We start from the raw sequence: 56,402 nt of genomic DNA on the forward strand, positions 1-56,402 counted from the left end.
CGATGGCGGACGTGGAGGACGCTCCGCGGAAGTCGCCGTAAGGGCGGGGGCCGCGTCGACACGCGGGCCGGTGGGGGTTGCTCGCGCCGTTCCCCGCGCCCCTTGGGGAGGGGCTGCGCCCCGTCCCCCTCAGGGGCGCGGGGAACGGCGCAGTCTTTTGGCTTTTCAGGGGCGCGGGAAACTGCGCGAACGGCCCCCACCGGGCCCGCAGACGACCTACTCCGTCAAAGAACTAGGCTGCCGCCATGAGCGATCAGCCGCCGGTACTGCACGTGACGGGCCGCGTACTCGTCGCCCCCGACGACGCCCGGGACGAACTCTGGGTCGTCGACGGCAAGGTCACCTACGACCGCCCCCGCGGCGAGGCGGCGAAAGACGTCCGCACGATCGACGGCTGGACCCTCCCGGGCCTGGTCGACGCCCACTGCCACGTAGGCCTCGGCCCCCACGGCGCCGTCCCCGACGACGAGTCGGAGAAGCAGGCCCTGGCCGACCGGGAGGCCGGCACCCTCCTCATCCGCGACGCCGGCTCACCCGCCGACACCCGCTGGGTCGACGACCGCGACGACCTCCCGAAGATCATCAGAGCGGGCCGCCACATCGCCCGTACCCGCCGCTACATCCGCGGCTTCGCGCACGAGATCGAGCCCGCGGACCTCGTCGCGTACGTGGCCCGGGAGGCCCGGCGAGGCGACGGCTGGGTGAAACTGGTGGGCGACTGGATCGACCGCGGCACCGGCGACCTCGGCGCCTGCTGGCCGCGCGACGCCGTGGAGGCGGCGATCGCCGAGGCCCACCGCCTCGGCGCCCGCGTCACCGCGCACTGCTTCGCGGAGGACTCCCTGCGGGACCTCGTCGAAGCGGGCATCGACTGCGTCGAACACGCCACAGGACTGACCGAGGACACGATCCCGCTCTTCGCCGAACGCGGCGTCGCGATCGTCCCCACCCTCGTGAACATCGCCACGTTCCCGCACCTCGCGGACGGGGGCGAGACCAAGTTCCCCCGGTGGTCCGCGCACATGCGGCGACTGCACGAGCGCCGTTACGACACCGTGCGCGCCGCCTACGACGCCGGCATCCCGGTGTTCGTCGGCACCGACGCGGGCGGCACGCTGCCGCACGGACTGGTGGCAGGGGAGGTCGCCGAACTGGTGACGGCCGGCATCCCGCCCCTCCAAGCGCTTTCGGCCACCACGTGGGGCGCCCGCGCGTGGCTGGGCCGGCCCGGCCTGGAGGAGGGGGCTCCGGCCGACCTCGTCGTGTACGAGCAGGATCCGCGGGAGGACGTACGGGTCCTGGCGGCGCCGCGGCGGGTGGTCCTCGACGGCAGGGTCGTCAGCTGACGGAGAGTTACGGCTGAGCCCTGCCGGAACGGCGCGCACTCCCTCCTGTGCTCCGGCGCTTTCCAGCCAGTTCCGTGCGGTTCAGTGATCTGGGTGGCCTTGAGGAACGTACGTGCAGGATGAATCGAAGAGGTGCGCGGAAAGTCCACGTATGGGTGAACTCCCCTCAGCTTGCTGACTGTTCACTCTCCGTGCGTAAGGATTCCCGTCATCGACGCCGCCGGACGCTCCCCGCATGTCCCTGCGAGCGGAACGTCCTGCGGCGTCGCGTCTCCGGTTCTGTCTCCTGTGGGGGTCCCACCACCATGAACAGCAGCACTTTCCGTATGCCCGCACGCAGGCTGGCCGCCACCGCGGCCGCCGTCTCCCTGGCCGCCGGTCCCACGGTCCTGGCCGGCGCGGGTCCGGCCCACGCGACCGACGGCCACGGCCGGGCCGGGGCCGTCGTGCTCCGCACCGGGCTCGACGTGTCCCTGCTCAACAAGACCGTGAACGTCCCGCTCGCGGTCTCGCTCAACGAAGTACAGGCGCCGCGGAGCGCCGAGAAGACCACGCTCACGGCGAAGCTGGACGGGGTCGACGGCGGTCAGCCGTTCACCGTGCTCGGTGCGGAGGTCGCGAGAGCGCGTGCGACCGTCTCGGCGGAGAAGGCCGAGGGGTCGGTGCGCCTCGCCCACGCCAAGGTGCACATTCCCGGGCTGCCGCTGCTGTCCCTCATCGAGGTCGAGCAGGTCACCGCGAAGGCGGTGTGCGCGGCGGGCGAGAAGCCGGTCGCCACGGCGAATCCGCTGGGTGCGGTGACGGTGCTCGGCAAGCGGACCACGGTGACCGCCGGCGGGGTGACCGAGGTGAAGGTGCCGGGGGTCGGTGAGGTCCGCCTGGACCTGTCGTCGACCCGGACCACGTCCCGTACGGCGGCGGCGACCGCGCTGCGGCTCAAGGTGTCCGTGAACCCGCTGAAGCTGAACGTCGCGGAGGTTGAAGGAACGGTCACTCTGGCGGAGGCGACCTGCGAGACCCCGGCCGTGCCCGTGCCCGGGGTGACGCCGCAGGGGGGTGCCGCGGAGGCGCCCGGGCTCGCGGAGACCGGTGGCGGTTCGGCGACGCCGTACGTGGCGGCGGGGGCGTTCGCGCTGCTGGCGGCAGGCGCCACAGCGGTGACGGTGACCCGCCGCCGCCGGGGCTGACGCCTGCGGGCCCGGTGGGGGCTGGCCGCGCCCCCTGCGGGGGCCTGTGCCGGTGGAAATGGTGCGGCCCGGTGGGGGTTGCCCGCGCAGTTCCCCGCGCCCCTCAAAAGCGGGGCTACGCCCCAGCTTTTGCCCCCAGGGCGGAGGCCAACCCCCACCGCCCCTCCAGGGGCGCGGGGAACGGCGCGAGCAACCCCCACCGGGCCGCACTTTCCCACGGGCGGCCACCCCCATCCCCTAAGGGGCGCGGGGAACGGCGCGACAAGCCCCTACCTGCCCGACCCCCCGGTCAAGCTGACCGCCTGGTCAAGTGCCTGCAAGAACCGGTTGACCGTCGGACGGTCGCGTACCGCCAGCCGCAGCCACGTCCCGTCAAGGCCGGGAAACGTGTCCCCCCGCCGCACAGCGAACCCCAGCCGCCGCAACCGCTCCCGCACAGCCCCCGCCCCCGGCAGCGACACCAGGACGAACGGCCCCTCCGCCGGCTCCGCCACCCACGCCCCGTCGGACGCGAACTCCCGCAGCCCGGCGACCAGATGCGCCCGGTCCGTGGCCACCCGCAGGGCCGCCCGCGCCTGCTCGGCAAGCGCCTCCGGCGTCATACAGGCCTCGGCCGCGGCCAACGCGGGCGTGGACACCGGCCACAACGGCTGCGCCCGTTCGAGTTCGCGGACCGTTTCGGGCGCCGCGAGCACGTATCCGATTCGCAGCCCCGCCAGTCCCCACGTCTTCGTGAGGCTGCGCAGCACCACGAGCCCCGGCACGTCCGTCCGTTCCGCGAGTGCCTCCCGTTCGTCCGGCACCGCGTCCATGAACGCTTCGTCGACCACCAACGTCCGCCCGGGACGGGCGAGTTCCGCGATCAGCCCGGCCGGATGGAGCACGGACGTGGGATTGGTCGGGTTGCCGATCACGACCAGGTCCGCGTCCTCGGGAACGACCGCCGGGTCGAGCCGGAACCCTTCCTCGGGACGGAGCAGTACCCGGTCCACGGTGTGCCCCGCGTCCCGCAGCGCGGCCTCCGGTTCCGTGAACTGCGGGTGCACGACGACAGGGTGACGGACTTTCAGTGAACGCGCGAGCAGCACGAAGGCCTCGGCGGCCCCGGAGGTGAGCAGCACCCGTTCGACGGGCAGCCCGTGCCGTGCCGCCACCGCGGCGCGCGCGGCCCGTCCGTCCGGATAGGCGGCCAGCCCGCCCAGCGACTCGGCGATACGGCCGCGCAGCCAGTCCGGGGGAGTGCCGGCACGGACGTTCACGGCGAGGTCGACGAGCGCCGAGCCGTCGTCCCGCACCTCGGCGTCACCGTGATGCCGCAGATCATGCCCCTGGCCCTGATCCGGACCCTGCCCCTGGCCGCCGACGCCCCAGGACGCGGAACCACCTCGCCCGTCCCGCCCGTCTCTCCCGTCGCTGTCAGTACGCATGAGAGGAAGCGTGGTCGCGGTAGAGGCCGCCGTCCTGGTGTCCGTGACCGTCGACGCCTTCGACACTTTCGACGGCCTCGTCGCGCTCGACGCCCGGCCGCGTCTCCCGGTAGCGCTCCATCACCAGGTCGAGCAGTTCCGGCTCCGGCCCGATGACGTCGGCAAGGAGCACGTCGATCTCCGGACGAGCCGCCGCCCACCCCTCGCTCTGCTGCCGGATCCGCTCCGGAAGCGTGCCGGTGAACAGGAAGTAGGGCAGCACGACGATCCGCCGCGCGCCGAGCCGCACACAGCGGTCCAGGCCCGACGGCACGTCCGGCGCGGCCAGCGACACGAACGCCGTCTCCACTCCCGCGTAACCGCTGCCTTCCCAGAGCAGCCGCGCCGCCTTGTGCACCTCCGCGTTGGCCTCCGGGTCGGTCGAGCCGCGGCCGACGAGCAGCACGGTCACCCCGGCCCGGTCCTGGGGTGCGCGCACGGACCCGCCCAGCGCCTCGTCGAGCCGCCGCCCCAGTACGGCGAGCAGCGCGGGGTGCGGGCCCAGCGGACGCCCGTACGCGTACGAGGTCCCCGGATACCGTGCCTGCTCCCGGGCGAGCGCGGCCGGGAGGTCGCCCTCCGCGGGCCCGCCGGACACCAGCGTCAGCGGGACCACGGCGAACCGGCGCACCCCCTGGGCGGCCAGTTCGGCCACCGCGTCGCCGAGCGGCGGCGGGGAGAGCCCGATGAAACCGCCCGCCACGGGCAGGCCGGGGTGGCGCCGGCCCAGCTCCCGTACGAAGTCGCGGAACGCCTCGGCTCCGGCGTCGTCCCGGGTGCCATGGCCGGCGAGGAGCAGGGCTGGAGCGGGAGAGGGGGTGGTCACGAGGTCTCCTGGGGATACGGAACGGTGTGGGGGGACAAGGAGGAGGGCCGACAGGGCGTGCGCCGACCGAGGGCAGGGCAGGGCACGGCGGGTGTCTGACGTCCCCTGGGCCGCCGACGGGCCTGACTGGTCCGGTGGCTCACTCGGGCTCCTCCTGCCGACGGTGGCCGCGCTGCGCCACCCTACGACCGCAGGCCCCACAGGTCGCCGTCCCGCCCCCACTCATCTCAGGCACCCGGCCCGCCCCCGGTCCTGCGTACGACCGCGCAGGTCGCTCTCGCCGGGTGCGCGGACGACGTGCGCTTGGGGACGAGAAGCTCACCGCCGCGGGCGAGGGCCGCGGCCTCGGCGACCGAGGGCGTACCGACGGCGGCGAGCGGCGCGGCCGAGGGGTTCGGCACGTCGACCCGTGCCAGTTCCCCGGCGCTGTACGTCACCACGGGCACCCCGAGCCGCTCGGCCGCACCGAGGATCCCGGGCTCAGCGGCCTTCGTGTCGACGGTGGCGAGCTCGACGACGGACCGCGCGGACAGCCCGGCGTCCCGCAGGGCGGCCTCGACGAGCCCGAGCACTTCGTCGACGGGTACGCCCCTGGAGGCACCCACGCCGACGACGAGGGGCCGGGGTTCTTCCGGAAGCCGTGCAAGCCGGTCGGCATCCGGAGTGCGGCGAACGTGCGTGAAGGCGGGTTGATCGGATAGCAAGGGCGTATGGCGGTGTTCGTCGCGCTCGGCGCGTTCCTCATGACGCTGGCCGGCGGCTGGACGGCGCAACGCGTCACCGACCGCCGCCACCTCGTACTCGGCCTGGCCGGTGGCCTGATGCTGGGCGTGGTCGGCCTCGATCTGCTGCCGGAGGCGCTCGACGCGGCCGGCGGGGAGATCTTCGGCGTGCCGGCCGCGCTGCTGCTGTTCGTGGCCGGCTTCCTCGCGGCCCACATGGTGGAACGGCTGCTCGCCGTGCGCCAGGCCTCGCACGGGGGTGGGGAACACGACGGGCGGACGCCCCAGGTGGGCCTGACCGCCGCCGCCGCGATGGTCGGCCACAGCGCCATGGACGGCGTGGCGATCGGCGCGGCCTTCCAGGTGGGCGGCGGCATGGGGGCGGCCGTGGCGGTCGCGGTGATCGCCCATGACTTCGCGGACGGCTTCAACACGTACACGATCACGACCCTGTACGGGAACGCACGCCGCAAGGCGGTCGCGATGCTCGTCGCGGACGCGGCGGCCCCGGTGCTCGGTGCCGCCTCGACGATGCTGTTCACCATCCCGGAGCATCTGCTCGGCGGGTACCTCGGCTTCTTCGGCGGCGCGCTCCTCTACCTCGCCGCCGCCGAGATCCTTCCCGAGGCCCACCACGAACACCCGGCCCGCTCCACCCTGCTGTGCACGCTCGCCGGAGTGGCCTTCATCTGGCTGGTCGTCGGCATCGCGGAGTGAGCCACGCCGGACCACCCCCCAGGCACCGGGAGCCGACCTCATGCCCCGGCACTCCTGGCGCTCCCGGTACTCCCGGTACTCCCGGCACTCTCGTGGTCCCCCGCGCACCTCTCCACGAACCTCCGGGCGACCCCGGGCGAGCCCGCCCAGTGCGTGTGCAGATAACTCGCGTGCACACCCTGCTGCACGAAGCCCTCCAACCGCCGCACCGGAGTACGCATCCCCCAGGCCGCGGCGGCCCCCGCCCCCGGCTCGACGACGGTCCGGTGGAACTCGTGCCCCCGCATCCGGGTGCCCGCCTCGGCCAGCGAACTGTCGGACACCGCGACGGCATCGCGGTACCCGAGCGTCAGCCGCGCGTCCATCCGGGCCTCCGCGTCGATGACCCCGCACATCGGCAGCCCGTCGAGCTCACGGGAGAGATAGAGCAGCCCCGCGCACTCGGCCGCGATCGGCGCCCCGCTCTCGGCGAGCGCGGCGACGGCCTTGCGCAGCGGTTCGTTGGCGGACAGCTCCGGCCCGAACACCTCGGGAAACCCGCCCCCGAGGACCAGCCCACGGGTCCCGTCCGGCAACTGCTCGTCCCGCAACGGATCGAACGTGACGACCTCGGCCCCGGCGGCAGCCAGCAACTCGGCCTGCTCGGCATAGGAAAAGGTGAAGGCGGCCCCGCCGGCAAGAGCGACAACGGGAGCGCTTCTCCCACTCAGCCCGTCCGGCGTTCGAGGACGAGGCCGTTCAGGCCGATCAGGGGGTTCGGGGGCGGAGCCCCCGAGGGTCGGGACGGGAAGGGGCGGCGGGGGCGAGAAACTCAGCACCTCACCCGCGTCCCAAGCCCCACCCCCCAACTCCCCGGCACTGCGCGCCAGCGCGAACAACCCCTCCAGGTCACACCCGTCCCGCACCCGCGCCCCCATCGCCGCGACAGCGGCAACGGCCTCGGCCCGCCGCTCGGCGACAGGCACCAGCCCCAGATGCCGGGACGGCGTCCCCACCTCCTCGGCCCGCCGCAGAGCACCCAGCACGGGCACCCCGGACTGATCCATCGCCTCCCGCAGCAACGCCTCGTGCCGATCGGAGGCGACCTTGTTGAGGATCACTCCGCCGATCCGCACCCCGGCGTCCCAGGAGGCGAACCCGTGCACGAGCGCGGCCACCGACCGGGACTGCGAGGACGCGTCCACGACCAGCACCACGGGCGCCCGCAGCAGCTTCGCCACATGGGCGGTGGAGGCCAGTTCCCCTTCCCCGGAGGCCCCGTCGAACAGCCCCATCACGCCCTCGACCACGGCGAGGTCGCAGCCGCGCGCACCGTGGGCGAACAGCGGCGCGATCAGCTCCGGCCCGCACATGTAGGAGTCGAGGTTGCGCCCCACCCGCCCGCTGGCGAGCGAGTGGTACCCGGGATCGATGTAGTCCGGGCCCACCTTGTGCGGGGACACGGCGAGCCCCCGCGAGGCGAACGCGGCCATCAGCCCCGTCGCGACGGTGGTCTTGCCGCTCCCGGAGGCGGGCGCGGCGATGACCAGCCGAGGAACGGACCCGGACCCGGACCCGGACCCAGCCCCGGACCCGGGCCCAAGGGCGGAGGACATCACCACTCGATGCCCCTCTGCCCCTTCTGACCGGCGTCCATCGGATGCTTCACCTTGGACATGTCGGTCACCAGATCGGCGAACTCGACCAGCTTCTCAGGGGCGTTGCGCCCGGTGATGATCACGTGCTGGGTCCCGGTCCGGCCGCGCAGCACCTCCACGACCTCGTCGACGTCGACCCAGCCCCAGTGCATCGGATAGGCGAACTCGTCGAGCACGTACAGCTTGTACGTCTCGGCGGCGAGGTCGCGCTTGACCTGTTCCCAGCCCTCGCGGGCCTTCTCCTCGTTGTCCTGCTGGGAGTCGCGCTGCACCCACGACCAGCCCTCGCCCATCTTGTGCCAGTCGACGGACCCGCCCTCACCGCTGGCGCCCAGGACGCGCAGCGCGTTCTCCTCGCCGACCTTCCACTTCGCGGACTTGACGAACTGGAACACCCCGATCGGCCACCCCTGGTTCCAGGCGCGCAGCGCGAGCCCGAAGGCGGCGGTGGACTTTCCCTTGCCCATCCCGGTGTGCACCATGACGAGCGCCCGGTTGCGTCGCTGGCGGGTCGTCAGTCCGTCGTCCGGTACGACACTCGGCTGTCCCTGAGGCATTACGCGGCCCTCCTGCTGTTGCCCTGGCTCCTGCCCCGACTGCCGTCTTGGCCCTTGCCCTGTACGTCCCTGACCAGCCCGGCGATGGAGTCGGCCCGCAGCTCGTCGAGTGTCACGGCCGTCCCGCCGAGGTCGCCCGCAAGCTGCCCCGCGAGTCCGAGCCGTACGAGGCCGGACTCGCAGTCGACGACGACGGACGCGACCTTGTCGGCGGCGAACAGCCGGGCGGCCCGCCCCGCGAGCGCCACCGGTTCGGGTCCGCCGGTCGCCCGTCCGTCGGTCACCAGGACGACCAGCGCGCGCCGGGCCGGATCACGCAGCCGCTCCACCCTCAGCACGTCGTGCGCCCGCAGCAGCCCGGCCGCGAGCGGCGTACGCCCGCCGGTGGGCAGCGACTCCAGCCGCGCCGCGGCCGCGTCGACCGACGACGTGGGCGGCAGCGCCACCTCGGCCGCGGAGCCGCGGAAGGTCACGAGCCCCACCTTGTCCCGCCGCTGGTAGGCGTCGAGGAGCAGGGACAGCACCGCTCCCTTCACGGCGCCCATCCGCTGCCGGGCCGCCATCGAACCGGACGCGTCCACGACGAACAGCACGAGGTTGCCCTCGCGGCCCTCCCGGGTGGCCTGCCGCAGATCGTCCCGCCGTACGACGAGACCGGGGCCGGTCCTGCCGCGTGCCCGCTGATGGGGCGCGGCGGCCTGCACGGTCGCGGCCAGATGCAGCTTGGTGAGGGCCCCGCGCGGCCGGCGCGCCCCGGTGGTGCGCCCGTGCTCGGTCCGGGCCCGCGAGCGCCGCCCGGCGGCTCCTTCGCCCAGGCCGGGCACGCTCAGCACCTTCGTACGAAAGGGCTCGGCGGCCCGTACGGGGGACTGCTCGCCCGCGCCGGGGGTCGGCGCCCCGCCGTTCTGGGACTCGTTCGCGGGAGCCTCGCCCTGCGCGGGCACCTCACCGGAACACTCGCCACCGTCGTCGTTGCCGCTGTCACGGTCCCCGCCGTCGTCGGGCCCGTCCTGCGGTGGCCGCCCGCCACCCCCACCGGGCCCGTCCGGATCCGGGTCCTCATCGCCGGAGTCACCGGAGTCGCCGGGATCGGAGTCGCCCAGGCCGTCCTCGTCGCCCGCGAACTCCTCCAGCGTCTCGTCGAGCTTGTCCTCGTCGAGGCCGGGCGCGTCGAACGGATTGCGCCGGCGCCGGTGCGGCAGCGCGAGGAGCGCGGCCTGCCGCACGTCCTCGGCGAGCACATCGGTCCGCCCCGCCCAGGCGGCCAGCGCGGTGGCGGTCCTCGCCATCACGATGTCGGCCCGCATGCCGTCCACCTCGAACGCCGCGCACGTCGCCGCGATCTGCCGCAGCGCGCCGTCGCCGAGCCGCACCGACGGCAGCAGCTCCCGCGCGGCCACGATCCGCGCCCGTACGTCGGACTCCTCGTCGGCCCAGCGCCCCGCGAACCCCTCCGGGTCGTCGTCGTACGCGAGCCGCCGCCGTACGACCTCCACCCGCTGGTCGGGTTCGCGCGAGGCCGCCACCTCGACGGTCAGCCCGAACCGGTCGAGCAACTGCGGCCGCAGCTCGCCCTCTTCGGGGTTCATGGTCCCCACGAGCAGGAACCGCGCGGCATGCCGTACGGAGACACCCTCGCGCTCCACGTACGAGGCACCCATCGCCGCCGCGTCGAGCAGCAGGTCGACCAGGTGGTCGTGGAGGAGGTTGACCTCGTCCACGTACAGGAGTCCGCGGTGGGCGTCGGCCAGCAGGCCGGGCTCGAAGGCCTTCACGCCCTCCGAGAGGGCCCGTTCGATGTCGAGCGCGCCGACGAGACGGTCCTCCGAGGCGCCGACGGGCAGTTCGACCATCCGCGCGGGCCGTGGCACACCCGGGCCCACCTCGTGGGGGCCGTCCGGGCAGGCCGGATCGGGGGCGTGCGGCGCACAGGAGAAACGGCAGCCGGGGACGACGTCGACCTGCGGCATGAGCGCCGAGAGCGCGCGCACGGCCGTGGACTTGGCGGTGCCCTTCTCGCCGCGGACGAGCACACCGCCCACCGCGGGGGAGACGGCGTTCAGCAGCAGTGCCAGTCGCAGGTCGTCCTGACCGACCACGGCCGTGAACGGAAACGGGGTACTCACTGGTTGTCGTCCTCCAAATAGCCCAGATGTGCCAGATGTGCCAGATGTGCCAGACGTGCCTGGCGGCCCAAGTGGCCTTCGAGCGGGCTCATACGGGCGCTCCCGGTGGAATGAAAGGCAGTCCGGCCGGTGCGCCGGACTCGATGAGCCGCCACAGCGCGTCCGTGTCCGCGTGTTCCTCGATCAGATCGCCCAGCCGGTCGAGCTGCTCCTCGCGCAGCCCCTCGAACGAGGTGTCCGGGGCCGGTACGAAACGCCGCCCCGCCGCGGCGGCCACCTCGCGCAGGAAGGCACGCCGGAAGCCGTCCGACTCCAGCGAGCCGTGCCAGTGCGTCCCCCAGACCTCGCCGACCCGGCAGCCGTCCAGGAAGGCTTCCCCGCCGGTGACCTGGGCGACCCCGTGATGGATCTCGTACCCCTGGACGGGTTCGCCGAGTGCTTCGCCGACGGGACGGGTCAGGGTCTTCTCGCGCGCGAACCGCACGCGTACGGGGAGGAGTCCGAGGCCGTCGACGGCACCGGCCCTCGACTCGACCTCGTCCTCGATGTGTTCGCCGAGGAGCTGGAAACCGCCGCAGATGCCCAGCACGGGGCGCCCTTCGGCGGCCCTGCGCACCAGGGCGTCCGCGAGGCCGCGCCGCCGCAGCCACTCCAGGGCCCGGACCGTACCGCGGGTGCCGGGTACGACGACGAGGTCGGCGTCCACCAGTTCCTCGGCGCGGTCCACGAACCGCACCACGACGCCCGGTTCGGCGGCGAGGGCGTCCAGGTCCGTGAAGTTGGACATCAGGGGGATCGCGCAGACGGCGACCCGCAGGATGTCCTCGCCGACGGGGGAGGAGACCTCGGACTCGCGCACCGCCCCCCGCAGGGACACCCTGAGCCCGTCCTCCTCGTCGATGCCGAGCCCGTGCCGGAAGGGCAGGATGCCGTACGTGTGCCGCCCGGTGAGCCCGCGCAGCATGTCGACGCCGGGTTCGAGCAGGGAGACGTCCCCGCGGAACTTGTTGACGAGGAACCCGGCGACCAGCTCCTGGTCCTCGCGCGACAGCAGCGCCACCGTCCCGAAGAACGAGGCGAACACCCCGCCGCGGTCGATGTCCCCCACCACGAGCACGGGCAGCCGGGCGTTGCGCGCGATCCCCATGTTCACGATGTCGGTGCGCCGCAGATTGATCTCGGCGGGACTGCCCGCCCCCTCACAGATCACCGCGTCATACGTGCCCCGCAACTCGGCCAGACAGTCCAGCACGGTCCCGAGCAACGCCTCCTGGCGGCCGCCGTGGTAGCCGCGCGCGCTCAGCTCGCCCACGGGTTTGCCCATCAGGACGACCTGGCTGCTGCGGTCGCTGCCCGGCTTGAGCAGCACGGGGTTCATGAGCACGGAGGGCTCCACGCGGGCGGCCTGCGCCTGCATGGCCTGCGCCCGCCCGATCTCAGCGCCCTCGCGGGTGACGAACGAGTTCAAGGACATGTTCTGCGCCTTGAACGGCGCCACCTTCACACCCTGCCGCACCAGCCACCGGCAGATCCCGGCGGTCACGACGCTCTTGCCCGCGTCGGAGGTCGTACCGGCGACGAGCAGCCCGCCCCCCGGTCCACCGCCCGGCCTCCCGCCCGTTCCCGCGTTCATGACGTACGCCCCTTCGCCTTCGGTGCCAATGACGCGGCGAGCAGCCGCCCGGCGACACTCGCGCCCAGCGCGAGCAGGCCCACGCGGCGCGAGAGCCGGACGGCCCGCTCGATGTCCCCGACCCGCACGGCCCGCCCCGGACCGTTGAGCACGGGCCGGTGCTCGACCCGTCCGGCGTACGAGAGCGTGCCGCCGAGCCGGACCCCGAGCGCCCCCGCGAACGAGGCCTCCACGGGCCCGGCGTTGGGACTCGGATGCCTGGCGGCGTCGGCACGCCAGGCGCGGACGGCTCCCCGCGGATCGCCCCCAGTGACGGTGGCGAGAACCGCGGTCAGCCTGGCCCCGGGCCACCCCGCCACGTCGTCGAGCCGGGCGGAGGCCCACCCGTACCGCCGGTGACGGGCCGACCTGTGCCCGACCATGGCGTCCAGCGTGTTGACGGCCCGGAACCCGACCAGCCCGGGTACGCCCGCGACCGCGCCCCACACCAGGGCGCCCACGACGGCGTCGGAGGTGTTCTCGGCGACCGACTCGACCACCGCGCGGGCGATCCCGTCGGCGTCCAGCGCCTGCGGGTCGCGCCCGCACAGATGCGGCAGCCGCTCACGGGCCACCTCGATGTCCCCGGCGGCCAGCGCCCCGCCGACGGCCCGCGCCTCACGGCCCAGCGAGGTCCCGCCCACGACGGCCCAGGTGGCGGCGGCGGTCAGGGCGACGGAGGCGACAGGGGAGGTACGCACGGAACGCTCGGCGGCCACGGCGAGGCAGACGGCGCCGCCCGCGCACACGGCGGTGTGCAGCGCCCCCCAACCCCGGTGGTCGCGCCACAGGGCCCGCTCGACGGCACCCGCGGCCCGCCCGAACGCGGCGACCGGATGCCCTCGGCGGGGATCGCCGAGCAGCAGGTCACCGAGGAGGCCGGCGGCGGCGCCGTACGCGAAGACGCGCTCGGCTCGCACCGGTTCAGCCCGCCGCTACGGGCGGCGAAGGCCTCGTACCGGGCCTGGGCACACTGGTCCACAACAGGTGGGCGCGCATGGCGATATGTCCTCACTCAGGGTGTCCACGCCCTGGTTCGACGAGACCGACGGCGAGAGTTCCTGGCTCCCGGGAGATCGACTCCCCGGTAACAGTGGCGGGACCGCGCCGGATTCGCACCGGCTTCCTCTTCTGCCGACGTACATGGCCTCGGCAGTCCACCACGGTCCGAGAACACCCGTCAACTTGCTGTTGACCTGCGACGGGAGAGTGTGCTGAGACCCACATCGGCCTACGGGTGCTGCCCGCGGACCGGTTGCCGCGAACCTGGAACCGGCCGTCCCGGAGGCACTCTCGCCCCCACCCTTGCGATCACTGTGCGTGACATGCGATGACATGAGCCTGAGTCGCGCGGCGCACGGGGAGGGGCCGAGCAGTGGCGCATGTCGACGACGGGTTGACCCTGGGGATCGCACGGTTCCGCAACGAGGACGGGGAGGTCACAGGCAGCGGTTTCCTGATCGCACAGGGAACGCTGTGCACCTGCGCCCATGTCGTGGCCCGCACCCTCGGTACGGAGGAGACCGATCCGCTGCCACCGGAACCGTCGGTGACGGTCGACTTCCCGCTGCTGTCCCCGGCCGCGTCTCCGCCACTGCGGGCGAAGGTCACCCACTGGCGGCCGGTCGGCGAGGACGGCGGCGGTGACATCGCGCTGCTGACCCTGGAGGGCGGGGACGGCGAGGGAGGGGACGGCGAAGGAGGGGACGTCGAGGGCGGCGGAGCCCCCGTCCCCGGTACCGCGCCGGTCCGGTTCGCGGGCGGCGACAGCGTGTGGGACCACCCGTTCCGCGTCCTGGGCTTCCCGCGCCGCACCGGCGACCACGGGGTCTGGGTGCAGGGGCGGCTCCGGGCGCCGGTCGGGCGGGGCTGGACGTCCATGGAGGCCCGGGAGGCGTTCCACGGGCCCGCCATCGGGCAGGGGTTCAGCGGGGCACCGGTGTGGGACACCGAGCAGGGCGGTGTGGTCGGTATGACCGTGGCCGCGGACCGGGGCTCCGGCGCGACGACCGCGTACCTCATCCCCGCCGCGCTGCTGCTGGGACTCGACCCCTCGCTCCGCGTCAGCCCGTTCAGAGGACTCGAACCCTTCCGGGAACAGGACGCCGCGGTCTTCTTCGCCCGGCACGCGGACAGCAAGCGCATCGCGGCGGCGGTCCGCAGCACCCCCTTCGTGCCGGTCGCGGGAGCTTCGGGCGTGGGCAAGTCGTCGCTGGTACGGGCCGGGGTACTGCCTCTGCTGCGCGCCTCGGGCTACACGGTCACCGACTTCGTGGGCCAGCCGGACACGGACCCGGTGACGGCACTCGCGGCGGCGCTGAACCGGCAGTTCCCCGCCCCGCGAGGGACCAGGTACGGCCCGGCGCCGGAACGGGGGGTGCCCGAAGGCCGCTCGGCGGAGAGAGCCGTCCTGGAGGGTGCGCGCATCCTGGAGCAGGCGGGAACGGCCGGGCACGTCATCGTCCTCGACCAGTTCGAGGAGACCGTGGGCACGCGCCCCGACGAGGCCCGCGCCCTGCTGGACACCCTGCTGCCGATGACCCGGGCGACCCGTCCGGGCGGCGGCAGGCTCAGCGTACTGGCCACGCTGCGCTCCGCGTCCATGGAGGAACTCGTCGCCGGCGGACGGGCCCAGGAGCTGAGCGGCACGGTCCAGATGGTGGGCCCGCTGGACCCCGGCCAGCTGGACGAGATCGTCCGCAGACCCGTCGACGGCATCCCCGGGGTGGAGTTCGAGCCGGGCCTCGCCGAACGCGTCGTCGCCGACGCGGGAAGCGAAGCGGGCGCCCTGCCCCTCGTCGAGTTCGCCCTGGCCGAACTCTGGGAGCGGCAGGAGCACGGGCGGCTCACACACGCCGCGTACCGGGAGATCGGCGGAGTCGAAGGGGCCCTCTCCCGCTACGCCGACCACCAGCTGGCGCAGGTCTGCAAGGAGCCCGAAGGACCCGACGAGGCGACCGCCCGCCGGCTCTTCGAACGCCTCGCCCGCCCCGTCAAGGGCAGCGAGTTCACCAGGGTGGCCTGCGGGTTCGAGCAGCTGCCCGCCGAACTGCGCGCCGCCGCACAGGCGTTGGCCGGCACCCGGCTCCTCGTCGTCGGGCGCGACAGCTCGGGCAAGGAGACCGTGGCCCTGGCCCACGAGTCCCTGGTGCGCCAGTGGCCGACCCTGCACTCCTGGCTCGACGAGTCGCGGGCCTTCCTCGTCTGGCACGAGAGACTCGGCGCACGGCTCCGGGAGTGGGACGCGGCCGGCCGCCAGAGCGATCTGCTGCTACGCGGCCAGGAGCTGTCCGCGGCAAGACCGATGGCCGCGCAGCGCCCCGCCGAACTCTCCTCGGAAGAAGCCGAGTTCATCCGGCTGAGCAGGCTGGACAGGCGCCGCTCGGTGCGCAGGGGCCGTACGGGGGTCGCCCTCGTGGCCTGCCTGGCGCTGCTCGCGGCGGGGCTGAGTTATGTGGCGTGGGATCTGCGCCAGGACCAGGAGCGGGACAGGCGCGACCGCGCCGCGCAGACGCTCGTCGAGCAGGCCGACAGTCTCGCCGGCGAACCGGTGGACGCGGCGCTGCTCGCCCTCGCGGCGGCCCGCACGAGCGACACGGCGCGGACGAGGGCCGCGCTGATGCGCCATGAACTGCCGCTGTCCTCACTGCAGTCCGTGCACCGGCTGTTCCCGAAAGGGCTGGTCCAGTCGGCTGCCGCCTCGGCCGACGGCCACCGCATGGCCGTCCTGCACAAGGGGGCGGACGGCGCCCGGGTGTACGTGGTGTCCGGCCTGGACGGCAGCGACGTGAGCTCCACTTTGCTGCCCGGAGCGCCGGTCCTGGCGGACCTGGTGACCGTCAGCGACGACGGGACGAAGGTGGCGGCCGGGGGGCCGGACGGGGTGGTGCGGATCTGGGAGGTGGGGGAGGGGAAGCGGACAGCGGCCCCGACGCCACTGGCGTGGACATGGAGCCCGGACAGGACCGCGACCGCGTCGGCGACGCTCGACTTCTCGGCGGACGGACGCCGGCTGCTGCACTTCGTCGGCGGTCCCACGGAAACCTGCGACGGGACGGGCGCCTGGATGCGTCTGGTCGAAGTAGACACCAAGGGGGTCGGGGGACCGGGACAGGCGCCGCCCGACGGCATGCTGAAACCAGGGGAGTGCGTGTACGACACGGCCCTGCGGTCGGATCGGGCCGATCGACTGACGCTCGTCACGGGAAGGGAGACGGGGGACGAGACGGAGACGCTCTACGCCGTGCGTACCGGCGACGTGTCGACCGGCCGCGTCACGACGGAACAATCGGGTCTGGTCGACCAACTGCTCGATGGCGGAGGCAGAACGCTGGCCACCGCGCGGAAGACCGACCGGATGTGGCGGTCGCAACTGACCACACCGCGCGGGACCGCGGGCAAGGCGCAGCTGTACAGGGAGCAGAGCTTCGCGACGGACGCCACCGGGCGGTTCCTCACCCTGGCGGAGGAGTCGTTCGACACGTCGGCAGTGGGAACCCCCGACGCGCAACTCAGCGTGCTCCATGACCTGGTGACCGGTAGAAACTACTCGGCCGTAGTGCCTACGACTCCCGTCGACACCCTCGTCACGGTGAGCACGGAATCGGCCACGCCCATCATCCACGTCGCGCTAGGCCAGGACCTGCTGGCGTTCCGCGCGCCTGCCACGCGGTACCCCTTCATGAGCGGCGAATCGGTGAACGCCATGGACTACGCACCTGACAACCAGGCGATCGTCGCGCTCGTGCCGGCGCCCACCGACTCCGACAACAACCCGTTGGGCCCTGCGACCGTTGCCGTCGCCGATGCCCACGGATTGCGTCGCGAGAAGGTGTCCCCGGCGTTCGCGGCGGACCGCATCACGGCCAGCGAGGACGGAAGCGGATTGGTCGACTGGCACGAGGACGGATGGGAGTTGCGCACCACGAGCGACCTCGCGCTGCGCGCGAAAGAGGAGTCGCCGACACGGAACGGCACGGTTGTCGCCGACCGTTCGCTCGGTATCACGGCCGTGACGCGCTACGGGCGGGGCGACTTCCTGCTCCATGCCCGGAGCGGGGTGTCCCTGCTCGACGGGGACAGCGGCGAGCGCGGCCTCCTGCGGGAGCTGGGCTGCGCGTGGAAGTCGGCGATGAACCGGCATGCGTGTGTCGCGGCCCTCGGGAGGCCGGGCCATCCTCAGGAGCTGTTCGTGCTCCGGGCCGACGGCAGCGCGGAGCTGTGGCGGGTGCGGCAGGGGCACGCCGAGAGGACGGGGACCTCCGCACGCATCGATCCGCTCCCCTTCGGCGAGCAGGGCTCCTGGTCGGCCGATGCGGTGGTTCGCTCGGACGGGGCATCTCTCGCGGTGACCGGGCGGGACGGGGTGTTCGTCTGGAGACCCGGCCACGGCAGGCCCGCTCTCCTCTCCGCGGGCTCCACACTGGTCGGGCCGTACGACAGGAGCGGTCTCCTGGTGCTGTCCCCGGCCGGAGACAACCCCGAAGAGGTGTGGGACGACGGCAGCGCCTCGAAGGTGGTCTCCCTGCCCGTCTCCCACCAGGTCAGGGCCTGGCTCTTCATCGGCCACCGCCTGTCCGGAGCGACGGAGCTCGGCACCTTCTCCTACGACCTGCGCCGCCTCAAGGACGGCTCCACATCCCGCCTCTGCGAGCTCCTCGGCCCGAACCCCCCGGACATCCGCGAGTCCCTGCCGAACTCCTTCGACGTCCCCCCGGGCGCGGACATGCGACCGCCCTGCCGAAACCGCGGCTGACGCGGCCCCGACAGGGCGGACGGTGACGCTCGGGTGCACGGCCCGACGGCCGTACAGGGCGTCAGGCGACGATCAGATAGATCCCGTACGCCACGGCCGCCGCGCACGCGGCGAAGCAGGCGTACGCGCCGGTGACCGCGAGGGTCGCGGAGCCACCCTGCGTGGCGGCCGTCTCGCGCTTGGTGAGGCCGACGATGCCGAGGGTGAAGAGGCCCACGAGGGCGACGGTGGCGAAGAGGCTGACTCCGAACACGGAGCCGAGGGCTGCCCAGTCGATCTTCATGAGGTTCGTTCCTTACACCGTGGCCGGACGGGCGGGCTCGGCGTCCGGGCCCGGGATGGTGGTCTTGAGGTCGCTCGCAGCCGAGGCCGGGGCGACCGGACCGGCGGGAGGCGGGGTGACGGCGGCGATCGCGGTGGTCACGACGCCCGCGGGCTCGTGGTCGTCGTTGACGTTGTCGACGGTGACGGGCTGCCGGCGGGAGAGCGTCCAGATGACCGCGGAGCCGGCGATCAGCAGCGCGCCGGTGAGAATGATGCCCCAGGTGCCCTGCTTGGTCAGGAACTCGGCGCCCGCGCCGACCAGGCCGGCGGCGGGGAGCGTGAGGCCCCAGGCTACGAACATGCGGGTCGCGGTCGACCAGCGGACGACACCGCCCTTGCGGCCCAGGCCCGAACCCATCACGGCGCCGGAGCAGGACTGCGTGGTCGAGAGGGAGAAGCCGAGGTGCGAGGAGGCCAGGATGACCGTCGCGGCGCTGGTCTGGGCGGCGAAGCCCTGCGGCGGCGCGAGGTCGGTGAGGCCCTTGCCCATGGTGCGGATGATGCGCCAGCCGCCCAGGTAGGTGCCGAGCGCGATGGCGATGCCGGCCGAGACGATGACCCACAGGGGAGGGTTCGAGCCGGGCGCGAGCACCCCGCCGGTGACCAGGGCCAGGGTGATGATGCCCATGGTCTTCTGCGCGTCGTTCGTGCCGTGGGCCAGGGAGACCAGGCCCGCGGAGGTGATCTGTCCCGCGCGGTAGCCCTTGGAGGTCGCCTTCTCGCCTGCCTGCCTGCTGATGCGGTAGGTCAGCCGGGTGGCGAGCATCGCGGCGAGTCCGGCGACCACGGGTGCGGCGATCGCGGGGAGGAGGACCTTGGTGATCACGGTCGAGCCGTTCACCGAGGACCAGCCCGCGGACATCACCGCGGCGCCGATCAGGCCGCCGAAGAGCGCGTGGGACGAACTGGAGGGCAGACCCAGGAGCCAGGTCAGCAGATTCCACAGGATGGCGCCGACGAGCGCCGCGAAGATCACTTCGGTGCGGATGCCCTCTTCGTTGATGAGGCCTCCGGAGATCGTCTTGGCGACCTCCACGGAGAGGAACGCACCGACGAGGTTCAGCACGGCGGACATGGCCACCGCCGTCTTGGGCTTGAGAGCGCCGGTCGAGATGGTCGTCGCCATCGCGTTGGCAGTGTCGTGGAAACCGTTCGTGAAATCGAACACGAGAGCGGTAACGATCACGATTCCGAGGAGGAGCGTGATGTGTTCCATTTACCCAGGCTTCTGTTGGACGACAGTGGCACGGGGAACGTAAGCAACCTGGGTGAACGGAAGATGAACTGAGTAGGGCGGTGGGGTGACCCGATCGAGGTGCCGCCACTCCGCTTGTGTCGAAGTGGCGGCAACAGCTCTCGAAAGTCCCGGAAAATCCTCGAACAGAGGCGGAATTCCAGGGTCCGCTACCCGTCTCACCCCCGCGCGAAGGTCTTCAGCTGGGACAGTGAGCCGTTGAAGAGATTCTGGTCACCCGGCAGGCTGCCGCTGTTGTCGTACTGCCAGAACGTCCAGAAGTTCCAGCCCGAGGGCAGCGACCCCGCGCTCGCGCTGTAGCGGGCCAGCCACAGCGGATGGTTCGAGGCGAACGCGGCGCTGTTGCCCGTGCACGTCTTCCACCAGTTGTGGTTGGTGTAGATGACGGGCCGGCGGCCGGTCTGCCGCTTCACCTCGTTGCTGAAGGCCCTGATCCAGTTGACCATGCCGCTCTTGCTCAGCCCGTAGCACTTCTTCTTCTTGTCGTACGGGTTGTACTCGATGTCGAGCGCGGGCGGCAGCGTCCAGCCGTCCGCCCGCCAGCCGCCGCCGTTGCGCACGAAGTAGGCGGCCTGCTTGGTGCCCGACGACTTGTGCGGCAGGGCGAAGTGGTACGCGCCACGGATGATGCCCGCGTTGCGCGCGCCGTCGTACTGCTGGGCGAAGTACGGGTTGCGGTACGTGTGCGACTCCGTGGCCTTCACGTAGACGAACTTCGCGCCTTTGCTCTTCGCGCTCGACCAGTTCACGTTCTTCTGGTGCGAGGACACGTCGTGCCCCTTGGGCTTGCCGGCGGCCGAAGCCGGCACCTCGACGAGTGCGGTGCCGCCGAGCGCCAGCGTCGCCACGGAGGCGGCGACGAGACGGGCGCGCTGACGGGACGGTTTGCGATCACTGGCCATGTTTCCCCCCGGAATGGCGACTTACGTGAAAAATCTTCCAGAGATTACTGGAAGATCCCGCACGGTTCGTCGCGCGCCGGTCATTTGCTCCGGCGGTCGATTAATACCTGTTATTACCTTTCGGACGTTCGGGTTCCGCCCTACAGTGCCCTCGCCCGAACGGAGCAGGGGCCGAGCGGGTGCCGAGCAGGAGCCGAGCGGGGCCGGGCGGCTGGCAGGATCACGGCATGGCTGAACAGCGGCGGGACGCAGGAGACGGACGGGACGCCGGGGAGACGGGCGCGCGCCGGCCCGGGGAGGCGCTGGAACGGGCCTGGGACGACCTCGTGGCCACGGCCCGCCGGACGGTGTCCGACGGGCTGGTCGTCGGCACGTCGGGCAACGTGTCCGTGCGCGTGGGCGACACCGTCCTGGTCACGCCGACCGGGGTCCCGTACGACCGGCTGAGCCCCGAGGACGTCTGCGGGGTGTCCCTGGACGGCCGGCGCGTGCTCGGTTCACTCGTTCCGACCAGCGAACTGCCCATGCATCTCGCCGTCTACCGCTCCACGGACGCGCGTGCCGTCGTACACACCCACGCCGTGCACGCCACGGCCGTCTCGACCCTCGTCACCGAGTTGCCCCTCGTCCACTACATGTCCGCCGCGCTCGGCGGACCCGTCCGCGTCGCGCCGTACGCCACCTACGGCACGGAGAAGTTGGCCGAGAACATGCTCCGGGCCCTGCGCGGCCGCACGGCCTGCCTCCTGCAGAACCACGGCACCCTCGCGCACGGCGCCACCCTCGACCAGGCCTACGACCGCACCGCCCAGCTCGAATGGATGTGCCGCGTGTGGCTCACGGCGTCGTCCGTCCCGGGCCGCACACCCACCCTGCTGACCGAGGAACAGGTGGCACGGGCGGGCCAGCGACTGGAGGGGTACGGCCAGCCCTGACGCGCCCTTCCCCGCCGATACGGGACTCACCCGTGTCGCCCGTCCACTGGCCGACAGCGGGCTCGATCAGGAGACTGGACCCGTGCGCACCGTGAAGCCGACGACGGCAGCCCTCACCACCGCCCTCACCGTGGCCGTGGCCGGCGCGGCCGGTATCGCCGCCGGCCGCTTCGCCAGCGACGCCGCCCTGAAGGCGGCGCCGGGCAGGCCACTGCCCACCGAACCCCGACTGACCGTGCACGCCACGGCCGCGGGCCAGATCGCCCTGACCCGCGCCCTCGCCTCCCGGCGCCCGGGCGTGTACGGCCTCGGCGGCGACGGCAGCCACGCCGTCGTCGGCCCGCTCCTGGCCGGGGCCGCGCACACCGCCGACACGGTGGTACGCCGTCTGGAGCGCGTCACCCGCGGCACGCTGGAACCCGGCGACAAGGTGCGGTTCACGCCCGGCCTGCACGTCGGCGACCCGGGCACCGCCCTCAGCCTGCCTTTCACGGACGTGGACGTCCCCGGCGAGCTGGGCACCCTGCCCGCCTGGTTCGTGCCCGCCGCCCGTGACACCTGGGTGATCACCGTGCACGGCCTCGGCGCCACCCGCGAACACCCCCTCAACGTCATGGAGTTCCTGCACCACCAGGCCTTTCCCGTCCTCGGCCTCGCCTACCGCGGGGACGCCGGCGCACCGCGGCCCCCGGACGGCCTGAACCACCTCGGCGAGACCGAGTGGCGCGACCTGGACGCCGCCATCCGCTTCGCCGTGCGCTACGGCGCCGAACGGGTCGTCCTGTACGGCTGGTCGACCGGCGCCACCATGGCCCTGCGCGCCGCGGAGCACTCCGCGCTGCGCGAGCGGATCTCCGGCCTCGTCCTGGACTCGCCGGTCCTCGACTGGGAGACCACCCTGCGGGCCCTCGCCACGGCGCGACGGACCCCGGGCGCCCTGCTGCCGCTGGCCGTCCGCGCCGCCCAGGGCCGCACGGGCCTGGGCAGCGGCGAGGGTTCCGCCGACCCGGTACGGCTCAAGGTGCCCACCCTCGTCCTGCACGGCCCCGACGACACCGTCGCCCCCTGGGGACCCTCGCGCCGCCTCGCGGACCGCCGCCCCGACCTCGTCACCCTCCACACGGTCCACGACGCCCCGCACGGCGCCATGTGGAACGCCGACCCGGCCGGTTACGAAGAGGCCCTCCGCCGCTTTCTCACCCCGCTGATGTAGCCGCCCCCGGGCCCCGGTCGCGAAGCTTCCGTTTAACCGTCTACCAGTGGCCGAAATCCGCTCACACCCCCTGCCTGGCCCGGTGCGCGGACCGGCTCTGTGGCCTCCTGTGGCATTCCGTTTGGGTTTTCGGACCGTCAACCGGAAGACTGCCCCCGTGACGTCCCGTATCCCGCGCGACTCCAGGCTCCGACTCGTCCGCCCGCGAACCCTGGCCGCCGCCCCCCGAGCGATGACCCAGAGGCCCGCCCGCCGACCTGCCCCCCGCCCACCGGAGGGCACACCGGCACCGGCGGAACTCGCCCGCATGGCGCGCGCCGTGCTCGCCGGCGCGGCCCGGGTCGCCCACTGGGCCGACGCCACCCTGGGCCCCGCCCCCGGCCCCCGCCGGGACCGTGACGGCACGGCCCCCGACAGCGCCGCCGCGGAGAACGGCAGTTCCGGAGGGAAAGGCACACTCTCCGACGCGATCGCGCAACAAGCGGCCACCAGTCTGTCCCTGACCTCGGATCAGGTACGGGCCGACTGGGACATCGCACGGCTCGCCGGCCTGATCGAGGTGCACGGCGACACCGCGCGCCCCGGCTGGCGCCTGCGCGCCTGGAACCGCGACGACAGCGCCGTACTGCGCGGCTGGGTCGCCTTCTTCGATGCCTGGTCGATCGCCCACCCCGGGCCCGACGGGCAGGAGCCCGCCACCGTCGCCGAGGTCGTCTCCGCGATGCCGCAGGTCCTCTCCTTCCTCCAGCTGTCCGCCGGACCCGTCCCCGTCCCGCAGCTCCTCGACCTGTTGGAGCAGCGCGTCACGGAACTGCGCACCGAGCGCTGCGAGATCCCCTACGGCCCGCAGCCCGGCCCCGTCGACAGCTCGGAGAGCCCGGCCGAGGACACCCCGCTCGCCCCGCTGCTCGACTGGGCGCTGCACGCCCTCGCCGCCGTCGGCGCCCTCACCTGCGCCGACGGCCAGGCCACGCTCACCCCGCTCGGCAGCTGGGCGGTGTGGGTCAAGCTGGAGCAGATCTGCGTGGCCGCGCAGAGCCCCGCCGGGAACATCGAGCAGGGTGCCGAGGACATGCTCCGCGGCTGCGCCCAGCTCAGACCCAACGCGGCCCGCGCCGAGTACCGCGCCTGGCTCGCCGCCCGCCCCGTCGGCAGCGCCGTCACCGAACTCCTCGCCGCCGCCCGCGGTGAGGACGCCCTCTCGCGCGGGCTGGCCTTCGAGGCCCTGCGCGTGGTCGGCGCCCCCGCCGAGCCGGACGTCCGCGCGGTGGCGGACGAGACCCCCCTGCGCCCGTACGCCCTGCTGTGGCTCGCCGAGCACGACGGACACGACCCCGAGGACGCCCACCTGGTGCTCACCCGCGAGGAGGCCACCTGGCTGTGGGTCGACACCGCCGCGGCCGTCGCCGACCACGGCGAGGCCCCGCTCCTCGTACGGCACCTGGAGTCCGCCGTGCAGCCGACGGTGCCGGCGCTCCTTGCCGAGGTGCGCGCCGTCGGGCATCCCCGCACCGTGCAGGTGCTGGTCGCGCTCGCGGCCGCGCACCCTGACCCCGCGCTTGCGAAGGCCGTGCGCCGTGCGGCCTTCCAGGTGCACACCGGGGAGCACTAGGCGCCCCGCCGGGAGGCCGTTCGTTCTCTGCGGGTGTGTGGGGGCTGGGCGCGCAGTTCCCCGCGCCCCTGCAGGGCGCCGGGGGCCGGGTCAGACCCTGGTCTCCGGGGCGTACGTGCCGAAGCTCCAGATGTTGCCCTCGACGTCCCGGGCCATGTAGTCCCGTGAGCCGTAGTCCTGGTCCGTCGGGGGCATCAGGATCTCCGCCCCGTGGTCCACGGCCCGCTGGTGGTGCGCGTCCACGTCGTCCACGACGACGTACACCCCGGTGGGGCCCGCGCTCTTCATGGCCTCGTCGAAGCGGCTCCCCGTCCCCTTGGAGCCCAGCATCACCGCGCCGTTGCCCTGCACCAGCTCGGCGTGCACCACCTTGCCCTCCTCGTCCTCGTACACCGACGCCTCGGTGAAGCCGAAGGCCTCCGAGAGCTGCCTGATCGCGGATTTCGCGTCCGCGTACAGCAGCGTCGGGTAGATGCTCGGGCGTCCGCCGTCCGTACCGGCCATGCCGATCACTCCTTCCGGTCCCCGCTGTCCTGCCCCACCGCTGGGACAGCACCTGAATGTGACCTGCCACACAGTCTGACACCCGCCACTGACAACGCCCCGCGAACGCCCGACGAGTGGCCGACGAACGCCCGACGAGTGACCGACGAGTGGCCGGGAACGGCCGCGGGCGCTCAGCTGAAGGTGTCGCAGCGGCCCATGTCACCGGTGCGATAGCCCTGGCGGAACCACTGCTGCCGCTGAGCGGCCGACCCGTGCGTCCAGGACTCCGGTGTCACCCGGCCCTGGAACCGCTCCTGGATCCGGTCGTCGCCCACGGCCGCCGCCGCGTCCGTCCCGTCGCGGATGTCGGCCTCCGTCAGGCCGGTGATCAGAGGCCTGCCCGTCGACTCGTCCTTCGTGGTCGTGGCGTGGTGCGCCCACACGCCCGCGTAGCAGTCGGCCTGCAGCTCGACCCGTACCGCGTTGCTGTTCGCGCCGGTCCGCCCGTCCTGGGAGCGGTCCAGGGTCCCCGTCAGGTCCTGCACATGGTGCCCGTACTCGTGCGCCACCACGTACGCCTGCGCGAACGGACCGCCGCTGGAGCCGAACTTGGTCCGCAGCTCCTCGAAGAAGCCCAGGTCCAGATAGACCTTCCGGTCACCCGGGCAGTAGAAGGGCCCGACCGCCGAGGTCGCCGTCCCGCAGGCCGTACCGACCCGGTCGCTGAAGAAGACGGTCGGCGACCGCGTGTACGTACCGCCGCGGCGCTCGAACTCCTGCGCCCAGAAGTCCTGGACGCTGTTGACCACCGCCACGATGCGGCAGTCGTCCTTGGTGTTCGCGTCCCGGCCGGTACGGCAGGTCTGCTGCACCTGGGCCAGTGAGGAGGCGCTCGCGTCGGGTTCCTCGTCCCTGGAGGAGAGGCCCAGCTGGTCCGGCCCGACACCGAAGAACAGACCCAGCAGGAGGGCGATCAGACCGGCGACGCCACCGCCCACCGTGGCCCTGCCGCCGGGGATCCGGCTGCCGCGCACATCCTGCACCTCGGAGGTGTCCAGGCCGGCGTCGTCGTCGAACTGCATGGGTGCTCCACCCTCCGGGGCCGTCGTCCCCCTGGCGACATCCTCGCCCGCTCCCCGGGGCGCGGCGCCGGGCGGCGGGCCGAACGGGGGACGGAAGAGGGCGCGGCACGGGCCGCCGCGGGGCAACGAGCGTCACACCCCCGAACACCCGCACACAGAAAAAGTGGTTGCATCGCCCCGTTAGACTTGGCCCATGGCCATTCTCCTCGTGCATTAGACGGCGTGAACGTCCTCAGCCGCCCGCCCCGTCAACAACCCTGCCCAGGAGTCTGTCCGTGATTTCCGCTTCCGGTATCGAACTGCGTGCCGGCGCCCGCATGCTCATCGAGTCCGCCACCTTCCGCATCACCAAGGGCGACCGCATCGGCCTGGTCGGCCGCAACGGCGCGGGCAAGACCACCCTCACCAAGGTCCTCGCAGGTGAGGGCACCCCCGCCGCGGGCACCGTCGCCCGCTCCGGCGAGGTCGGCTACCTCCCGCAGGACCCGCGCACCGGCGACCTCGACATGCTGGCCGGCGACCGCGTCCTGTCCGCGCGCGGCCTGGACACCCTGATCCGCAAGATGCGCGAGAACGAACAGCGCATCGCGAACGGCTCGGGCGCCACCCGCGAGAAGGCCATGCGGCAGTACGAGCGCCAGGAGACGGAGTTCCTCACCAAGGGCGGGTACGCCGCCGAGGCGGAGGCCGCCACCATCGCCGCCGCGCTCAACCTCCCCGACCGGGTGCTCGGCCAGCCCCTCCATACGCTCTCCGGTGGTCAGCGCCGCCGTATCGAGCTGGCCCGCATCCTCTTCTCGGACGCGGACACCCTGCTCCTCGACGAGCCCACGAACCACCTCGACGCCGACTCCATCGTCTGGCTGCGCGACTACCTGAAGACGTACCGCGGCGGCTTCATCGTGATCTCCCACGACGTCGAGCTGGTCGAGACGGTCGTCAACAAGGTGTTCTACCTGGACGCCAACCGCGCCCAGATCGACGTCTACAACATGGGCTGGAAGCTCTACCAGCAGCAGCGCGAGGCCGACGAGAAGCGCCGCAAGCGCGAGCGGCAGAACGCCGAGAAGAAGGCCACGGCCCTGCACTCGCAGGCCGACAAGATGCGCGCCAAGGCCACCAAGACCGTCGCCGCGCAGAACATGGCCAAGCGGGCCGACAAGCTCCTCGCGGGCCTGGAGGCGGAGCGCAAGTCCGACAAGGTCGCCAAGCTGCGCTTCCCCGACCCGTCGCCCTGTGGCAAGACCCCGCTGATGGCGGAGGGCCTGTCCAAGTCGTACGGCTCCCTGGAGATCTTCACCGACGTCAACCTCGCCATCGACAAGGGCTCCCGCGTCGTCATCCTCGGCCTGAACGGCGCCGGCAAGACGACCCTGCTGCGCCTCCTCGGCGGCGCGGAGAAGCCCGACACCGGCGAGGTCATCGAGGGCCACGGCCTCAAGCTCGGCTACTACGCGCAGGAGCACGAGACCCTGGACCCGCAGCGCACGGTCCTGGAGAACATGCGCTCCGCGGCCCCCGACCTCGACCTCGTCCAGGTCCGCAAGACGCTCGGTTCGTTCCTGTTCTCCGGCGACGACGTCGACAAGCCCGCCTCCGTCCTCTCCGGTGGTGAGAAGACGCGTCTCGCGCTCGCCACCCTCGTGGTGTCGTCCGCGAACGTCCTGCTCCTCGACGAGCCGACGAACAACCTCGACCCCGCGAGCCGCGAGGAGATCCTCGGCGCGCTGCGCACCTACAAGGGCGCCGTCGTCCTCGTCACCCACGACGAGGGAGCCGTCCACGCCCTCCAGCCGGAGCGGATCATCCTGCTGCCCGACGGCGTCGAGGACCTGTGGGGTGCCGACTACGCGGACCTGGTCGCCCTCGCCTGAGCAGCCTGAGCGGTACGAGGTAATTGATCGTTTAACTGATCCACTCGCTGATCCACTTCGTATGGATCATTCGGCCGATCCGTGATCCATCATCTGAGTGAGATCTCCTCGTACCGAGGTGTGTCCTACACGCATTTCCCGGCCGGGCCCTTCGCCCTCGAAGGCCCGGCCGTCGCGCGTCGCTGACCTGGCCCTTCGCCCGTGAAGCCGTTCGGTGGTCCGGACGAGAAGCCGATGGAACGTGGAATTCCGCTCATGGTGACGCAGTGCCACAGCGCAAGCTCGTCCCATCGACCTTGCCGAATGGGTGGCCAGGACGCTCATGAGGGGTGATCATGAGAAGTCCAGAGCGCACTTCCGCTGAGGAGGCACGGGTGGCCGAGACTCTGAAGAAGGGCAGCCGGGTAACCGGCGCCGCGCGCGACAAGCTCGCGGCAGACCTGAAGAAGAAGTACGACTCCGGTGCGAGCATTCGGGCACTGGCCGAGGAGACCGGCCGCTCGTATGGCTTCGTGCACCGGATGCTGAGTGAGTCGGGCGTCACGCTCCGTGGGCGTGGCGGAGCGACGCGGGGCAAGAAGTCCGCGTCGGCCTGACGCCGGACGGCTCCTCGTTCTCCGATGGTGGCCACCCGGTCGGTCCCTTGACCGCCCGGGTGGTTACTGTGCAGTCACTTAAGGGTGTGCCCGTACGGCACCCCCGCTGACCGCACTCATCGGAGGCGCCCTCATGGCTTCGTTCGACTCGCTGCTCGACAAGGACGGCGTACGGCTCACCGTCGACGACGCGATCGCCACGGTGACGCTGACCAACCCGGCCAAGCGCAACGCGCAGAGCCCCGCTCTGTGGCGGGCGCTGGCCGAGGCCGGCCGGCTGCTGCCGGGCACCGTCCGTGTCGTCGTGCTGCGCGCGGAAGGCAAGTCCTTCTCCGCGGGGCTCGACCGGCAGGCGTTCACGCCCGAGGGCTTCGACGGCGAGCCGTCCTTCATCGATCTCGCACGCGGTTCCGACGCCGAACTCGACGCGGCCATCGCCGAGTACCAGGACGGTTTCACCTGGTGGCGGCGGAGCGACATCGTGTCCATCGCCGCAGTGCAGGGACACGCCATCGGCGCGGGCTTCCAGCTCGCGCTCGCCTGTGACCTGCGCGTCGTCGCCGACGACGTGCAGTTCGCCATGCGCGAGACCGGCCTGGGCCTCGTCCCCGACCTCACGGGTACGCATCCGCTGGTGGGGCTCGTCGGCTACGCCCGTGCGCTGGAGATCTGTGCGACGGGGCGGTTCGTGCAGGCGGAGGAGGCGCAGCGGGCCGGGCTCGCGAACATCGCCGTGCCCGTCGGGCAGCTCGACGACACGGTGAACGAACTGGCCGCCGCGTTGTTGGCTGCGCCGCGGGATGCCCTTGTCGAGACGAAGGCGCTGCTTCAGGGGGCGTCGGGGCGTACGTATGAGGAGCAGCGGGTTGCTGAGCGAGGGGCTCAGGGGCGGCGGTTGCGGGATCTTGCGGGTCTGGGCGACTGAGGTCGCTGATCGCTGAACGCTGGTCGCTGGTCGCTGGTCGCTGGTCGCTGTTCGAGTGCGGGTGCGGGGGGGGGGCTTGTCGCGCCGTTCCCCGCGCCCCTAAGGGACTGGGGTCGCGAGTTGGGGGTGTGTGCCGGTCCGGTGGGGGCTTGTCGCGCCGTTCCCCGCGCCCCTTGCGGGGCCCTCAGGGGGCCGGGGTCACCGTTGTTACCAGTACCGCTGTCGACGGGTGGTCCGGAAGTGAGTCGGTGACGGTTACGCGGACCGCTGCGGCCGTGTCCAGGGTGCGCGCGGTCGTGTCCACCGCGATCTCCACCTGGACGTGGCGGCGGGGGAGCGCCGTCTCGCTACGGAGTTCGGTGATGCGGGCCTTGCTCGTCAGGGCCGTCACGGACGGGACGGCGAGTACGGCGGCGGCCACGCGGGACTCGTCCGTGCCGGGGGAGGCGTCCGGGGAGGCGGTGTGCGTGTGATCAGAGTCAGCCGGACCCGAGTCGGCAGGATCCGGCGGGGCCTCGGCCTCCTCCAGCAGGCCCGTCACCCGTAGGTCCACCTCCGTGACCGTCAGGCCCAGCGTGTCCACCGCCGTCGCGGTGAGGCCCGCGCGGAGCCGCGACGCGGCTGCGGGCAGTGGCTCGGTCGGCGTCGCCGCGAACTCCGCGTCGACGCGCAGCGGCCCCGGCGGCAGCGCGCTCGGCGGCGGGGGCACGGCGGGCCCGGACGCGCCGTCCGGGTCGACGAGGGACAGGCGCAGGGAACCGAGACGGACGCCCGCCACATGGCGTACCCCTCGGCGCAGTACGGCCACGGCCGCCGCCTCCGTGATCCACGCGCCGTCACCCGGGCCGCCCAACGGCAGCAGTCTGCCCAGGCCCAGCTGTTGCCGCACTGCTTGCGTCCATCGGTCCGCAGTCATGGTTCCAGCGTGCCGTATCCCTGGCGCGCGACCCGGCAACTCGACTTAATGTGGGCGAAGAGGCCCACCGAAAGGGGATGCACGGCGATGAGCGACACGACTCAGCGCAATCGGCCGGAGAGCCCGGAGGCCGAACAGCCGGACCAGCAGCAGCTCAGGAAGCCCGCTGTGACCAAGCGCGGCGGCGGCGACCCGGCGACCCGGGGGCGTACCACCATCGCCGACGGGGTCGTCGAGAAGATCGCCGGACTCGCCGCCCGGGACGTCCTCGGCGTGCACGCCATGGGCAGCGGCATCTCGCGCACCTTCGGGGCCGTGCGCGACCGGGTCCCCGGCGGAAGCGCGAAGTCCGTCACACGCGGTGTGAAGGCCGAGGTCGGTGAGGTGCAGACCGCGCTCGACCTGGAGATCGTCGTCGACTACGGCGTGTCCATCGCCGATGTCGCCCGAGACGTACGGGAGAACGTCATCGCGGCCGTCGAGCGCATGACGGGCCTTGAGGTCGTCGAGGTCAACATCGCGGTCAGCGACGTGAAGCTGCCGGAGGAAGAGGACGAGGAACCGGAGAACCGGCTCCAGTGAACGATCTGCTGAGGAGCGCACCATGAGCATGGCCGTGATCGGCATGATCGCCGGAATGGCGCTGGGATTCGCCGGGTACTTCGGCGGGTTCGGCGCGTTCCTCCTGGTGGCCGCACTGGGCGCCATCGGCTTTGTCGTGGGCCGCTTCCTTGAGGGGGACCTGGACCCCGGTGACTTCTTCCGGTCCCGCGGCACCCGCGACGACCGCCGGCGGTGACGCGCGTGTCCGAAACCGTCGCGCCCGGCGAACGGGGCGCCACGAGGATCGCCGACCGGGTCGTCGCGAAGATCGCCGCGCAGGCGGCCCGGGAGGCGCTCGACGTGCTGCCTCCCGGCGTGGCACCCCCGCACGCCGCCGTCGTCGTCCACCAGGACGTCGCCCGCGTCAGCGTCAGCCTCGAACTCGGCTACCCCTGTGACATCGGCGGCCGGTGCGGTGCCGTGCGTCGTCAAGTCGTCCAGCGGGTAGAGGCGTTGGCGGGAATGAAAGTTCCCGAGGTCGCCGTCCAGGTGGAGCGGCTGCACTCCGCGCAGACGCGCGGCGCGGCACAGGGGAGGACGCAATGAGCGAGCCCCAGGGCTCCGAGAGCACCCGACAGCTACCCGTCGTCGAGAAGACCACCGAGCAGACCACCGAGAAGACGGCCGAGAACGAACTGGGCCAGTCCACCTCCGCCGCCGACTACACACCCCTGCCGACCCTCGACGACGCAGAGGACGGCAACGGCCGGTTCTGGTCGGCCCGCCGCATCCCGGCGGCCGTCCTCGCACTGCTGGTCCTGGCCGCCGCCGGTCTGCTGCTGTACGACGTCGTCGCCGTCCGCGCCGACCGGCCGGCCATGCACTGGCGCAGGTCACTGGCCCGTGAACTCGCCGAGCGGCCCCTGGACGACACCTGGGTGCTCGTCGGTGCCGGGGTCGCGACGGCCGTGGGCCTGTGGCTGCTCGTCCTCGCCGCCACCCCGGGACTGCGCGACATCCTGACCATGCGACGCGCCCACCCCGACGTACGGGCCGGACTGCACCGCAACGCCGCCGCGACGGTGCTGCGCGACCGGGCCATGGAGGTGTCCGGCGTGCAGTCGGTCCGGGTCCGGATGAGGCGGCGGAAGGCCGACGTCCGCGCGGTCTCGCACTTCCGCGAACTCGACGACGTACGCGCCGACCTGGACGCCACGCTCGCCGACGGCGTCAGGGGGCTCGGCCTCGTCCGGCGGCCGGCGCTGTCGGTGCGCGTCGCCCGGCCGGGCCGGAAGGGGTGAACGGCATGACGAGGATCGTGAACCGGGTCCTGCTGGGCCTCGCGGGTCTGCTCCTGGTCGTGCTCGGCGGCTCCGTGCTCGCCGTCGGCCTCGGCGTGGACCCGCCGTCGTGGTGGATCCACGACGGCCGGCACGACGTACTGCTGAGCGACGCCGACCGGGCGCGGTGGCGGGCCGACGGCTGGTGGTGGCCGGCCGTCATCGCCGCACTGGCGGTGGCCGTGCTGCTCGCCCTGTGGTGGCTGACGGCCGTCCTGCGCCGGCGCCGCCTCGCCGAGGTGCTGGTCGACACCGGTGACGGCGAGGGCGCGCTGCTGCGGGGCCGGGCCCTGGAGGGCGTACTGACCGCCGAGGCGGCCGCGTTGGAAGGGGTACGGGGTGCGCGGGCGTCCCTCACCGGCCGCCGCAGCACCCCCGAGGCGAGGGTCCGCCTGCTCCTGGAACCCCACGCGTCCCCCACCGAAACCCTGACCGCCCTGACGACAGAGGCACTGGGCCACGCCAGAGACTCGGCCGGCCTCACATCCCTCCCGGCGGAGGCCCACCTGCGCGCAGCAAAACACACAGCAGAACGAGTCAACTGACCCGCACCCGAGTTCTGCCCTCCAGGGACTTCAGGGGCGCGGGGAACTGCGCATTCGGTTAGGTCCACCCCCACCGGCCCCGCAGCCGAACGACGACCCGCAGGGGTGTCTCCAGGGGCGCGGGGAACTGCGCAATCCGTTAGGTTCACCCCCACCGGACCCGCAGCGACAACACCCCCCGCCGCCGCAGGCGTACCGCAGGGTTCGGAACCAGGTTCAGAACCCGCTCCGCGCCCCGCCGTCCACCGGCACCATGATCCCCGTCAGATAGGACGCGGCAGGCGACAGGAGAAACGCGGCAGTCCGCCCGAACTCCTCCGGCCTCCCGTACCGCCGCAACGGAATCCGAGCCTCATTGGCAGCCCGAGTGGCCTCGGGATCAGCCGAGTACCCGTCCAGCTCGCGCACGCGATCCGTGTCGATCCGGGCGGGCAGCACCCCCACCACCCGAATCCCCCGGGGCCCCAGTTCGTCGGAGAGGGACTTGGCGAATCCGGCGAGCCCGGGCCGCAGCCCGTTGGAGATGGTCAGCCCCGCGATCGGCTCGTGCACCGACCCGGACAGCACGAACCCGATGACCCCACCCTCGCCCAGTTCGGCGGCAGCCGCCCGCGCCAGCCGCACCGCCCCGAGGAACACGGTCTCGAACCCCGCCTGCCACTGCTCGTCCGTGTTGTCGGCGACGAAGCCCGGTGGCGGCCCGCCGACGCTGATCAGGATGCCGTCGAAGCCGCCGAACCGCTCACGGGCGGCGGCGATCAGGCTGGCCGGTGCCGAGGGGTCGGCGTTGTCCACGGCCACCCCGTGGGCGTTCGGCCCGAGCGCCGTCGCCGCCTCGGCCACCGTCTTCCCGTCGCGCCCGCTGACGATCACCTTCGCGCCGTCGGCGACGAGTTCACGCGCGGAGGCGTGGCCCAGTCCGCGCGTTGCTCCGGTGACGACGTAGACACGGTCCTTCAGTCCAAGATCCATGGCTACTATCCTGCCTCGTCCGCTCCCGCCCCGTCCCCCTCGCCGTCGAACAGCGCGAGGGCGGTGCCCACCAGACCGATGTGGCTGAACGCCTGCGGAAAGTTGCCGAGCTGGTGTCCGGCCACGGGGTCGTACTCCTCCGCCAGCAGTCCCACGTCGTTGCGGAGCGCGATCAGCCGCTCGAAGAGGGCGTGGGCCTCCTTCGTACGCCCCGTCAGATGCAGCGCGTCCGCCAGCCAGAACGAGCAGACGAGGAACGACCCCTCGCCGCCGGGCAGCCCGTCGACATCCTTGAGGTCCGATCCGGACGGCTCCGAACCGTGCGGGCCGGAGCCGTCGAGGGACGCGTCATAGCGGTGTACGAAGCCGTCGCGGGCGAGTTCCGCACGCACCGCGTCGACCGTGCCGACCACCCGCGGATCGTCCGGCGGCAGGAAGCCGAGGCGGGGGATGAGCAGCAGGGCGGCGTCCAGTTCACGCGAGCCGTAGGACTGCGTGAACGTGTTCCGCTCCGGGTCGAAGCCGCGCTCGCACACCTCCCGGTGCACCTCGTCCCGCATCGCGCGCCACTTGTCGACGTCGCCGTCCAGCTCGGGGTTCTCCTCCAGGGTGCGTACCGTGCGGTCGGCGGCGACCCACGCCATCACCTTCGAGTGCACGAAGTGGCGGCGCGGCCCGCGCACCTCCCACAGGCCTTCGTCGGGCTTGCGCCACGCCGTGTGCAGGAAGTCCATCAGGGCCTGGTGCAGCCGCCACATGTCCGGTTCGGGCGGCAGCCCCGCGTGCTGCGCCAGCGTCAGGGAGTCGATGACCTCCCCGTACACGTCGAGCTGCAGCTGCCGTACGGCGTCGTTGCCGATCCGTACCGGTGCCGAGCCGTGGAAGCCGGGCAGCCACGCCAGTTCGTACTCGGGGATGCGCCGCTCGCCTGCGAGCCCGTACATGATCTGCAGGTCCGCCGGATCGCCCGCGACCGCGCGCAGCAGCCAGTTGCGCCAGGCCTCCGCCTCCTCCTGGTAGCCGCACGCGAGCAGCGCGCCCAGGGTGAGCGTGGAGTCCCGCAGCCAGCAGTAGCGGTAGTCCCAGTTGCGGACGCCGCCGATCTCCTCGGGCAGGGAGGTCGTGGGGGCCGCGACGATGCCGCCGCTCGGCGCGTACGTGAGGGCCTTGAGGGTGATCAGCGAGCGGACGACCGCGTCGCGGTGCGGTCCGTCGTAGCGGCAGCGGGCCGCCCAGGCCTGCCAGTCGTCGACGCTGTGCTCCAGCGCCTCGAACGGGTCGACCAGGTCGGGGCGGGGCTCGTGCGAGGGGTGCCAGGTCAGGACGAAGGCGACCTTCTCGCCCTCCTCGACCGTGAACTCCGAGTGCGTACCGAAGTCCTCGCCCCAGGTGTGCACCTCGGGTTCGCTGCGCAGCCACACCGAGTCGGGGCCCGCCACGGCGACGCGGTGGCCGTCGGACTTGCGGACCCACGGGACGACCGAGCCGTAGTCGAAGCGCAGCCGCAGGGTGCTGCGCAGGGTCACGCGGCCCTTGAGGCCCTCGACGATCCGTACGACGTCGGGGGCGCGGTCGCGCTGCGGCATGAGGTCGGTGACGCGTACCGAGCCGTCCTCGGTGTCCCACTCGGTGTCCAGCACGAGGGTGTCCGGCCGGTACGCCCGCCTCGTGCAGGTGTCCGCTCCCTTCGGCGCGAGCCGCCAGTGGCCGTTGTCGTCGTCGCCGAGCAGTTTCGCGAAGCAGGCGGCTGAGTCGAAGCGGGGGAGGCAGAGCCAGTCGACGGAGCCGTCCTGGCCTACCAGGGCGGCGGTCTGGTGGTCGCCGATGAGAGCGTAGTCCTCGATGGAAGGGTGCACGTTCTGCGGGTTCCCTGGGGATCCCGCGATCAACCTTTGCGGTTGGGGCGCTGGGTTCCCATGCCGGGGACGGGCTTCGGGTGCGGGCCCGGTGGGGGCTGGCCGCGCAGTTCCCCGCGCCCCTTAAAAGACTGCGCAGTTCCCCGCGCCCCTGAAGGCGCGCGGGCGCCCCGGCATCTTTGGGGGCGCGGGGAACGGCGCAGTCTTTTGGCTTGAAGGCGGGCGGGTGCCGGGTGTTTTTGGGGGCGCGGGGAACTGCGCAGTCTTTTCGTCTTGAGGGGGGCCGACCGCGCGCCGCGGTGGTCAGACCGTGGCCGGCTCCGTCGTCGGGGTGGACTCCGCCTCGGCCGCCGCTTCCGCCAGGTCACGGCGCTCACGGCGGACCAGGACCACGAATCCCACCGGAACGCCCGCGGCGAAGAGCCACCACTGGACCGCGTACGCCATGTGAGGGCCGATGTCACTGTGGTTGGGAGCCGAGATCAGCTCGGGGACGTCACCCTTCGGCTCGGGCGCGGTCAGCTCGACGTACCCGCCGAGGACCTGCCGGCCGAGCGCCTTCGCCTGCTGCTCGCTGTTGATCAGCATGACCATGCGGTCGGGCAGCCCGCTGACGTCCTTGATGCCGCTGCCGCCGGACGTCTCGTCGGCCATCAGCCGCCCGGTGACCGTGGTCTCGCCCCGCGCGGGCGCGGGAACCTTCGGGAACTCCGTCTGTGCCCCGTCCGCGGGGATCCAGCCGCGGTTGACCATGAGGACCCGGCCGTCGTCCAGGACGAACGGTGTCAGTACGTGGAAGCCGACCTCTTCGTCGGAGTTGGTGCGGCGGCGGACCACGACCTCGTCGGCGGTGTCGAAGGTGCCCTTCGCCGTCACCCGGCGGTACAGGTTCTCGTGCTCGATCGCCTGCCCCGGCGCGGTCAGCGACTCCGCGGGGACCGGTTTCGCGGACAGCGAGTCCGAGATCACCCGGTTCAGCGCGACCTTGTGCTCGTGCCGGTGCAGTTGCCAGAAGCCCAGCTCGATCATCGTCGGGATGAGCGCGAGCATGATGAGGGTGAGGATCACCCACTGCCGGGACAACAGGAAGCGGTACACCCCACGACGGTACAACCGGGTCGTGGGGCGCGTTCGGCCGGGTACCGGGTCACCCACGTACCCGGTCACCCCCGGAGGAAGCGGTCACACCCTGTCGATGATGCCCACCTTTCCCTCCGCGCGGGCGCAGTGGGCACCGCAGTACCAGTGGCCCTCGACCTCGACGCCCTGCCCGATGATCTGGACCCGGCAGTGCTCGCACAGGGGTGCCATGCGGTGGATCGCGCAGGAGAAGCAGTCGAAGACGTGCACCGCTCCCTGTGCGTGGACTTCGAAGGTCATTCCGTAGCTGTTGCCGCAAACCTCACATGTCGCCATGCGCCACAGGGTGGGCCGTTCCCGCGGTCCGGGCGAGCGGCCGGTGGGCGAGTCGCCCGGCAATCACCCGTCCGTACGGTCAGCCCGCCGTGGCCGGTTCCACATTCCCGAGGAGCTGGCCGAACGCCGCCTCGTCGACGACCGGGGTGCCGAACTGGCGCGCCTTGACCACCTTGGACGTACCGGACTCCGGGTCGTTCGTGACGAGCAGGCTGGTCAGTCGGGACAGGCTTGTCGCGACATGCAGCCCGGCCTCGACGGCACGGTCCTCCAGGAGGTCGCGCTCGACCGAGGTGTCCCCGGAGAACGCGATCCGCATGCCCTGTTTGAGCTGCTTGCCCGGTTCGTAACGGCCCGGATTCGGATACGGGCAGGCGGGCCGCTTGCGTGAGGGGCGCCAACTCGCGGGCGGCCCCGACGAGTAGCCGCCGGACGGGTAACCCCCGGAGCCCCCGGACTGCCGTCCGATGAGCGGGGCCGCACGGTCCGTCCACTCGGTGAGCGGCCGGCACTCCAGGAGCGGCAGCCGTACGCCGTCCCGCGCCGCGGTGTGCAGACTCGGCCGGAACGCCTCGGCGAGCACGCGCGCGTCGTCCAGCGCGTGGTGCGCGCGCTGCTGCACGACGCCGAAGTGCGCGGCCAGCGACTCCAGCTTGTGGTTGGCCAGCGGCAGCCGCAGTTCCTTGGACAGCGCGATGGTGCACAGCCGCTGACGGACCGGCGCCTCGCGCTCGGCGCGCGCGTACTCCCGGGCGATCATCGACCAGTCGAAGACCGCGTTGTGCGCGACGAGCACCCGGCCCTCAAGCCGGGTCGCGAACTCCTCGGCGATCTCCGGGAACAGGGGCGCCCCTTCGAGCACGTCGCTCGTCAGGCCGTGGATCCACACCGGGCCCGGGTCCCGCTCCGGGTTGACCAGCGTGTACCAGTGGTCCTCGACCTCGCCGCGCGCGTCCAGCCGGTAGACCGCGGCGGACACTATGCGGTCGTCGCGGGCCAGCCCTGTGGTCTCGACGTCGACGACCGCGTACCCCTGGGGATACGCGGCCGGCCACGGGGTGGCGGACGGTGCGGTCTGACGGTCTTCGAGCATGGTCACTGAGGATAAGGGGCGCGACTGACACTCCTGTCCCCGGAGTCCGAACCCGGGGCGGATTCAGCCCCCTTCGGTGACATTCCGGCGATTTCCCGCGGGCTCGTGCCTGCACGGCTATGGACCATTGCCGCGCCCGGTGCGACTGTGCTGCGCGCCCGGACCGAACGGGCGGCACACACGAGCGAAACGTACGAGCGACGCGAACGCGGGAGTGGCACGCACGAGCGGAACGCATGCGACGCGAAGGGCGGTACGGCATGGCACGCGTACGGTACGGCGCGCGGACCGGGGCGGAGATCGCCGCCGCGCGCACCGCGGGTTCCCGGCTCCCCGACATCTGGTCCACCGGTGTGGTGGCTGTCTGGGAGAGCGACCCGGACGCGGTCGCGGCGGTCCTGCCGCCACCGCTCAAACCCACCGGACGAGCCCTCGTGAGGGTGAACATCAGCAAGGTGGATCTGCCCGGATACCCGCTGGGCGCGGGTTCGTTCGCGGTCGCCGCCGCGCACGACGGCATCGAGGGCTGGTATCCGCTGGTCATGCCGATGACCCATGAACGGGCTCTCATCGGCGGCCGTGAGGTCTTCGGCGAACCGAAGAAACTGGGCGAGGTGACGGTCGAACGCGAGGGCCTCGTCGTACGCGCCGCCCTTGCCCGGCACGGCATCGAGTTCGTGGAGGTGCGCGGCGCCGTGAGCGGGCCGCTGCCCCTGCCCGAGCCGGCCCGGAAGACCGACTTCTACTTCAAGTTCCTGCCCGCGGTGGACGGTTCGGGCGACGGTTCCGGCTTCGACGCCGGCCCCGTCCTCGTGCACTGCGTGCGCAACGAGAAGGTGCGGAAGCTGGAGCGGATCTCCGGCGACGTCGTCCTGCGGGAGTCGATGTACGACCCCGTGGCCGACCTCCCCGTCCGCGAACTCGTCGGGATCACCATCGGCGAGAAGACCACGGACCAGAAGGGCACGGTCGCCGAACGCGTCGACGCGCGGGCGCTGTTGCCGTACATCCACCAGCGGTACGACGACCCCCAGCAGATCCTCGACGGCCCGCCCCAGGGGAGCGTCTGATGGAACTGGCGGAGGGACAGGTCGCCGTCGTCACGGGCGCGGCGAGCGGGGTCGGCCTCGCCCTGGCACGGCGGTTCGCGGCGGACGGGCTGAAGGTCGTCCTCGCGGACGTGGAGGAGGGCGCCCTGGAGAAGGCCGCCGCCGGGCTGCGTGAGGACGGGGCCGTGGTGCACGCGCGCGTGGTGGACGTGGGGGAGCGCGAGGAGGTCGTCGCCCTCGCCGAGGAGACGTACGACAAGTTCGGTGCCGTGCACGTCCTGTGCAACAACGCGGGGGTCGGCTCGGGCGCCGAGGGCCGTATGTGGGAGCACGACCCGAACGACTGGAAATGGGCGTTCGCGGTCAACGTGTGGGGCGTCTTCCACGGCATCCAGGCCTTCCTGCCGAGGATGCTGGCGAGCGGTGAACCGGGCCACGTCGTCAACACCTCGTCCGGCGACGGCGGTATCGCGCCGCTGCCCACCGCGTCGGTGTACGCCGTCACCAAGTCGGCCGTCGTGACGATGACCGAGTCCCTGTACGCCCACCTGAGAGCGGAGCACGCGCGCGTGGGGGCCTCCGTACTCTTCCCCGGGCCCCACATGCTCCGTACGGGCCTGTGGGAGTCGCACCGCAACCGGCCGGCCCGGTACGCCAAGCAGCGGCCCCGCAGAACCCCGTACCGCAGTCTCGGCCAGTGGGAGGCGGCGATGCGGGAGGCGGGTAAGGAGGTGCGGTTCACGCCGGTCGAGGAGGTCGCCGCCTTCGTGGCGGACGGCATCCGCGCGGACCGCTTCTGGCTGCTGCCCGAGAGCGAACACAGCGACGCGCAGATCCGCGCGCGGTCGCGCTCGATGCTCGACCGCGCCGATCCGGCGTACCTGGAGAACTTCATCCTGGACTGACTGGACTGACTGGACCGACTGGACCGAGGACCGAACCGAGGAGCCGTTATGGCCTCTGCACCGGAGCCCTATCTGATCATCTCCTCCGACTGTCACGCCGGGCTGCCCACCGAGGAGTACCGGCCCTACCTGGAGGCCCGGTTCCACCGGGACTTCGACGAGTTCCTCGCGGGGCAGGGCCGCCGCCGTGAGGAGATGACACGCCTGGGCATCCGCAACGAGTCCTTCGCCGACAAGTGGTTCCACGACAACGAGGAGGGCCTGCGCGGCGGCTGGGACTCCGCGCAGCGCCTCAAGGAGCTGGACGGCGACGGAGTGGCGGGCGAGGTGGTCTTCCCGGATGCCGACGCCGTGGACAGTCGCACGGCCGCGCCCTTCGGAGTGGGCCTCGGCCTCTCCGGCGACCACGACCCGGACCTCGGCATGGCGGGCGCGCAGGCCCACAACAGGTGGCTGGCCGAGTTCGTCGGCGAGCACCCCGAACGGCACTGCGGAGTCGCCCTGCTGCCCGTCACGGCCCCCACCGAACAGGTCGTCGCCGAGATCCACCGCGCGAAGGAGTCTGGACTCGGCGCCCTGATGATCCCCTCCATGTGGGTCGACAAGGAGCCCTACCACGACCGCCGTTACGACCCCGTGTGGGCGGCTGCGGCCGAGTGCGGGATGCCGGTGGTGACCCACTCCGGAGCGGCGCCGCGCCATGAGTACGGCGACCACCTCGGCATCTATGTGAGCGAGGTGACCTGGTGGCCCGCGCGCCCCCTGTGGTTCCTCCTGTGGTCCGGTGTCTTCGAACGCCACCCCGGGCTCCGGTTCGGTGTGGCGGAGTCCGGCTGCTGGTGGCTGCCGAACCTGCTGTGGTTCATGGACCGGCTCTACCTGGGCGCGCACGGCGGCAAGAAGCTGTCCCCCTTCGCGGAACTGCGGCGTCCGCCGAGCGAGTACCTCGACCGCCAGGTCTTCATCTGCGCGACGAACACCAAACGCCGTGAACTGGCCCAGCGGTACGAGATCGGCGTCGACAACATCCTCTGGGGAAGCGACTTCCCGCACCCTGAGGGCACCTGGCCCGACACGCGCGCGTGGCTGTCGCGGACCTTCCACGACATCCCGGTGACGGAGACCCGCCGCATGCTGGGCCTCGCGGCGGCTGAGGTCTTCGGCTTCGACACCGACAGGCTGACCTCGCTCGCGCGCCGCATCGGTCCGACACCTTCCGACCTCGGCCAGTCCGCGGACCAGCCGTCGGTCGAGGCGTCCTGGGCGCGCTCCCGCGAGGTGGGCCGCCACTGGCTGACGGACCACGACTTCCCGGTCCTGGGGGTGGCCCCATGAGCACGGACCGCTACACCGTCATCTCGGCGGACTGCCACGCCGGGGCCGACCTGCTGGACTACCGGCCGTACCTGTCGAAGGCGTACCACGACGAGTTCGACGCCTGGGCGGCCACGTACGTCAATCCGTACGAGGACCTGATGGCCGACACGGCCGACAAGAACTGGAACTCGGAGCGCCGGCTCGCGGAACTGGAACAGGACGGCATAGTCGCCGAGGTCGTCTTCCCCAACACGATCCCGCCGTTCTTCCCGTCCGGGTCGCTGATGGCGCCCGCGCCGACGGCCGAGGAGTTCGAACGGCGCTGGGCGGGCCTGCGCGCCCACAACCGCTGGCTCGCGGACTTCTGCGCGGCCGCCCCCGGCCGCCGGGCGGGCGTCTTCCAGATCCTCCTGAACGACGTGGGGGAGGCGGTGAAGGAGATCAGGTGGGCCGTCGGGGCGGGCCTCAAGGGCGGCCTCCTGCTGCCCGGCACCCCGCCGGGCTCGGGACTCCCGGAGCTGTACTCGGCGGCGTACGACCCCATCTGGGCCGTGTGCGAGGAACTGGACGTCCCCGTGAACCACCACGCGGGCTCCGCGTCGCCACCGCTGGGCGAGGAACCCGCGGCCCGCGCGGTCTTCATGGTGGAGACGACCTGGTTCTCGCACCGGGCGCTCTGGCACCTGATCTTCGGCGGCGCCTTCCGCCGCCACCCGGGCCTGAAACTCGTACTGACCGAGCAGGGTTCGGGCTGGATCCCGGGCGTGCTCGACATGCTGGACTACTACCACGGACGCCTGGTGGCAGCGGCGACGAAGGCGGCCACCGCGGAGTCCAAGTTCGGCGCGGGACTCGCCTCCTCGATGGGCAAGGGTCCCTCCCAGGTATGGCGCGACAACTGCTTCGTAGGAGCGAGTTTCATGCGCCCCCACGAAGTCCCGCTACGGGACCGCATCGGCCTCGACAAGATCATGTGGGGCAGCGACTACCCGCACGACGAGGGCACGTACCCGTACAGCAGGGAGGGCCTGCGGATCGCGTACGCGGGCCTGCCGCGCGAGGAGATCAAGGCGATGGCGGGCGGGAACGCGGCCCGCGTGTACGGCTTCGACCTGACCCTCCTCGACCCCCTCGCGGCGAAGATCGGCCCGACGACGGAGGAGCTCGCGCAGCCGCTGGGGGACCCCCCGCCGGACGCGACGAGCCCGGCGTTCGCGCGGGGAGGATCGGTACGGGTGTGGTGACGGCGTACGCCGACCTCGTGACGGGTCGGTCCAGTCCGGTCCGGTCCGCGGGGTACGCCCGGTGTCCTTGGTGGAGATCACCAAGAAACAAGCGCGTACCGTCGGTAATACTTGTGGGTAACAACGTCTAGCCGCAGTCGGCCGGCCGTCCTACGGTGCAGTAATGCCGAACCTGCCCGATGTCGTGCTGTGGTCGATACCCGCCTTCGTGCTGCTCACCGTGGTGGAGATGGTGAGTGTCCGTATCCATCCGGATGAGGACGCCGCCGGATACGAGACGAAGGACGCCGCCACGAGTGTCGGCATGGGCCTGGGGAGCATGGCCTTCGACTTCCTGTGGAAGATCCCGATCCTCGCCGTCTACACCGCCATATATGAGCTGACACCACTGCGCGTGCCCGTCCTGTGGTGGACCGTGCCACTGCTTCTGCTGGCGCAGGACTTCTTCTACTACTGGTCCCATCGCGGGCACCATGTGATCCGCATCCTGTGGGCCTGCCACGTGGTGCATCACAGCAGCGAGAAGTTCAATCTCACCACCGCGCTGCGGCAGCCCTGGACGACCTGGACGGTGTGGCCGTTCTACGTGCCCCTCATCGCCCTCGGCGTCCATCCGGCCGCGCTCGCGTTCTGCTCGTCCGCCAACCTCGTCTATCAGTTCTGGATCCACACCGAGCGCATCGACAAGCTGCCCCGGGCCTTCGAGTTCGTCTTCAACACGCCCTCCCACCACCGGGTCCACCACGCCTCCCAGGGCGGCTACCTCGACCGCAACTTCGGCGGGATCCTGATCGTCTGGGACCGGCTCTTCGGGTCGTTCGTCCCGGAGACGGACCGGCCCGTGTACGGGCTGACCAAGAACATCCACACGTACAACCCGATCCGGGTCGCCACGCACGAGTACGCCGCCATCGCCAGGGACCTGCGGGCGGCGGGAAGCTGGCGCGAGCGGGCCGGGCGGGTGTTCGGGGGGCCGGGCTGGCAGCCCCGTCCCCCGGGGCCCGCGCCCGCGTCCGACGTCGGCTCCGCCCCCTCTCCGGTGCGGGCCGCCTCCACGGAGACCCCCGTCCCGGAATCCGCAGCGTGAATCCGCGCCACGCGCGCGTGCCGCCCGTCGCCCTCGGCGTCTCCTTCGCCCTGGTGGGCGCCGTGGATCTGCTCTCCCTGGCCGTCGGCCTCGACACCGGGCACACCGTGGCCAAGCCGCTGCTGATGCCCCTGCTCGCCGCCTACGCGTATCTGCGCGGCGGGCCCCGGCTCCTCGTCGGTGCCCTGCTGTTCGGGTGGGGCGGCGACGTCCTGCTCCTCCTCGACGCCGAACCGGCGTTCCTCGCCGGGATGGCCTCCTTCGCGGCGGGCCATGTCTGCTACCTGCTGCTCTTCGCGAAGCTCGGCCGATCGGCCGCCCCAGGCACGCGATCGGGCCGCCTCACGGCAGCCGCGTACGCCGTCGCCCTCGTCGCGACCGTCACCCTCCTGTGGCCCGGTCTGCCCGCCGGCCTCCGCGTGCCCGTCGCCGGTTACAGCCTGCTGCTGACCGCGATGGCGTACGGCGCCACGCGGCTCGGGCCCCTCGCGGCGGCCGGGGGTGCTCTGTTCATGCTGTCGGACACCCTCATCGCGATCGGTGTCGCCGAATGGCCGCAGCCGCCACGGCCCGACCTGTGGATCATGCTGACCTATATCGCGGCGCAGTACCTGCTGGTCAGCGGCGTACTCCGGGCGCCCGGCGCGCGCTCCGATCCGTCTGCGACGTACCGTGGGAACCGGACCGTCACCACCTCCCGACCGTCCGCCCCACGACCGTCCACCTGAAGACGGTCACCACCTGAGCACCGTCACCACCTGAGCCGGAAGCAGGACCCCGCATGCGCGCCACCACCATCCACGCCCCGTTCGACCTGCGCGTGGAGGACGTTCCCGACCCGGTGGTGCGGCAGCCGGGCGACGCCGTCGTACGGGTCCTGCGCTCCTGCGTCTGCGGCAGCGACCTGTGGGCGTACCGGGGCGAGTCCGCGCGCACACCCGGGCAGCGCATCGGGCACGAGTTCCTCGGCATCGTCGAGGAGACCGGCGCCGAGGTGGGCACCGTCCGCCGGGGCGATCTCGTCGTCGCGCCCTTCATGTGGTCCGACGGCGTGTGCGACTACTGCCGCGAAGGGCTCACCACCTCCTGCGAACACGGCGGATTCTGGGGTTCCGTGGGGTCCGACGGCGGACAGGGCGAGGCCGTGCGCGTCCCGTACGCCGACGGCACGCTCGTCGCGCTGCCCGCCGACGCCGCCTCCGACGACCGTCTGCTGGCCGCCCTGCTCACACTCTCCGACGTCATGGGGACCGGCCATCACGCCGCCCTCGGCGCGGGCGCCCGCCCCGGCGCCACGGTGGCCGTCGTCGGCGACGGAGCGGTCGGACTGTGCGCGGTGCTCGCCGCCAAGCGCCTCGGCGCCGAGCGGATCATCGCGCTGGGCCGCCATGAGACGCGTACGGACATCGCGCGGCGCTTCGGGGCCACGGACGTCGTCGCCGAACGCGGGGACGCGGCCGTCGAGGCGGTCCGTGAACTCACCCGCGGCCAGGGCGCCCACGCCGTCGTCGAGGCCGTCGGCACCGAGCAGTCGATGAGCACGGCCGTGAACATCACCCGCGACGGCGGCGCCATCGGCTTCGTCGGCGTGCCGCACGGCAGCGGCACCGGCCTCGACCTGAGCGTCATGTTCGACCGGAACATCGCCCTGCGCGGCGGGGTCGCGCCCGTCCGCGCCTACATTCCGGAACTGCTGCCCGATGTGCTGGACGGGACCATCGACCCCTCGCCGGTCTTCGATCTGACGGTCACTCTGGACGGCGTACCGGACGGCTACAAGGCGATGGACGGACGCACCGCGCTCAAGGTCATGGTCACCGGCTGACCTGGTCGACCGGCGCGAGCGGTCCGAGCGGCTCTGTCGGGGTCACCAGCGGATCGGCACCGGCACCGCCGTGAGCAGGGCCGAGACCGCCACCACCAGACCCAGCACCACGACCTCCGCGCGCGCGGGGGAGTAGGCGGTGAGCGGATCGGCCGCCCGGCGCAGCCGGCGCCGGGCCCACAGCGCGAGGACGGCGACGACGACCACGAGGAGCACCTTCGCGAGCAGCGTGCGCCCGTACGCCGTCGTCGTCAGCTGGTCCAGTACCGTGCCGGGCGGCATCCGGCGCAGGGTGCTGCACACGCCCGTCGCGGTGATCGCGGCGAGCAGAACGGCCGCCACGCGCGCGTAGAGGCCCAACAGCGCGGCACCCTCCCCGGGGGCGCTGCCGCGCCACCGGAGCAACGTGCGCAGTACGTACAGCAGCCCGCCCGCCCACAGGGCCGCACAGGCCACATGAACGAGCGTCAGACCCGAACCGATCAGCGGGCTCTGTTCGGTCGTCGGATGGGCGCGCAGAGCCTCCGCGACGGCCACCGCGGCCAGCGGCCACACCTGGGTGCCCGGCCGGCGCGACAGGGCGCACAGGCCCAGCACGACGAACGCGTTGACCTCCAGGAGGGCGAGCGCGCCGTCCCTCGTCTGGTAGAGCCCGCCGATGTCCATGTCGGAGAGCCGGCGCGGCACCAGGTTCCCGGTGGCCACCACCGAGGCGAGACCGAGCGCGGCGACGAAACCGGCGGCGGCCGACACCGGGGCCCAGCTGCGCGGCGCGTCCTGGATCGGAGCGCCGGGCACCCGACGCGCCAGCCGGGTGACGAACAGCTCGCCGGCCGGCACGCACACCGCCGCGAACAGGACCGTCCGCAGGAACGCGATCCCGCCCACCCCGGGCGCGGCGGCCTCACCCGTGCCGTCCATGGCGAGGGACGGCCCGAGCAGGGGGATCAGCGCGGCCAGCGCCACCAGGGCGAGGACGGTGACGGAACGCTGGAGGGAGGCCGCGCTCACCCGGGGGGCGCCGGCCTCGCCACCGGTGTCGGCAGTCGGTCGTATCGAACTCACCCCAAGATCTTCACCAGTCGTCCCAGACCGGGGCAAGTCCTGGAAAACAACTGGCGGAACGGCATTCCACCCGCCCCACGGGCATTCCGCCCATGCATACGCGTCCGGCCGCCCCGCGACTCAGCCGGGGCGGAGACAATCCGCCGCCCCCCGACACCGCGCCCGTCGCCCCCAGGCCCGTGGACACGAAGGGGCCGGACAGCACACGGCTGCCCGGCCCCTCACTCACGCGATGCCCTCGGACCGCGCGGGTCCTACTCGGTCACCGCTACTTGGTCACCGCGTCCAGCGCGTCCGCGGTGCCCCAGCCGTAGAAGCTGTTGCGGTTCTTCGAGCCCTCGCAGACCGCGTCGACCTTGCCGTCACCGTCGATGTCGTACGGGTCGGTGCACGGCGTGGCGTCGGCCTCCGCGTACAGCAGGGCCTTGACCAGGGCGGCCGAGGCGTGCGGGTGCGTCGACTTGATCAGGGCCGCGACGCCCGCGACGTGCGGGGACGCCATCGACGTACCGGCCATGTAGCCCCACGAGCCGCCCGGCAGCGGGCCGAGGATCAGGCCGCTGGTGGCGGGCGGGGCAGGGGTCTGGTAGCGCGTCGAGTCGCCGCCGGGGGCCGCGATGTCGATGACGCCCAGGCCGTGGTTGGAGAAGGACGACTTGATGCCCTTCGCGCCGGTCGAGGAGACCGTGACGACACCCGGCAGCTGGGTCGGGATGTCGAGGCACTCGGACGGGTCGATGACACGGTCCGAGGGAGTCGTGTCGTTCGGCGAGCTCGGGTCGGTGATCTCGTCGGCGGCGAGGTCGTAGTTCTCGTTGCCGGCCGCCGCGACGTTGACCGTGCCCTTCTTCTCCGCGTACTTCGTCGCCCGGGTGAGGGCCTCGACGAGCGCCTTCTGGTCCGGGTCGTTCTTGCAGTTGAAGTACCACGGGTCGGTGTAATAGCTGTTGTTCGTGACGTCCACGCCGTGCTCGGCCGCCCACATGAAGCCGCAGACGACGGCCTCCGTGTAGAAGAAGCCGGCCGTGGTGGAGACCTTGATGCCGGAGACCTTCACGCCGGGCGCGACACCGGTGACGCCGATGCCGTTCTTCGCGGCGGCGATCTCGCCCGCCACGTGCGTGCCGTGCGGGCTCTCGGCGGCGCTCGGCCGCCAGGCGCCGTCGGTCGTGTCCGGCTTGCCCGACACGCAGTTGACCGACGCCTTGCGGTCGAAGTTCGGCGCGATGTCGGGGTGCGTGTCGTCGACGCCGGTGTCGATCACGGCGACGGTGACCTTCTTGCTGCCGAGCGTCTTCTCGTGCGCCTTGTCCGCCTTGATGGCGGGCAGGTCCCACTGCAGGGGCTCCAGCGGGTCCTGTCCGGCCGCGGCGTCGACGTCGGCGATCTCCTGCGCGCTGAGCGCCTTCGGGGTGCCGACGTCGGTCGTGGACTGCGCGGGCAGCGGCGCCGTACGCGTCGAGCCCGCCGACTCGACTCCGCGCACCTTGCGGATGCTCTTGGCGAAGTCGGCGTTCGACGAGTGGACGACGATCACGCCGATCCGGTCGTACGACGTCACGATCGTGCCGCCGGCCTTGGCGATGGCCTTCTTCACGTGGGACGAAGTGCCGTGCCCGGAACGGACGTTGACGACGTAGCTCAGCGGGGTGGCCTCCGCCGAGATCTGCTTCGCCACGTCCGCCGCGCCGTCCGCCGGAGCGGCGGACGCGCTGACGTTCGGCAGGAAGGCCAGAGCCGTGGCCATGGTCATCCCCAGCGGGATGGCTATGAGGCGGCGCGAGCGGGTGGTGGGCGCGGTCATGCTGTCTCCAGTTCGTTTCGCGAAATGCGTGCGGGCCGTGCCGTGCGGGAAGGCCGTGCGGGAAGTGCCGTGCCGTGCGGGAGGTTCTGGGCCGTACGGGAAGTCCTGAACCGATCCGGCTACTTGACGGCCTTCAGCGCGTTGACGATGCCGAAGCCGTAGAAGCCGTTCACGCGCTTGCCGCCCTCACAGGTGGCGTCCTGCGTGCCGTTGCCGTCCTGGTCGTACGAGTCCGGGCAGCCCGGGTTGTCCGCCTGGGCCTTCAGCAGTGCCTGCAGCTGGGCGGGGCTCGCCCACGGGTGCTCGGACTTCAGCAGCGCGGCGACCCCCGCGGCGTGCGGCGACGCCATCGACGTCCCCTGGAGGAAGCCGTACTGGTTGTTCGGCATCGTGGAGAGGATGCGGCCGTTCTTCGACGGGGTGTCCGGGATCTGATAGCGCCCGTCACCGCCGGGAGCGGCGATGTCGATGACACCCTTGCCGTACGTCGAGTAGTACGACTTGAGGTTCTGTACGCCGGTCGCGCTCACCGTGACGACACCCGGCAGCTGGGTCGGCACGTCGAAGCACTCGTGCGGGTCGATCGTGCGGGTGACCGGCGTGGAGTCGTCGGGGCTGGACTCGTCCACGATGGCGTCCGAGGCCAGGTCGTGGTTGGAGTTGCCGGCCGACGCGAGGTGCAGGGTGCCCTTCTTCGTGGCGTACTGCTGGGCCCGGTTGACCGCGTCGACGATCGCCCTCTGGTCCGGGTCGTCCATGCAGTTGTAGAGCCACGGGTCCACGTAGTAGCTGTTGTTCGTGATCTCCACGCCGTGGTCGGCGGCGAACACGAAGGCGCAGACGACGCTCTCCGGGTAGAAGAGGCCGTTGTCCGGGTCGCTGACCTTGATGCCGGAGACCTGCACGCCGGGCGCGACACCGGCGACGCCGATGCCGTTGCGGGCGGCGGCGATCTCACCGGCGACATGCGTGCCGTGGTAGTCCTCGGCGGTGTACGGACGCCAGGCGCCCGCACTCGTGTCGGCCACGCCGCCCACACAGTTGGCGGACTGCTTGGCGGAGAAGTTGGGGGCCAGGTCCGGGTGCGTGTCGTCGACACCCGTGTCGATCACGGCGACCGTGACCTTCCTGCTGCCCGGGTTTATCTTCGCCGCCTTGTCGGCGCCTATCGCGCGCAGGTCCCACTGGTCGGCCTCAAGGGGCTCGCTCGCGGGGGTGGCGGCGGCCTTCACCTTCGCGGCCTCGGCGGCCGACAGATAGTCGGCGGCGCCCTCGTCCGTCGTGCCCGCGGCGGTCAGCGGGGTCGTACGCGTCGCACCGGCGGACTGGACGCCGCGCACCGCGCGGATCTGCGATCCGAACTCGGGACTGGCCGAGTGGGCGACGATGACGCCGATCTTGTCGTACGTGACGACGACGGTGCCGCCGGCCTTGACGATCGCCTTCTTCACCGACCCGAGTGTGCGGTGGTCGGTCTTCGTGTTGACCACGTACGCGAGGTTCGGCCCGTCGGCCGCGGTGGCGGCGGGGGCGGACTGCTGCGGGGCGGCCGAAGCGGCACCCGGCAGGAAACCGAGCGTGGCGGTGAGCGACAGCACGACGGGCACGGCGAGCGCGAGGCGGCGTCTGGAGCGCAGATGAGCCATGGGGTCTCCACATCATCCGGAAAAGGAACCGGCCCGAACACAGGTGGTGCTCGGGCAGGTACATGACTGGGTGGTGCAGGGCGAAGCTATCTCCCGGCATCCCTGGCCAGCAATGACTTACGGGGATGTCTTGTGAAACGCCGGAGCCCGGTTCCGAAAGAAGTGCCCGGTGTTGAACCGCTCCCCGTGCGGCGCCGTGACGTTGAGCAGGGAGCACGAGCACCGTCGAGCCCCCTGTTGGATCACGCCCGGGGGACCTAGCATCGCCACCCGGCCCACGTGATCCACGTCACCGTGAGGTCAGAAATCAGCCATGCCCGAACCCAGCCCGCCCGCAGATCCGGACGGACCCCCGTCCACCGATCCGGACAGACCCCCGTCCGGCGGCGGACCCGCATCCGATCCCGCCTCAGAACCCGCACCCGCAACGCGAGGAGACTCCGTGGCCACCGACGCACCACCCCCCTCGAAAGCCGAACCTCATCTCCCGTCCACAGCGGAGTTCGTCGAGGTGCAGGAGAGCGCCGAGTTCGGTGAACTGCGCCGCGCCCACCGCTCCTTCGCCTTCCCGCTGACCATCGGCTTCATCAGCTGGTACCTGCTGTACGTCCTGCTGTCGATCTACGCGGACGACTTCATGGGCACCAAGCTCTTCGGCAACTTCAACGTCGCCTTCGTCCTGGGCCTCGCCCAGTTCCTCACCACGTTCCTCATCGCCTGGTGGTACGAGCGCCACTCCTCGTCCAAGCTCGACCCCAAGGCCGAGGCGATCAAGTCCCGGATGGAGGGCGGCGCATGAGCCCCGCGATCACCCAGGTCCACCTCGCGCAGACGCAGCTCGCGGCGGGAGAGGCCAGCGAGCACCGGCCGCTGATCATCTCCCTGTTCGCGGTCTTCGTCGTCGCGACCCTCGTCATCACCGTCTGGGCGGGCCGGCAGACCAAGGACGCCTCCGACTTCTACGCCGGCGGCCGTTCCTTCAGCGCCTTCCAGAACGGGCTCGCCGTCTCCGGCGACTACATGTCCGCCGCCTCGTTCCTCGGTATCGCGGGCGCCATCGCCCTCTTCGGCTACGACGGCTTCCTGTACTCCATCGGCTTCCTCGTCGCCTGGCTGGTGGCGCTGCTCCTGGTCGCCGAACCGCTGCGCAACTCCGGCCGCTACACGATGGGCGACGTCCTCGCCTACCGCATGCGCCAGCGCCCGGTCCGTACCGCCGCCGGCACCTCCACGATCGTCGTCTCGATCTTCTATCTGCTCGCGCAGATGGCGGGCGCGGGCGTCCTGGTCTCACTGCTGCTCGGCATCACCAGCGACGCGGGCAAGGTCGGCATCGTCGCCCTGGTCGGCATCCTGATGATCGTGTACGTCACCATCGGCGGCATGAAGGGCACCACCTGGGTCCAGATGGTCAAGGCCGTGCTGCTCATCGGCGGCACCCTGCTCATCACCTTCCTGGTGCTGCTCAAGTTCGACTTCAACGTCTCCGACCTGCTCGGCACCGCCGCCGAGAACAGCGGCGGGGGCGCGGCCTTCCTGGAGCCCGGCCTCAAGTACGGCCTCACCACCACCTCCAGCATCGACTTCATCTCCCTGGGCATCGCCCTGGTGCTGGGCACGGCGGGCCTGCCGCACATCCTGATCCGCTTCTACACGGTGCCCAACGCCAAGGCCGCCCGTAAGTCCGTGAACTGGGCGATCGGCATCATCGGCGGCTTCTACCTGATGACCATCGCGCTCGGCTTCGGCGCTGCGGCCCTCATCTCCAAGGAGGAGATCGTCGAGTCCAACCCCGCGGGCAACACGGCGGCGCCGCTCCTCGCCCTGCACCTCGGGGGCGTCGACTCGGCCTGGGGCGCGATCCTGCTCGCCACCATCTCCGCGGTGGCCTTCGCGACGATCCTCGCCGTGGTCGCCGGTCTGACCCTGGCGTCGTCCTCGTCGTTCGCCCACGACATCTACGCGAACGTCATCAAGAAGGGACAGGCCACCGAGAAGGAGGAGATCAGGGCCGCCCGGTACGCCACCATCGGCATCGGTGTCGTCTCCATCGGCCTCGGCGCCCTCGCCCGCGACCTGAACGTCGCCGGCCTGGTGGCCCTCGCCTTCGCGGTCGCCGCCTCCGCCAACCTGCCGACGATCCTCTACAGCCTCTTCTGGAAGCGCTTCACCACCCAGGGCGCGCTGTGGTCGATCTACGGAGGGCTCGCCACGGCGGTCGGCCTGGTGCTCTTCTCGCCGGTCGTCTCGGGCAAGGCCACCTCGATGTTCCCGGACGTCGACTTCCACTGGTTCCCGCTGGAGAACCCGGGCATCATCTCGATCCCCGTCGGCTTCCTGCTGGGCTTCCTCGGCACCCTCCTGTCCAAGGAGGAGCCGGACGCCGGCAAGTACGCCGAGCTTGAGGTCCGTTCCCTCACCGGAACCGGAGCGCACTGACCGACGGCCGTCGACCGTCAGGTACCGGCCGTCAGGCACGGGCTGCCACGCACCGCGGCCGCGTCGTAGGGATCTACGACGCGGCCGCGGTGCGTCTCGTCGGATCGGGCCACCCGTGTTGTCGGTCCTGTCACGTAGGCTCGTTCGTATCGGGTCGACTGATCGTTCGAAGCGGTCGGTCCGGTCGTTCGAAGCGATCCGGTCGTTCACAGCAGTCCGGTCGTTCGGAGCTGTCGGTCCGTTTCGCGGTCCGTATCGAGGGAGGGGCCCACGTGCTCATCGACACCTATGGCCGGGTGGCCACCGACCTGCGCGTCTCGCTGACCGACCGGTGCAACCTCAGATGTACGTACTGCATGCCCGAGGAGGGCCTGCAGTGGCTGGCCAAGCCCGACCTGCTCACGGACGACGAGATCGTCCGCCTCATCGACCTCGCGGTGACCCGGCTCGGCATCACCGAGGTCCGCTTCACCGGCGGCGAGCCCCTGCTGCGCCCCGGGCTGGTCGGGATGGTGGAGCGAGTGGCGGCCCTCGAACCCCGCCCCCAGATGTCCCTGACGACGAACGGCATCGGCCTCAAGCGCACCGCGGCCGCCCTCAAGGCGGCGGGCCTCGACCGGGTCAACGTCTCGCTGGACACCCTGCGCCCTGACGTCTTCAAGACCCTCACCCGCCGCGACCGCCACAAGGACGTCATCGAGGGCCTCGAAGCGGCCCGCGCCGCGGGACTGACCCCGGTCAAGGTCAACTCCGTACTGATGCCCGGACTGAACGACGACGAGGCGCCGGACCTGCTCGCCTGGGCCGTGGAGAACGACTACGAACTGCGGTTCATCGAGCAGATGCCGCTGGACGCCCAGCACGGCTGGAAGCGCGACGGCATGGTCACCGCCGGTGACATCCTCACCTCGCTGCGCACGCGTTTCGAGCTGACGGAGGAGGGGTCCGACGAGCGGGGCTCGGCACCCGCCGAGCGCTGGGTGGTGGACGGCGGCCCGCACCGGGTCGGCGTGATCGCCTCGGTCACCCGCCCGTTCTGCTCGGCCTGCGACCGTACGCGGCTCACCGCGGACGGGCAGGTGCGTACCTGCCTCTTCGCCCAGGAGGAGACCGATCTGCGGGCGGCGCTCCGTTCGGACGCGCCGGACGAGGAGATCGCCCGGATCTGGCGGCTGGCGATGTGGGGGAAGAAGGCCGGGGCAGGTCTGGACGACCCCTCCTTCGTGCAGCCGGACCGCCCGATGTCGGCGATCGGCGGCTGACCGCCCCGACCGCCCGGCTCACCCCTCATCTGCCGGGCGGCTGCTCCGCGGACTCCCACTCCGACAGGGGGACCACGTCCTTCAGGAACCCGCGGACGCCCAGGAACTTCGACAGATGGTCGCGGTGCTCCTCGCAGGCGAGCCAGGTCTTGCGGCGCTCCGGCGTGTGCAGTTTCGGGTTGTTCCAGGCGAGCACCCACACTGCGTCGGCGCGGCAGCCCTTGGCGGAGCAGATGGGGGAGGACGGGGACGACGGCTCGGAACCGGGAACGTTCAGGATCACGTCCTCGACACTAGTCGAGTCTTGACGGGTTCCCACGGGTCCTTAAAGGTCCACAAAAGGCGACGCCGAGCAGCCACGGGGGGAGCTGCCCGGCGTCGGTCTGTCACTCCGACGGGGGATGCGGAGTGCGTACCAAGTATGTCACGGGTAACCCATCGCCCGGCAACGGAACAACATGATTGATCTGAGCTTTTCTTGAGCTTGGCAGACGTTTCGGATTCCGCTTTTTCCGGATCCCTGGTGCTCAGGCCCGCTCGTGCGGCTCGTCCCGAAGCCGTGTCCCGGGGTCGGCCGTCAGGTCTTCCACGACGGGTTCCGCGACACCGCCGGCGCCCGGACCCGCAAGCATCGGACGGGTCGGAGCGGTCACGAAAGTCGACGGCAGCGAGGGCGCGTTCTCACGTCCCGCGTTGGCGATCACGACGGAGATGTAGGGGAGCAGTACGCCGAGCACCAGCGCAACGACGGCGACATGGCGCTCCACGTTCCAGAGAGTGGCCGCGAGGACGACGGAAACCGTGCGGACGGACATCGAGATGATGTAGCGGCGCTGCCTGCCCCGTACGTCGTCCGCGAGCCCCTGCCGGGCCCCGGTGATCCGGAAGACCTCGGTCTCGCTCTGCTTCCGCATCACGTTCCACCACCCCGCCTGCATCGGACGCTTCCCGGCCCGTACGGGCAACAACGTTACGCCGCGCCCACGCCGCCGACGAGGCCGGGTCCGCTCCGGTGCGGTTGGGGACGTCTGCGCCGTACCGCGTACGGCCGTGCCCGACATGCGCCGTACGGCACCCGGGCGGACACTGGGCGTAATGCTCGCGTAGAGCCGTATAGGAGGCAGCCATGGGCTGGTTGTGGGCGATCATCGTGGGATTCGTACTGGGCTTGCTGGCCAAGGCGATCATTCCTGGCAAGCAGCACAGTCCGCTCTGGCTCACCACGATCTTCGGAATCATCGGTGCGATCGTGGGCAACGCGATCGCCCGCGGCATCGGCATCGGTGAGACCAGCGGTATCGACTGGGGCCGTCACGCCCTTCAGCTGGTGGCCGCGGTCGTCATCGTCTTCCTGGGAGACATGCTCTACACGGCAATGAAGGGCAACAAACAAAGAGCCTGAGCCGAGGTAAAAGGATTGCGCCGTTCCCCGCGCCCCTTTTCAGGGGCGCGGGGAACGGCGCAATCCTTTCGCTTTTAGCTTTTAGGGGCGCGGGGAACGGCGCGACAAGCCACAACGCACCCGCACCCGACGACGCAACCCCTAGGACGCGACCTCCACGGCCGCAAGCGACTTCTTGCCCCGCCGAAGCACCAGCCACCGCCCGTGCAACAGATCCTCCGCGGAGACGACCGCGTCCTCGGAGGCGACCTTCGCATTGTTCACGTACGCGCCCCCCTCCTTCACGGCCCGCCGAGCAGCGGACTTGCTGGGCACGAGCCCGACCTCGGCGAACAGGTCGACCACGGACCCCGGCGCGGCCACCCGCACCCGGGGCAGCTCGGACAGCGCGGCACTGAGCGTCGCCGCGTCGAGCTCACCCAGCTCCCCCTGCCCGAACAGCGCCCGCGAAGCGGCGATCACGGCGGCGGTCTGCCCGGCCCCGTGCACCAGCGTCGTCAGCTCCTCCGCCAGCGCACGCTGCGCCGCGCGGGCCTGCGGACGCTCCTCGGTCAGCTCCTCCAGCTCCTCCAGCTCCTCCTGGGACTTGAAGGACAGGATCCGCAGGTACGTCGAGACATCGCGGTCGTCCACGTTCAGCCAGAACTGGTAGAACGCGTACGGCGTCGTCATCTCCGGATCGAGCCAGACGGCCCCGCCCTCGGTCTTGCCGAACTTCGTGCCGTCCGCCTTGACCATCAGCGGCGTCGCGATGCAGTGCGCCTCGGCGTCCGGCTCCAGGCGGTGGATCAGGTCCAGGCCCGCCGTGAGGTTGCCCCACTGGTCGCTGCCGCCCTGCTGGAGCGTGCAGCCGTACCTCCGGTACAGCTCCAGGAAGTCCATGCCCTGGAGCAGCTGGTAGCTGAACTCCGTGTAGCTGATGCCCTCCTGGGACTCCAGGCGCCGGGCGACCGAGTCCTTGGTGAGCATCTTGTTGACGCGGAAGTGCTTGCCGATGTCCCGCAGGAACTCGATGGCCGACAGACCGGCCGTCCAGTCCAGGTTGTTCACCATGACCGCGGCGTTCTCGCCCTCGAAGGACAGGAACGGCTCGATCTGGGAGCGCAGCCGGCCGACCCAGGCGGCGACCGTCTCCGGGTCGTTCAGCGTGCGCTCCGCCGTCGGGCGCGGGTCGCCGATCTGGCCGGTCGCCCCGCCCACCAGGGCCAGCGGGCGCAGGCCCGCCTGCTGGAGGCGGCGCATGGTGAGGACCTGCACCAGGTGCCCGACGTGCAGGGAGGCCGCGGTGGGGTCGAAGCCGCAATAGAACGTGACGGGACCGTCCGCGAGCGCCTTGCGCAATGCGTTCTCGTCGGTGGACAGGGCGAACAGCCCGCGCCACTTCAGCTCGTCGACGATGTCCGTCACGGTTCTCGTGTCTCCTTGGATGATCTTCGGGCGGTCGTGCTTCTCCGGGCAGCC

At 71.8% G+C, this 56,402-nt stretch carries 50 protein-coding genes, 1 pseudogene and 1 riboswitch; of the genes and pseudogenes, 26 read left to right on the forward strand and 25 right to left on the reverse strand.

What is annotated here, in order from left to right:
• The first annotated feature begins 245 nt into the window (after nt 1-245).
• Nucleotides 246-1,346, forward strand: coding sequence for an amidohydrolase family protein (locus tag C6Y14_RS18120; protein ID WP_107017731.1), 1,101 nt, complete (start codon nt 246-248; stop codon nt 1,344-1,346).
• Nucleotides 1,347-1,651: 305 nt separating this feature from the next.
• The gene (locus C6Y14_RS18125; RefSeq protein ID WP_107017732.1) at nt 1,652-2,533 is read left to right on the forward strand and encodes an SCO1860 family LAETG-anchored protein; all 882 of its coding nucleotides are present in this window, start codon (nt 1,652-1,654) and stop codon (nt 2,531-2,533) included.
• A 269-nt stretch (nt 2,534-2,802) separates the two neighbouring features.
• On the opposite strand, the gene cobC is transcribed toward C6Y14_RS18125, so the two are convergent.
• From cobC to C6Y14_RS18140, 3 genes and pseudogenes are all read right to left on the reverse strand, one after another.
• Nucleotides 2,803-3,960, reverse strand: coding sequence for an Rv2231c family pyridoxal phosphate-dependent protein CobC (gene cobC, locus C6Y14_RS18130; protein ID WP_107017733.1), 1,158 nt, complete (start codon nt 3,958-3,960; stop codon nt 2,803-2,805).
• Nucleotides 3,950-4,825 (reverse strand): sirohydrochlorin chelatase, encoded by an 876-nt coding sequence (locus C6Y14_RS18135; RefSeq protein WP_107017734.1) that lies wholly within the window; start codon nt 4,823-4,825, stop codon nt 3,950-3,952. The genes cobC and C6Y14_RS18135 overlap by 11 nt, the downstream gene beginning before the upstream one ends.
• 239 nt (nt 4,826-5,064) lie before the next feature.
• Nucleotides 5,065-5,451 (reverse strand): annotated as a pseudogene (locus C6Y14_RS18140) (cobalamin biosynthesis protein); the annotation flags it as partial.
• An 84-nt stretch (nt 5,452-5,535) separates the two neighbouring features.
• Between C6Y14_RS18140 and C6Y14_RS18145 the strand changes: the two are divergent.
• Nucleotides 5,536-6,264, forward strand: coding sequence for a ZIP family metal transporter (locus C6Y14_RS18145; protein ID WP_107017736.1), 729 nt, complete (start codon nt 5,536-5,538; stop codon nt 6,262-6,264).
• A gap of 38 nt (nt 6,265-6,302) precedes the next feature.
• Here C6Y14_RS18145 and C6Y14_RS18150 read toward each other — a convergent pair whose 3' ends face one another.
• From C6Y14_RS18150 to C6Y14_RS18170, 5 genes are all read right to left on the reverse strand, one after another.
• Nucleotides 6,303-7,859, reverse strand: coding sequence for a cobyrinate a,c-diamide synthase (locus C6Y14_RS18150; RefSeq protein WP_107017841.1), 1,557 nt, complete (start codon nt 7,857-7,859; stop codon nt 6,303-6,305).
• On the reverse strand, nt 7,859-8,458 hold the full coding sequence (gene cobO / locus C6Y14_RS18155; RefSeq protein ID WP_107017737.1) for a cob(I)yrinic acid a,c-diamide adenosyltransferase: 600 nt from the start codon (nt 8,456-8,458) through the stop codon (nt 7,859-7,861). Before cobO ends, C6Y14_RS18150 begins: the two co-directional genes overlap by 1 nt.
• Complete coding sequence (locus C6Y14_RS18160) at nt 8,458-10,584, reverse strand: putative cobaltochelatase (protein ID WP_107017738.1); 2,127 nt, start codon at nt 10,582-10,584, stop codon at nt 8,458-8,460. Before C6Y14_RS18160 ends, cobO begins: the two co-directional genes overlap by 1 nt.
• An 88-nt stretch (nt 10,585-10,672) precedes the next feature.
• On the reverse strand, nt 10,673-12,217 hold the full coding sequence (locus tag C6Y14_RS18165; RefSeq protein ID WP_107017739.1) for a cobyric acid synthase: 1,545 nt from the start codon (nt 12,215-12,217) through the stop codon (nt 10,673-10,675).
• The gene (locus C6Y14_RS18170) at nt 12,214-13,176 is read right to left on the reverse strand and encodes a cobalamin biosynthesis protein (protein ID WP_107017740.1); all 963 of its coding nucleotides are present in this window, start codon (nt 13,174-13,176) and stop codon (nt 12,214-12,216) included. Before C6Y14_RS18170 ends, C6Y14_RS18165 begins: the two co-directional genes overlap by 4 nt.
• A gap of 116 nt (nt 13,177-13,292) precedes the next feature.
• Nucleotides 13,293-13,433, reverse strand: a riboswitch (cobalamin riboswitch).
• A 198-nt stretch (nt 13,434-13,631) separates the two neighbouring features.
• Here C6Y14_RS18170 and C6Y14_RS18175 point away from each other — a divergent pair.
• Nucleotides 13,632-18,011 carry an nSTAND1 domain-containing NTPase gene (locus tag C6Y14_RS18175; protein ID WP_107017741.1) on the forward strand — a complete coding sequence of 1,460 codons (4,380 nt, stop codon included), beginning with the start codon at nt 13,632-13,634 and terminating at the stop codon, nt 18,009-18,011.
• Between the two features lie 61 nt (nt 18,012-18,072).
• Here C6Y14_RS18175 and C6Y14_RS18180 read toward each other — a convergent pair whose 3' ends face one another.
• The 3 genes from C6Y14_RS18180 to C6Y14_RS18190 all read right to left on the reverse strand — a co-directional run bounded on the left by C6Y14_RS18180 (nt 18,073) and on the right by C6Y14_RS18190 (nt 20,492).
• Nucleotides 18,073-18,294, reverse strand: coding sequence for a hypothetical protein (locus tag C6Y14_RS18180; RefSeq protein WP_107017742.1), 222 nt, complete (start codon nt 18,292-18,294; stop codon nt 18,073-18,075).
• Nucleotides 18,295-18,306: 12 nt separating this feature from the next.
• Nucleotides 18,307-19,551 (reverse strand): inorganic phosphate transporter, encoded by a 1,245-nt coding sequence (locus C6Y14_RS18185; protein ID WP_107017743.1) that lies wholly within the window; start codon nt 19,549-19,551, stop codon nt 18,307-18,309.
• A gap of 197 nt (nt 19,552-19,748) precedes the next feature.
• On the reverse strand, nt 19,749-20,492 hold the full coding sequence (locus C6Y14_RS18190; RefSeq protein ID WP_107017744.1) for a lysozyme: 744 nt from the start codon (nt 20,490-20,492) through the stop codon (nt 19,749-19,751).
• 227 nt (nt 20,493-20,719) lie between these two features.
• Here C6Y14_RS18190 and C6Y14_RS18195 point away from each other — a divergent pair, with 227 nt between their 5' ends.
• The 3 genes from C6Y14_RS18195 to C6Y14_RS18205 all read left to right on the forward strand — a co-directional run bounded on the left by C6Y14_RS18195 (nt 20,720) and on the right by C6Y14_RS18205 (nt 24,252).
• Complete coding sequence (locus tag C6Y14_RS18195; RefSeq protein WP_107017745.1) at nt 20,720-21,427, forward strand: class II aldolase/adducin family protein; 708 nt, start codon at nt 20,720-20,722, stop codon at nt 21,425-21,427.
• An 82-nt stretch (nt 21,428-21,509) separates the two neighbouring features.
• Nucleotides 21,510-22,640: an alpha/beta hydrolase gene (locus C6Y14_RS18200; RefSeq protein WP_107017746.1), complete on the forward strand. Its 1,131-nt coding sequence runs from the start codon at nt 21,510-21,512 to the stop codon at nt 22,638-22,640.
• Nucleotides 22,641-22,797: 157 nt separating this feature from the next.
• Nucleotides 22,798-24,252 (forward strand): hypothetical protein, encoded by a 1,455-nt coding sequence (locus C6Y14_RS18205; RefSeq protein WP_199854767.1) that lies wholly within the window; start codon nt 22,798-22,800, stop codon nt 24,250-24,252.
• Between the two features lie 90 nt (nt 24,253-24,342).
• Here the strand turns inward: C6Y14_RS18205 and C6Y14_RS18210 are convergent, their stop codons facing one another.
• Nucleotides 24,343-24,756 carry a VOC family protein gene (locus C6Y14_RS18210; protein WP_107017748.1) on the reverse strand — a complete coding sequence of 138 codons (414 nt, stop codon included), beginning with the start codon at nt 24,754-24,756 and terminating at the stop codon, nt 24,343-24,345.
• 173 nt (nt 24,757-24,929) lie between these two features.
• Nucleotides 24,930-25,820: a KPN_02809 family neutral zinc metallopeptidase gene (gene ypfJ / locus C6Y14_RS18215; protein ID WP_107017749.1), complete on the reverse strand. Its 891-nt coding sequence runs from the start codon at nt 25,818-25,820 to the stop codon at nt 24,930-24,932.
• Nucleotides 25,821-26,095: 275 nt separating this feature from the next.
• Between ypfJ and C6Y14_RS18220 the strand changes: the two genes are divergently transcribed.
• The 3 genes from C6Y14_RS18220 (at nt 26,096) to C6Y14_RS18230 (ending at nt 29,215) form a co-directional block, all read left to right on the forward strand.
• The gene (locus C6Y14_RS18220) at nt 26,096-27,694 is read left to right on the forward strand and encodes an ABC-F family ATP-binding cassette domain-containing protein (protein WP_107017750.1); all 1,599 of its coding nucleotides are present in this window, start codon (nt 26,096-26,098) and stop codon (nt 27,692-27,694) included.
• Nucleotides 27,695-28,068: 374 nt separating this feature from the next.
• Nucleotides 28,069-28,290 (forward strand): helix-turn-helix domain-containing protein, encoded by a 222-nt coding sequence (locus C6Y14_RS18225; RefSeq protein WP_006143370.1) that lies wholly within the window; start codon nt 28,069-28,071, stop codon nt 28,288-28,290.
• Between the two features lie 133 nt (nt 28,291-28,423).
• Nucleotides 28,424-29,215: an enoyl-CoA hydratase/isomerase family protein gene (locus C6Y14_RS18230; protein ID WP_107017751.1), complete on the forward strand. Its 792-nt coding sequence runs from the start codon at nt 28,424-28,426 to the stop codon at nt 29,213-29,215.
• A 184-nt stretch (nt 29,216-29,399) separates the two neighbouring features.
• On the opposite strand, the gene C6Y14_RS18235 is transcribed toward C6Y14_RS18230, so the two are convergent.
• On the reverse strand, nt 29,400-30,131 hold the full coding sequence (locus tag C6Y14_RS18235) for a nucleopolyhedrovirus P10 family protein (RefSeq protein ID WP_159074268.1): 732 nt from the start codon (nt 30,129-30,131) through the stop codon (nt 29,400-29,402).
• A gap of 87 nt (nt 30,132-30,218) precedes the next feature.
• On the opposite strand from C6Y14_RS18235, the gene C6Y14_RS18240 reads away from it, so the two are divergent.
• The 5 genes from C6Y14_RS18240 to amaP are packed head-to-tail and all read left to right on the forward strand — an operon-like array spanning nt 30,219 to nt 32,559.
• Complete coding sequence (locus tag C6Y14_RS18240) at nt 30,219-30,713, forward strand: Asp23/Gls24 family envelope stress response protein (protein WP_107017753.1); 495 nt, start codon at nt 30,219-30,221, stop codon at nt 30,711-30,713.
• Between the two features lie 22 nt (nt 30,714-30,735).
• Entirely contained in the window at nt 30,736-30,930 is a 195-nt protein-coding gene (locus C6Y14_RS18245; protein ID WP_107017754.1) for a hypothetical protein, read from the forward strand.
• Between the two features lie 5 nt (nt 30,931-30,935).
• Nucleotides 30,936-31,280 carry an Asp23/Gls24 family envelope stress response protein gene (locus tag C6Y14_RS18250; RefSeq protein ID WP_107017844.1) on the forward strand — a complete coding sequence of 115 codons (345 nt, stop codon included), beginning with the start codon at nt 30,936-30,938 and terminating at the stop codon, nt 31,278-31,280.
• Nucleotides 31,277-31,975: a DUF6286 domain-containing protein gene (locus C6Y14_RS18255; protein ID WP_107017755.1), complete on the forward strand. Its 699-nt coding sequence runs from the start codon at nt 31,277-31,279 to the stop codon at nt 31,973-31,975. Before C6Y14_RS18250 ends, C6Y14_RS18255 begins: the two co-directional genes overlap by 4 nt.
• Before the next feature lie 5 nt (nt 31,976-31,980).
• Entirely contained in the window at nt 31,981-32,559 is a 579-nt protein-coding gene (amaP, locus tag C6Y14_RS18260; RefSeq protein ID WP_107017843.1) for an alkaline shock response membrane anchor protein AmaP, read from the forward strand.
• A gap of 216 nt (nt 32,560-32,775) precedes the next feature.
• Here the strand turns inward: amaP and C6Y14_RS18265 are convergent, their stop codons facing one another.
• From C6Y14_RS18265 to C6Y14_RS18285, 5 genes are all read right to left on the reverse strand, one after another.
• Nucleotides 32,776-33,531: an SDR family oxidoreductase gene (locus tag C6Y14_RS18265; protein ID WP_107017756.1), complete on the reverse strand. Its 756-nt coding sequence runs from the start codon at nt 33,529-33,531 to the stop codon at nt 32,776-32,778.
• A gap of 5 nt (nt 33,532-33,536) precedes the next feature.
• Nucleotides 33,537-35,387, reverse strand: coding sequence for a glycoside hydrolase family 15 protein (locus tag C6Y14_RS18270; protein ID WP_107017757.1), 1,851 nt, complete (start codon nt 35,385-35,387; stop codon nt 33,537-33,539).
• 303 nt (nt 35,388-35,690) lie between these two features.
• A complete protein-coding gene (locus C6Y14_RS18275; RefSeq protein WP_107017758.1) occupies nt 35,691-36,485 on the reverse strand; it encodes an SURF1 family cytochrome oxidase biogenesis protein in 795 nt (264 codons plus the stop codon).
• A gap of 84 nt (nt 36,486-36,569) precedes the next feature.
• Entirely contained in the window at nt 36,570-36,803 is a 234-nt protein-coding gene (locus C6Y14_RS18280) for a hypothetical protein (RefSeq protein WP_079103534.1), read from the reverse strand.
• Between the two features lie 79 nt (nt 36,804-36,882).
• Nucleotides 36,883-37,896, reverse strand: a complete 1,014-nt coding sequence (locus C6Y14_RS18285) for a DEDDh family exonuclease (protein ID WP_107017759.1) — start codon at nt 37,894-37,896, stop codon at nt 36,883-36,885.
• Nucleotides 37,897-38,156: 260 nt separating this feature from the next.
• On the opposite strand from C6Y14_RS18285, the gene C6Y14_RS18290 reads away from it, so the two are divergent.
• From C6Y14_RS18290 to C6Y14_RS18320, 7 genes are all read left to right on the forward strand, one after another.
• A complete protein-coding gene (locus C6Y14_RS18290) occupies nt 38,157-38,966 on the forward strand; it encodes an acetoacetate decarboxylase family protein (protein ID WP_107017845.1) in 810 nt (269 codons plus the stop codon).
• Nucleotides 38,966-39,850 (forward strand): SDR family NAD(P)-dependent oxidoreductase, encoded by an 885-nt coding sequence (locus C6Y14_RS18295; RefSeq protein WP_107017760.1) that lies wholly within the window; start codon nt 38,966-38,968, stop codon nt 39,848-39,850. The genes C6Y14_RS18290 and C6Y14_RS18295 overlap by 1 nt, the downstream gene beginning before the upstream one ends.
• Nucleotides 39,851-39,898: 48 nt before the next feature.
• Nucleotides 39,899-41,185, forward strand: a complete 1,287-nt coding sequence (locus C6Y14_RS18300) for an amidohydrolase family protein (RefSeq protein WP_107017761.1) — start codon at nt 39,899-39,901, stop codon at nt 41,183-41,185.
• Nucleotides 41,182-42,411, forward strand: a complete 1,230-nt coding sequence (locus C6Y14_RS18305) for an amidohydrolase family protein (protein WP_107017762.1) — start codon at nt 41,182-41,184, stop codon at nt 42,409-42,411. The genes C6Y14_RS18300 and C6Y14_RS18305 overlap by 4 nt, the downstream gene beginning before the upstream one ends.
• Nucleotides 42,412-42,574: 163 nt before the next feature.
• Nucleotides 42,575-43,498, forward strand: a complete 924-nt coding sequence (locus C6Y14_RS18310; protein ID WP_107017763.1) for a sterol desaturase family protein — start codon at nt 42,575-42,577, stop codon at nt 43,496-43,498.
• A complete protein-coding gene (locus C6Y14_RS18315; RefSeq protein WP_404828801.1) occupies nt 43,495-44,226 on the forward strand; it encodes a lysoplasmalogenase in 732 nt (243 codons plus the stop codon). The genes C6Y14_RS18310 and C6Y14_RS18315 overlap by 4 nt, the downstream gene beginning before the upstream one ends.
• A 53-nt stretch (nt 44,227-44,279) precedes the next feature.
• Nucleotides 44,280-45,323, forward strand: coding sequence for a zinc-dependent alcohol dehydrogenase family protein (locus C6Y14_RS18320; RefSeq protein WP_107017764.1), 1,044 nt, complete (start codon nt 44,280-44,282; stop codon nt 45,321-45,323).
• Nucleotides 45,324-45,365: 42 nt separating this feature from the next.
• Here C6Y14_RS18320 and C6Y14_RS18325 read toward each other — a convergent pair whose 3' ends face one another.
• The 3 genes from C6Y14_RS18325 to C6Y14_RS18335 form a co-directional block, all read right to left on the reverse strand.
• Nucleotides 45,366-46,388 carry a CopD family protein gene (locus C6Y14_RS18325; protein ID WP_107017765.1) on the reverse strand — a complete coding sequence of 341 codons (1,023 nt, stop codon included), beginning with the start codon at nt 46,386-46,388 and terminating at the stop codon, nt 45,366-45,368.
• 268 nt (nt 46,389-46,656) lie between these two features.
• Nucleotides 46,657-48,192 carry a S8 family peptidase gene (locus tag C6Y14_RS18330; RefSeq protein ID WP_107017766.1) on the reverse strand — a complete coding sequence of 512 codons (1,536 nt, stop codon included), beginning with the start codon at nt 48,190-48,192 and terminating at the stop codon, nt 46,657-46,659.
• Nucleotides 48,193-48,311: 119 nt separating this feature from the next.
• Nucleotides 48,312-49,838 carry a S8 family peptidase gene (locus tag C6Y14_RS18335; RefSeq protein ID WP_107017767.1) on the reverse strand — a complete coding sequence of 509 codons (1,527 nt, stop codon included), beginning with the start codon at nt 49,836-49,838 and terminating at the stop codon, nt 48,312-48,314.
• Between the two features lie 442 nt (nt 49,839-50,280).
• On the opposite strand from C6Y14_RS18335, the gene C6Y14_RS18340 reads away from it, so the two are divergent.
• From C6Y14_RS18340 to moaA, 3 genes are all read left to right on the forward strand, one after another.
• Complete coding sequence (locus C6Y14_RS18340; RefSeq protein WP_107017768.1) at nt 50,281-50,637, forward strand: DUF485 domain-containing protein; 357 nt, start codon at nt 50,281-50,283, stop codon at nt 50,635-50,637.
• On the forward strand, nt 50,634-52,277 hold the full coding sequence (locus C6Y14_RS18345) for a solute symporter family protein (RefSeq protein WP_107017769.1): 1,644 nt from the start codon (nt 50,634-50,636) through the stop codon (nt 52,275-52,277). Before C6Y14_RS18340 ends, C6Y14_RS18345 begins: the two co-directional genes overlap by 4 nt.
• A 272-nt stretch (nt 52,278-52,549) precedes the next feature.
• Nucleotides 52,550-53,539, forward strand: coding sequence for a GTP 3',8-cyclase MoaA (moaA, locus tag C6Y14_RS18350; protein ID WP_107017770.1), 990 nt, complete (start codon nt 52,550-52,552; stop codon nt 53,537-53,539).
• Nucleotides 53,540-53,564: 25 nt separating this feature from the next.
• Here moaA and C6Y14_RS18355 read toward each other — a convergent pair whose 3' ends face one another.
• A complete protein-coding gene (locus C6Y14_RS18355; RefSeq protein WP_199854768.1) occupies nt 53,565-53,822 on the reverse strand; it encodes a hypothetical protein in 258 nt (85 codons plus the stop codon).
• Between the two features lie 244 nt (nt 53,823-54,066).
• Nucleotides 54,067-54,453, reverse strand: coding sequence for a DUF3099 domain-containing protein (locus C6Y14_RS18360; protein ID WP_107017848.1), 387 nt, complete (start codon nt 54,451-54,453; stop codon nt 54,067-54,069).
• 212 nt (nt 54,454-54,665) lie between these two features.
• Here C6Y14_RS18360 and C6Y14_RS18365 point away from each other — a divergent pair, with 212 nt between their 5' ends.
• On the forward strand, nt 54,666-54,941 hold the full coding sequence (locus tag C6Y14_RS18365) for a GlsB/YeaQ/YmgE family stress response membrane protein (RefSeq protein ID WP_107017771.1): 276 nt from the start codon (nt 54,666-54,668) through the stop codon (nt 54,939-54,941).
• Between the two features lie 141 nt (nt 54,942-55,082).
• Here C6Y14_RS18365 and tyrS read toward each other — a convergent pair whose 3' ends face one another.
• Entirely contained in the window at nt 55,083-56,348 is a 1,266-nt protein-coding gene (tyrS, locus tag C6Y14_RS18370) for a tyrosine--tRNA ligase (protein WP_107017772.1), read from the reverse strand.
• Between the last annotated feature and the right edge of the window lie 54 nt (nt 56,349-56,402).

The sequence above is a fragment of the Streptomyces dioscori genome (genome assembly GCF_003024195.1).
In the GTDB taxonomy this organism is placed as follows: Bacteria; Actinomycetota; Actinomycetes; order Streptomycetales; family Streptomycetaceae; genus Streptomyces; species Streptomyces dioscori.

What these genes read in the sequence shown, in the direction of transcription:
- C6Y14_RS18195 (WP_107017745.1), top strand. Translation starts at nt 20,720, where the DNA reads ATGGCTGAACAGCGGCGGGACGCAGGAGACGGACGGGACGCCGGGGAG.
- C6Y14_RS18330 (WP_107017766.1), bottom strand. Translation starts at nt 48,192, where the DNA reads ATGACCGCGCCCACCACCCGCTCGCGCCGCCTCATAGCCATCCCGCTG.
- C6Y14_RS18320 (WP_107017764.1), top strand. Translation starts at nt 44,280, where the DNA reads ATGCGCGCCACCACCATCCACGCCCCGTTCGACCTGCGCGTGGAGGAC.
- C6Y14_RS18335 (WP_107017767.1), bottom strand. Translation starts at nt 49,838, where the DNA reads ATGGCTCATCTGCGCTCCAGACGCCGCCTCGCGCTCGCCGTGCCCGTC.
- C6Y14_RS18365 (WP_107017771.1), top strand. Translation starts at nt 54,666, where the DNA reads ATGGGCTGGTTGTGGGCGATCATCGTGGGATTCGTACTGGGCTTGCTG.
- C6Y14_RS18310 (WP_107017763.1), top strand. Translation starts at nt 42,575, where the DNA reads ATGCCGAACCTGCCCGATGTCGTGCTGTGGTCGATACCCGCCTTCGTG.
- C6Y14_RS18265 (WP_107017756.1), bottom strand. Translation starts at nt 33,531, where the DNA reads ATGGATCTTGGACTGAAGGACCGTGTCTACGTCGTCACCGGAGCAACG.
- C6Y14_RS18295 (WP_107017760.1), top strand. Translation starts at nt 38,966, where the DNA reads ATGGAACTGGCGGAGGGACAGGTCGCCGTCGTCACGGGCGCGGCGAGC.
- C6Y14_RS18235 (WP_159074268.1), bottom strand. Translation starts at nt 30,131, where the DNA reads ATGACTGCGGACCGATGGACGCAAGCAGTGCGGCAACAGCTGGGCCTG.
- ypfJ (WP_107017749.1), bottom strand. Translation starts at nt 25,820, where the DNA reads ATGCAGTTCGACGACGACGCCGGCCTGGACACCTCCGAGGTGCAGGAT.
- C6Y14_RS18300 (WP_107017761.1), top strand. Translation starts at nt 39,899, where the DNA reads ATGGCCTCTGCACCGGAGCCCTATCTGATCATCTCCTCCGACTGTCAC.
- C6Y14_RS18190 (WP_107017744.1), bottom strand. Translation starts at nt 20,492, where the DNA reads ATGGCCAGTGATCGCAAACCGTCCCGTCAGCGCGCCCGTCTCGTCGCC.
- C6Y14_RS18230 (WP_107017751.1), top strand. Translation starts at nt 28,424, where the DNA reads ATGGCTTCGTTCGACTCGCTGCTCGACAAGGACGGCGTACGGCTCACC.
- C6Y14_RS18145 (WP_107017736.1), top strand. Translation starts at nt 5,536, where the DNA reads ATGGCGGTGTTCGTCGCGCTCGGCGCGTTCCTCATGACGCTGGCCGGC.
- C6Y14_RS18210 (WP_107017748.1), bottom strand. Translation starts at nt 24,756, where the DNA reads ATGGCCGGTACGGACGGCGGACGCCCGAGCATCTACCCGACGCTGCTG.
- C6Y14_RS18280 (WP_079103534.1), bottom strand. Translation starts at nt 36,803, where the DNA reads ATGGCGACATGTGAGGTTTGCGGCAACAGCTACGGAATGACCTTCGAA.
- C6Y14_RS18255 (WP_107017755.1), top strand. Translation starts at nt 31,277, where the DNA reads ATGAGCGAGCCCCAGGGCTCCGAGAGCACCCGACAGCTACCCGTCGTC.
- amaP (WP_107017843.1), top strand. Translation starts at nt 31,981, where the DNA reads ATGACGAGGATCGTGAACCGGGTCCTGCTGGGCCTCGCGGGTCTGCTC.
- cobC (WP_107017733.1), bottom strand. Translation starts at nt 3,960, where the DNA reads ATGCGTACTGACAGCGACGGGAGAGACGGGCGGGACGGGCGAGGTGGT.
- C6Y14_RS18120 (WP_107017731.1), top strand. Translation starts at nt 246, where the DNA reads ATGAGCGATCAGCCGCCGGTACTGCACGTGACGGGCCGCGTACTCGTC.
- C6Y14_RS18165 (WP_107017739.1), bottom strand. Translation starts at nt 12,217, where the DNA reads ATGAACGCGGGAACGGGCGGGAGGCCGGGCGGTGGACCGGGGGGCGGG.
- C6Y14_RS18345 (WP_107017769.1), top strand. Translation starts at nt 50,634, where the DNA reads ATGAGCCCCGCGATCACCCAGGTCCACCTCGCGCAGACGCAGCTCGCG.
- C6Y14_RS18245 (WP_107017754.1), top strand. Translation starts at nt 30,736, where the DNA reads ATGAGCATGGCCGTGATCGGCATGATCGCCGGAATGGCGCTGGGATTC.
- C6Y14_RS18285 (WP_107017759.1), bottom strand. Translation starts at nt 37,896, where the DNA reads ATGCTCGAAGACCGTCAGACCGCACCGTCCGCCACCCCGTGGCCGGCC.
- C6Y14_RS18290 (WP_107017845.1), top strand. Translation starts at nt 38,157, where the DNA reads ATGGCACGCGTACGGTACGGCGCGCGGACCGGGGCGGAGATCGCCGCC.
- C6Y14_RS18125 (WP_107017732.1), top strand. Translation starts at nt 1,652, where the DNA reads ATGAACAGCAGCACTTTCCGTATGCCCGCACGCAGGCTGGCCGCCACC.
- C6Y14_RS18185 (WP_107017743.1), bottom strand. Translation starts at nt 19,551, where the DNA reads ATGGAACACATCACGCTCCTCCTCGGAATCGTGATCGTTACCGCTCTC.
- C6Y14_RS18150 (WP_107017841.1), bottom strand. Translation starts at nt 7,859, where the DNA reads ATGTCCTCCGCCCTTGGGCCCGGGTCCGGGGCTGGGTCCGGGTCCGGG.
- C6Y14_RS18305 (WP_107017762.1), top strand. Translation starts at nt 41,182, where the DNA reads ATGAGCACGGACCGCTACACCGTCATCTCGGCGGACTGCCACGCCGGG.
- cobO (WP_107017737.1), bottom strand. Translation starts at nt 8,458, where the DNA reads ATGCCTCAGGGACAGCCGAGTGTCGTACCGGACGACGGACTGACGACC.
- C6Y14_RS18180 (WP_107017742.1), bottom strand. Translation starts at nt 18,294, where the DNA reads ATGAAGATCGACTGGGCAGCCCTCGGCTCCGTGTTCGGAGTCAGCCTC.
- C6Y14_RS18240 (WP_107017753.1), top strand. Translation starts at nt 30,219, where the DNA reads ATGAGCGACACGACTCAGCGCAATCGGCCGGAGAGCCCGGAGGCCGAA.
- C6Y14_RS18360 (WP_107017848.1), bottom strand. Translation starts at nt 54,453, where the DNA reads ATGCGGAAGCAGAGCGAGACCGAGGTCTTCCGGATCACCGGGGCCCGG.